Source organism: Prevotella sp. C0209C1 (assembly GCF_056583855.1).
This window is the reverse complement of the sequence record NZ_JBWPJP010000001.1, coordinates 57672-115342: the sequence shown is the minus strand read 5'-3', so window position 1 is coordinate 115342 and position 57671 is coordinate 57672. Positions and strand designations below refer to the sequence as shown.

General features: G+C 36.2%; 37 protein-coding genes, 5 tRNA genes and 1 pseudogene (1 of these 43 only partly in view). 9 read left to right on the top strand and 34 right to left on the bottom strand.

Annotated features, from left to right (window positions below; all coding sequences use genetic code 11):
* Nucleotides 1–60 precede the first annotated feature (60 nt).
* The 3 genes from purB (at nucleotide 61) to asnS (ending at nucleotide 4586) form a co-directional block, all read left to right on the top strand.
* Nucleotides 61–1407 carry an adenylosuccinate lyase gene (gene purB, locus AC1DCD_RS00440; protein WP_008448551.1) on the top strand — a complete coding sequence of 449 codons (1347 nt, stop codon included), beginning with the start codon at nucleotides 61–63 and terminating at the stop codon, nucleotides 1405–1407.
* A gap of 104 nt (nucleotides 1408–1511) precedes the next feature.
* Nucleotides 1512–3098 (top strand): pseudouridine synthase, encoded by a 1587-nt coding sequence (locus tag AC1DCD_RS00435; RefSeq protein ID WP_464639349.1) that lies wholly within the window; start codon nucleotides 1512–1514, stop codon nucleotides 3096–3098.
* A 96-nt stretch (nucleotides 3099–3194) separates the two neighbouring features.
* Nucleotides 3195–4586, top strand: a complete 1392-nt coding sequence (gene asnS, locus AC1DCD_RS00430) for an asparagine--tRNA ligase (RefSeq protein WP_464639347.1) — start codon at nucleotides 3195–3197, stop codon at nucleotides 4584–4586.
* 158 nt (nucleotides 4587–4744) lie between these two features.
* Here asnS and AC1DCD_RS00425 read toward each other — a convergent pair.
* The 6 genes and pseudogenes from AC1DCD_RS00425 to AC1DCD_RS00400 form a co-directional block, all read right to left on the bottom strand.
* Nucleotides 4745–5932 (bottom strand): annotated as a pseudogene (locus AC1DCD_RS00425) (IS256 family transposase).
* A gap of 196 nt (nucleotides 5933–6128) precedes the next feature.
* Nucleotides 6129–7769, bottom strand: a complete 1641-nt coding sequence (locus AC1DCD_RS00420) for a fumarate hydratase (RefSeq protein WP_008446826.1) — start codon at nucleotides 7767–7769, stop codon at nucleotides 6129–6131.
* A 68-nt stretch (nucleotides 7770–7837) separates the two neighbouring features.
* Nucleotides 7838–10792: a M16 family metallopeptidase gene (locus AC1DCD_RS00415; RefSeq protein WP_464639345.1), complete on the bottom strand. Its 2955-nt coding sequence runs from the start codon at nucleotides 10790–10792 to the stop codon at nucleotides 7838–7840.
* Nucleotides 10793–10812: 20 nt separating this feature from the next.
* The gene (locus tag AC1DCD_RS00410; RefSeq protein ID WP_464639343.1) at nucleotides 10813–12669 is read right to left on the bottom strand and encodes a DUF4954 family protein; all 1857 of its coding nucleotides are present in this window, start codon (nucleotides 12667–12669) and stop codon (nucleotides 10813–10815) included.
* Between the two features lie 48 nt (nucleotides 12670–12717).
* On the bottom strand, nucleotides 12718–13974 hold the full coding sequence (gene hflX / locus AC1DCD_RS00405; protein WP_464639341.1) for a GTPase HflX: 1257 nt from the start codon (nucleotides 13972–13974) through the stop codon (nucleotides 12718–12720).
* 726 nt (nucleotides 13975–14700) lie between these two features.
* A complete protein-coding gene (locus tag AC1DCD_RS00400) occupies nucleotides 14701–15600 on the bottom strand; it encodes a diaminopimelate dehydrogenase (protein ID WP_024992638.1) in 900 nt (299 codons plus the stop codon).
* A 292-nt stretch (nucleotides 15601–15892) separates the two neighbouring features.
* On the opposite strand from AC1DCD_RS00400, the gene AC1DCD_RS00395 reads away from it, so the two are divergent.
* Entirely contained in the window at nucleotides 15893–16261 is a 369-nt protein-coding gene (locus AC1DCD_RS00395) for a desulfoferrodoxin family protein (RefSeq protein ID WP_464639339.1), read from the top strand.
* A 96-nt stretch (nucleotides 16262–16357) separates the two neighbouring features.
* Here the strand turns inward: AC1DCD_RS00395 and AC1DCD_RS00390 are convergent, their stop codons facing one another.
* From AC1DCD_RS00390 to AC1DCD_RS00360, 7 genes are read right to left on the bottom strand one after another with little or no spacing between them, the layout of a single operon-like run.
* Nucleotides 16358–17230 carry a ChaN family lipoprotein gene (locus AC1DCD_RS00390; RefSeq protein WP_464639337.1) on the bottom strand — a complete coding sequence of 291 codons (873 nt, stop codon included), beginning with the start codon at nucleotides 17228–17230 and terminating at the stop codon, nucleotides 16358–16360.
* A 23-nt stretch (nucleotides 17231–17253) separates the two neighbouring features.
* On the bottom strand, nucleotides 17254–20064 hold the full coding sequence (locus AC1DCD_RS00385) for an insulinase family protein (RefSeq protein WP_464639335.1): 2811 nt from the start codon (nucleotides 20062–20064) through the stop codon (nucleotides 17254–17256).
* Nucleotides 20061–21290, bottom strand: coding sequence for a DUF4929 family protein (locus AC1DCD_RS00380; RefSeq protein WP_464639333.1), 1230 nt, complete (start codon nucleotides 21288–21290; stop codon nucleotides 20061–20063). The genes AC1DCD_RS00385 and AC1DCD_RS00380 overlap by 4 nt, the downstream gene beginning before the upstream one ends.
* A 28-nt stretch (nucleotides 21291–21318) precedes the next feature.
* Entirely contained in the window at nucleotides 21319–22725 is a 1407-nt protein-coding gene (locus AC1DCD_RS00375; protein WP_464643429.1) for a RagB/SusD family nutrient uptake outer membrane protein, read from the bottom strand.
* 14 nt (nucleotides 22726–22739) lie between these two features.
* Nucleotides 22740–25832 (bottom strand): SusC/RagA family TonB-linked outer membrane protein, encoded by a 3093-nt coding sequence (locus tag AC1DCD_RS00370; RefSeq protein ID WP_050773475.1) that lies wholly within the window; start codon nucleotides 25830–25832, stop codon nucleotides 22740–22742.
* 10 nt (nucleotides 25833–25842) lie between these two features.
* Nucleotides 25843–26739, bottom strand: coding sequence for a sirohydrochlorin chelatase (locus AC1DCD_RS00365; RefSeq protein WP_024992642.1), 897 nt, complete (start codon nucleotides 26737–26739; stop codon nucleotides 25843–25845).
* 20 nt (nucleotides 26740–26759) lie between these two features.
* The gene (locus AC1DCD_RS00360) at nucleotides 26760–28478 is read right to left on the bottom strand and encodes a leucine-rich repeat domain-containing protein (protein WP_464639329.1); all 1719 of its coding nucleotides are present in this window, start codon (nucleotides 28476–28478) and stop codon (nucleotides 26760–26762) included.
* A 602-nt stretch (nucleotides 28479–29080) separates the two neighbouring features.
* On the opposite strand from AC1DCD_RS00360, the gene AC1DCD_RS00355 reads away from it, so the two are divergent.
* On the top strand, nucleotides 29081–29488 hold the full coding sequence (locus tag AC1DCD_RS00355) for a hypothetical protein (protein ID WP_464639327.1): 408 nt from the start codon (nucleotides 29081–29083) through the stop codon (nucleotides 29486–29488).
* 714 nt (nucleotides 29489–30202) lie between these two features.
* Here AC1DCD_RS00355 and AC1DCD_RS00350 read toward each other — a convergent pair.
* The 18 genes from AC1DCD_RS00350 to rpsU form a co-directional block, all read right to left on the bottom strand.
* Nucleotides 30203–30532, bottom strand: a complete 330-nt coding sequence (locus AC1DCD_RS00350) for a DUF3467 domain-containing protein (protein WP_008451162.1) — start codon at nucleotides 30530–30532, stop codon at nucleotides 30203–30205.
* Nucleotides 30533–30661: 129 nt separating this feature from the next.
* Nucleotides 30662–35035, bottom strand: coding sequence for a DNA-directed RNA polymerase subunit beta' (rpoC, locus tag AC1DCD_RS00345; protein WP_019036013.1), 4374 nt, complete (start codon nucleotides 35033–35035; stop codon nucleotides 30662–30664).
* A 26-nt stretch (nucleotides 35036–35061) separates the two neighbouring features.
* On the bottom strand, nucleotides 35062–38871 hold the full coding sequence (rpoB, locus tag AC1DCD_RS00340) for a DNA-directed RNA polymerase subunit beta (RefSeq protein ID WP_036855152.1): 3810 nt from the start codon (nucleotides 38869–38871) through the stop codon (nucleotides 35062–35064).
* Nucleotides 38872–39012: 141 nt separating this feature from the next.
* On the bottom strand, nucleotides 39013–39387 hold the full coding sequence (rplL, locus tag AC1DCD_RS00335; protein WP_008449674.1) for a 50S ribosomal protein L7/L12: 375 nt from the start codon (nucleotides 39385–39387) through the stop codon (nucleotides 39013–39015).
* A 59-nt stretch (nucleotides 39388–39446) separates the two neighbouring features.
* Nucleotides 39447–39965: a 50S ribosomal protein L10 gene (rplJ, locus tag AC1DCD_RS00330; RefSeq protein WP_008449683.1), complete on the bottom strand. Its 519-nt coding sequence runs from the start codon at nucleotides 39963–39965 to the stop codon at nucleotides 39447–39449.
* Nucleotides 39966–39983: 18 nt separating this feature from the next.
* Nucleotides 39984–40676: a 50S ribosomal protein L1 gene (rplA, locus tag AC1DCD_RS00325; protein WP_008449733.1), complete on the bottom strand. Its 693-nt coding sequence runs from the start codon at nucleotides 40674–40676 to the stop codon at nucleotides 39984–39986.
* A 21-nt stretch (nucleotides 40677–40697) separates the two neighbouring features.
* The gene (gene rplK, locus AC1DCD_RS00320; protein ID WP_008449628.1) at nucleotides 40698–41138 is read right to left on the bottom strand and encodes a 50S ribosomal protein L11; all 441 of its coding nucleotides are present in this window, start codon (nucleotides 41136–41138) and stop codon (nucleotides 40698–40700) included.
* Between the two features lie 60 nt (nucleotides 41139–41198).
* The gene (gene nusG, locus AC1DCD_RS00315; protein WP_353585564.1) at nucleotides 41199–41744 is read right to left on the bottom strand and encodes a transcription termination/antitermination protein NusG; all 546 of its coding nucleotides are present in this window, start codon (nucleotides 41742–41744) and stop codon (nucleotides 41199–41201) included.
* Between the two features lie 14 nt (nucleotides 41745–41758).
* A complete protein-coding gene (gene secE, locus AC1DCD_RS00310; RefSeq protein WP_081452778.1) occupies nucleotides 41759–41950 on the bottom strand; it encodes a preprotein translocase subunit SecE in 192 nt (63 codons plus the stop codon).
* Nucleotides 41951–41966: 16 nt separating this feature from the next.
* A tRNA-Trp gene (locus AC1DCD_RS00305) sits at nucleotides 41967–42039 on the bottom strand.
* Nucleotides 42040–42099: 60 nt separating this feature from the next.
* Nucleotides 42100–43296 carry an elongation factor Tu gene (gene tuf / locus AC1DCD_RS00300; RefSeq protein ID WP_008449622.1) on the bottom strand — a complete coding sequence of 399 codons (1197 nt, stop codon included), beginning with the start codon at nucleotides 43294–43296 and terminating at the stop codon, nucleotides 42100–42102.
* A 71-nt stretch (nucleotides 43297–43367) separates the two neighbouring features.
* Nucleotides 43368–43439, bottom strand: a tRNA-Thr gene (locus AC1DCD_RS00295).
* A gap of 6 nt (nucleotides 43440–43445) precedes the next feature.
* Nucleotides 43446–43518 (bottom strand) — tRNA-Gly (locus AC1DCD_RS00290).
* Nucleotides 43519–43527: 9 nt separating this feature from the next.
* Nucleotides 43528–43609, bottom strand: a tRNA-Tyr gene (locus AC1DCD_RS00285).
* Nucleotides 43610–43642: 33 nt separating this feature from the next.
* Nucleotides 43643–43716 (bottom strand) — tRNA-Thr (locus AC1DCD_RS00280).
* Nucleotides 43717–43815: 99 nt separating this feature from the next.
* Nucleotides 43816–44115: a ribosome hibernation-promoting factor, HPF/YfiA family gene (hpf, locus tag AC1DCD_RS00275; protein ID WP_008449667.1), complete on the bottom strand. Its 300-nt coding sequence runs from the start codon at nucleotides 44113–44115 to the stop codon at nucleotides 43816–43818.
* Nucleotides 44116–44137: 22 nt separating this feature from the next.
* Nucleotides 44138–45016: a tyrosine-type recombinase/integrase gene (locus AC1DCD_RS00270; RefSeq protein ID WP_464639321.1), complete on the bottom strand. Its 879-nt coding sequence runs from the start codon at nucleotides 45014–45016 to the stop codon at nucleotides 44138–44140.
* A 71-nt stretch (nucleotides 45017–45087) separates the two neighbouring features.
* The gene (gene rpsU / locus AC1DCD_RS00265) at nucleotides 45088–45279 is read right to left on the bottom strand and encodes a 30S ribosomal protein S21 (RefSeq protein ID WP_008449704.1); all 192 of its coding nucleotides are present in this window, start codon (nucleotides 45277–45279) and stop codon (nucleotides 45088–45090) included.
* A 951-nt stretch (nucleotides 45280–46230) separates the two neighbouring features.
* Here rpsU and AC1DCD_RS00260 point away from each other — a divergent pair.
* The gene (locus AC1DCD_RS00260; protein ID WP_464639319.1) at nucleotides 46231–46497 is read left to right on the top strand and encodes a hypothetical protein; all 267 of its coding nucleotides are present in this window, start codon (nucleotides 46231–46233) and stop codon (nucleotides 46495–46497) included.
* 332 nt (nucleotides 46498–46829) lie between these two features.
* Here AC1DCD_RS00260 and AC1DCD_RS00255 read toward each other — a convergent pair whose 3' ends face one another.
* The gene (locus AC1DCD_RS00255) at nucleotides 46830–48524 is read right to left on the bottom strand and encodes a phosphoethanolamine transferase (protein ID WP_464639317.1); all 1695 of its coding nucleotides are present in this window, start codon (nucleotides 48522–48524) and stop codon (nucleotides 46830–46832) included.
* Nucleotides 48525–48701: 177 nt separating this feature from the next.
* The gene (locus AC1DCD_RS00250) at nucleotides 48702–49562 is read right to left on the bottom strand and encodes an OmpA/MotB family protein (RefSeq protein ID WP_464639315.1); all 861 of its coding nucleotides are present in this window, start codon (nucleotides 49560–49562) and stop codon (nucleotides 48702–48704) included.
* Nucleotides 49563–49787: 225 nt separating this feature from the next.
* Between AC1DCD_RS00250 and purL the strand changes: the two genes are divergently transcribed.
* Both purL and gpmI read left to right on the top strand, forming a co-directional pair.
* Nucleotides 49788–53531, top strand: coding sequence for a phosphoribosylformylglycinamidine synthase (gene purL / locus AC1DCD_RS00245; protein WP_464639313.1), 3744 nt, complete (start codon nucleotides 49788–49790; stop codon nucleotides 53529–53531).
* A 220-nt stretch (nucleotides 53532–53751) separates the two neighbouring features.
* Complete coding sequence (gene gpmI, locus AC1DCD_RS00240) at nucleotides 53752–55269, top strand: 2,3-bisphosphoglycerate-independent phosphoglycerate mutase (protein ID WP_464639311.1); 1518 nt, start codon at nucleotides 53752–53754, stop codon at nucleotides 55267–55269.
* A 213-nt stretch (nucleotides 55270–55482) separates the two neighbouring features.
* On the opposite strand, the gene AC1DCD_RS00235 is transcribed toward gpmI, so the two are convergent.
* Nucleotides 55483–56928 carry a lipopolysaccharide biosynthesis protein gene (locus AC1DCD_RS00235; protein WP_353585556.1) on the bottom strand — a complete coding sequence of 482 codons (1446 nt, stop codon included), beginning with the start codon at nucleotides 56926–56928 and terminating at the stop codon, nucleotides 55483–55485.
* 247 nt (nucleotides 56929–57175) lie between these two features.
* Between AC1DCD_RS00235 and AC1DCD_RS00230 the strand changes: the two genes are divergently transcribed.
* Nucleotides 57176–57671: the 5' portion of a LicD family protein gene (locus tag AC1DCD_RS00230; protein ID WP_008449772.1), read on the top strand. 338 nt of this gene lie beyond the right edge of the window; only the first 496 of its 834 coding nucleotides appear in the window; the start codon lies at nucleotides 57176–57178; its stop codon lies off the right edge, out of view.

The window sequence follows — 57671 nt, the reverse complement described above, 5'->3', positions numbered from 1 at the left end:
TTTTATGACTTTTATCACAAAAAAATGATTAATTTTGCGGATATGAAAAATTAAACGGATATGGATCTTGAGGTACTAACTGCAGTATCACCCATAGATGGTAGATACAGAAACAAAACAGAACAACTATCTAAGTATTTCTCTGAATATGCTCTCATACGCTATAGAGTGCGTGTAGAAATAGAGTATTTTATAGCTTTATGCGAAATGCCGCTACCCCAGCTAAAGAGTTTCGATAATGCTCTTTTTGACACTTTGCGCGACATTTATCGCAATTTTACCCTTTCTCAAGCACAGCGTGTAAAAGACATAGAGAGCAAAACTAATCACGACGTAAAGGCTGTTGAATATTTTATAAAAGAAGAGTTTGACAAAATAGGTGGATTAGAAGTTTATAAAGAATTTATCCATTTTGGTTTGACCTCACAAGACATTAATAACACTAGTGTACCCCTATCTGTAAAAGAAGCACTTGAGCAGGTATACTATCCCCTTGTAGAGGAATTAATAGCTCAAACAGAAGCCTACGCCAAAGAATGGAAAGATGTGCCCATGCTTGCAAAGACACATGGGCAGCCTGCATCGCCTACACGCTTAGGAAAAGAGATAGAAGTCTTTGCATATAGGCTTAAAGAGCAGCTATCTACGCTAAAGAGTTGCAAGCACACAGCTAAGTTTGGCGGTGCTACGGGCAATTTTAATGCACATCATGTAGCATACCCTGCCTACGACTGGAAGGCTTTTGCCGACAAGTTTGTAAGCCAAAAGCTATCCTTAGAGCGTGAAAAGCTTACCACACAGATAAGCAATTACGACCACTTGGGCAGCATCTTTGATGCCATAAAGCGGATAAACACCATTATTATAGACCTTGACAGAGATATGTGGCTATACATCTCTATGGAATATTTTAAGCAAAAGATAAAGGCAGGCGAAGTGGGTTCTAGTGCTATGCCACATAAAGTAAACCCTATAGACTTTGAGAACAGTGAGGGCAACCTCGGTTTGTCTAACGCCATATTAGAGTTTATTGCACAAAAGCTGCCCGTGAGCAGGTTACAACGCGACCTTACCGACTCTACCGTCTTACGAAACATAGGCGTACCCCTTGGCCATAGCCTCATAGCCATTCAGAGTACGCTTAAAGGGCTACGAAAGCTTATCCTTAATAAGGAAAAGATAGAAGAGGACCTCGACAACACATGGGCTGTAGTGGCTGAAGCTATACAAACCATATTACGCCGAGAGGCTTATCCTAACCCTTATGAAGCATTAAAAAAGCTCACACGCACTAACACAAAGATGACCGCAGAAACAATACATCATTTTATAGATACTTTAGACGTTAATGAAGAGGTGAAAAAAGAGCTAAGAGCCATAACACCTCACAACTATACAGGCTTATAAGATAAGAGCACAACAAAACATAAAAAACAAAATATCACAACAAAAAACAAGTAAAACAAAGTAATGAGCCGGGAGGCACTTTTAAAAGCAACAAAAGAAATACTATGGTAGAAGAATTTGAGAAAGATGATGCTCGTAAAGAGAAAGAAGAAGTAAGCCGAGAAGGCTACTCTGCAACAGAACAAAGCAATTATAGCAAAGGTAATCAGCCAACATCTCAGGGAAGACCACAACGCCCACGTATCCATTCGCAGCGTGCTTATAGCTCCAGCAATGTTAAAGAACAGCCTACGGGAGGCTTCCGCCCCGAAGGGTTTGGCTCGGCTTTAAGCTCTGCAAGCGGCGATCACGAGGCGCGGCGAGGAGGTTACCGCCCACGCTATAGCAACAACTATGGTGGAGGCTATCAGCAGCGTGAGGGCTACCACGCACAAGGTCAAAGCTCATACCGCTCACGCTACAGTGCTAACGACGGTGACACCCAAAGCCAAGCAGGCTATCAGCAGCGTGATGGTGGTTATCAGCAGCGCAGAAGCTATCAGGCGCAGGGAGGTTATCAGCCCCGCCAGCAAGGCTCATACCGCCCACGCTATAATAGTAACGGCGAGAATGGCTATCAGCAGGCAGACGCTTACCGCCCACGATACAGCTCTCACCAACAAGCAGAAGACGGATTTGACGGAAAGCATCAACAAAGCGAAGGCGGATATAGCAGCTCTCGCGGTGGCTACCAGCAGCGTTATGGAAGCTATACACAGCCTCGCCAAAACGGTTACAATAACCACGGCGGCTATCAACAGGGGCAAACCTCTTACAGAGGTCATGGCGGATATAACAACTCGCGCCGCAGCTATGGGCAACAAAGCAGCTATAGCCAGGGACGTTACCGCCAGCGCACAGCCGACTATGACCCTAACGCAAAATATTCGCTAAAGAAACGCATAGAATATAGCGAAGAGCACACCGACCCTACAGAGCCTTTACGCTTAAACAAATATCTTGCTAACGCAGGGGTATGCTCACGCCGAGAGGCTGACAACTACATTTCTTCTGGGCAAATAACGGTAAATGGTGAGGTAGTAACCGAACTGGGAACTAAGATTCTACGCACTGACGAGGTAAAGTTTAAGGGGCAAACAGTGTCGTTAGAAAAGAAAGTATATCTACTTCTTAACAAGCCTAAGGACTATGTTACCACAAGCGACGACCCACAACAGCGTAAAAAGGTGGTAGACCTCGTTAAAGACGCATGCCCTGAGCGCATTTATCCCGTTGGGCGTCTTGACCGTAACACCACAGGAGTATTACTCTTTACTAACGATGGCGACCTTGCAAGCAAGCTCACCCACCCTAAGTTTTTAAAGAAAAAAGTATATCACGTCTTCCTCGACAAGCCCGTTGCTGCCAACGACCTTCAGAAAATAGCAGAAGGAATAATGCTTGAAGACGGCGAGATAAAGGCAGACGCCATAGAATATGCTTCCCCTGACGACCTGTCACAGGTAGGCATAGAGATACATAGCGGAAAGAACCGCATTGTACGCCGTATCTTTGAGAGCTTAGGCTATAGAGTGGTAAAGCTCGACCGCGTAATGTTTGCCGGGCTAACCAAAAAGAATGTTAGGCGTGGCGACTGGCGTTTCCTCACACAGAAAGAAGTGGAAATGCTACGTATGGGAGCTTTCGAATAATAAGAAAAACTATTCATCTGGTGATATTTCCTTATATCACCAGACTTTTTACATATGCAGCTAAGCTGCAACATATCACTACACATTATAACATAAATGAAAAGAACTAAAATAGTAGATGCTTTATCCTGTACCAATTTTGGAAAAGATATTGTAGTAAAAGGATGGGTTAGGTCTCATCGTAGTAGTAAGGCTGTCGACTTTATAGCACTTAACGATGGCTCTACTATTAAGAACATACAAGTGGTAGTAAACCCCTCGTCTGTAGATGAGGAAACCTTAAAAAGTATTACTACCGGAGCTTGCATTAGCGTTACAGGCACTTTGGTGGAAAGCATGGGAAAGGGGCAAACCTCAGAAGTGCAATGCAAAGACATTGAGGTATACGGAACTTGTCCCAGCGACTACCCTATGCAAAAGAAAGGACAGAGCTTTGAGTATATGCGTAAATATGGGCATATGCGCCTACGCACAAATACCTTCGGGGCAGTGTTCAGAATACGCCATAACATGGCTATTGCTATACACCGCTATTTTCATGAGCATGGCTTCTATTATTTCCACACACCACTCATAACAGGGAGCGACGCCGAAGGAGCTGGTAACATGTTTCAGGTTACTACATTAGACTTAGACCGTATAGCTAAAAGCGGTAAGGTGGAATATGAACAAGACTTTTTTGGAAAGCGCACACACCTCACCGTGTCAGGACAGCTTGAAGGAGAGCTCGGAGCTACTGCCTTAGGAGCTATATACACCTTTGGGCCTACCTTTAGAGCTGAAAACTCTAATACACCACGCCACTTAGCAGAGTTCTGGATGGTAGAGCCAGAAGTAGCTTTCATAGACCTTCCCGAGCTAATGGATCTTGAAGAGGACTTCATAAAATACTGCGTGCGCTGGGCTTTAGAGCACTGTAAGGACGATCTCGACTTCCTTAACAAGATGATAGACCACACCTTAATAGACCGTTTAGAGGGAGTTTTAAAGGAAAACTTTGTACGCCTGTCGTACACCGAGGGCTTTAACATCTTAAAAGAAGCACAAGAGAAGGGTGTTAAGTTTGAGTTCCCCGTTACCACATGGGGCATGGATCTTAGCAGCGAGCATGAACGCTACCTTGTAGAAGACCATTTTAAACGCCCTGTAATAATGAGCAATTACCCTGCCGAAATAAAGTCGTTCTACATGAAAAAGAACGAAGACGGCAAGACTATGCAGGGCACAGACGTACTCTTCCCACGCATAGGCGAGATAATAGGAGGCTCTATACGTGAAGAAAGCTACGATAAGCTGTTACAAGAAATAGAGCAGCGAGGCATGAAAGCAGAGCAATACTCATGGTATCTTGATACCCGTAAGTATGGCACTTGCCCACATGGCGGTTTCGGACTGGGCTTTGAGCGCCTCATACTCTTCGTTACAGGTATGCAAAACATACGCGACGTGATACCTTTTGCACGTACACCAAAGAACGCAGAGTTTTAAAAAAACTCTTCAGAAAATAATAAAAGGGTTAAAATCCAGTGTTGGATTTTAGCCCTTTACTATTATTATTTGCTAAAAAGGATATTTCCTTTACATATAATACCCCAGTTCGGGTTAAGCCATCTATATTTTGGATACTGTCCTTAAAAGTGTGTAAGCTATTCTTTTCTTTTATCCTTTGTATTTCCATTTTCGTTTATATTCTTCCAACTTTTAAATTGGTATATTTTCTTTTTGTAAGCATTTTTTGTTTCTTCCATTGCCACTGATCCCAAGAGAAATATAACAGCTTGTGCTGATGTCATGGATGTTCTCATATTGATAGCCCTTTTATACTTTCTGTTGAGTCTTTCTATCCAGTTAGTCGTGTATATACACCTTTGCACTTCTTTTGGGAAGTCCATATATGTGAAGTATGCCGTATTTCTTTCTGCCTTGTATTTCTTGATGGTTGGATACTTCTTTTCCCACCTGTCTACAAAAGTAACAAAATGTTCGTATCCCCACAAGGAATCCATACTATCATCTTCCATACGAAAGACTTCTGAGAGTTCATTGGCTATGGCGGGCTTGTCCTTGTGGGCAACACTATTGATAACCTGACGTTTGAGGTGTGCTACACAAAATTGATGTGCGGCACAGGGGAAAGCAGCACAGACGGCGTTCTCTATGCCTGTTAGTGCATCAGAGATAACCAGGTCTATTTCCTTAACTCCTCTATCTTTTAGAGTATCAAGCTCGTCTTTCCAGCATAGGGCACCCTCGGTGGGATGGTTGACTACTGAAAGCACCTCCCTGCTACCATCCTCAAGTACGCCCAATATAGTATAATAAGCTTCTTTTGACACCTGTCTGTCCCTACGGGTGGAGATGAATGTTGCATCGATATAGACTGCCAGATAGTGAGAGGAAAGATTACGGCAAAGCCATTTCTCGACATCATCACAACAACTGTTTGCCAAATAGGAAACCTATTGTTTGCTGTAGGAACGACCATAGACACACTCAGAGACCTCGCCTATCTGTTCTGTTGTGAGCCCCTTAGTATAAAGAAGGATGAATAGACGTGCGCGCTCCTCGCTTTCGTTACGTATCAATCCAAGAAGGACAGGGTAGAAATTATCACTACGGCTACGGGGAATGCGAAGAGAAAACTCAAAGCCATGACTATACCAGCGACGGCTACGAAAGCCATTGCATTGTTCATCTTTGTTCTCACTGACGAATAATTCACGCTCGTGAAACATCAATGAATTCATGATTAAAGACTGAAGAGTTACAAAACCCTCACTACTGCTTGTGTAATTAGAAATAATTTCCGAAATTTGTAATTGTGTAAGTTCCATTTCTTATCTTATTTTATATTTCAAATACAAAGATAATAAAAATATGGACTTACACACTTTTAAGGACAGTATCCCTATTTTACGAGGCTTCGGGGAGGATTTTATGCCCTTTTGAGTTTTACCGGACAGCAATATAAAAAAAGGTTATGTTCCTATTAAAGAAACATAACCTTTATTTTTCTTAACGACTTCAATACTAACAGCTACAACCTGTCCATGGTTTCAACTCTTTAAAGAAATCATGACCTTTATCATCTACAAGGATAAAAGCAGGGAAATCTTCTACCTCTATTTTCCAAACAGCTTCCATACCTAACTCTGGATACTCTACACACTCTATACTCTTTATGCAACTACGTGAAAGGACTGCAGCCACACCTCCTATAGTACCTAAATAAAAACCTCCATGCTTCTTACAAGCATCAGTTACTACCTGCGTACGATTACCCTTTGCTATCATTACTAAAGAGCCACCATGATCCATAAACTCGTCTACATACGGATCCATACGATTAGCCGTAGTAGGTCCCATTGAGCCACAAGGCAAACCTGCTGGCGTTTTTGCAGGACCTGCATACAATACAGGATAATCCTTAATATACTGTGGCAAGTCTTCACCAGCATCTAAACGAGCTTTGAGCTTAGCATGAGCTATATCTCGCGCAACTATAATTGTACCTTTAAGATTAACACGTGTAGAAACTGGATATTTAGTAAGCTCTTTACGCACAGCGTCCATACCTTCGTTTAGATCTATCTCTATACCTTTAGTACCCTCTCCTGGCTTGCGATATTCTTCAGGAATCAATTCACCAGGATTAGTATCCATCTTCTCTATCCATATACCTTCCTTGTTAATCTTTGCCTTAATATTACGATCGGCAGAACAACTTACTCCCATTCCTATAGGGCAACTCGCTCCGTGACGTGGCAAACGTATAATACGAATATCATGTGCAAGATATTTACCTCCAAACTGTGCGCCTAATCCTATCTTATAAGCCTCCTTTAAAATCTTTTTCTCAAGATCTATATCACGAAAAGCACGACCAGTTTCATCACCTGTCGTTGGTAAATTATCGTAATATTTAATACTACCCAGTTTTACTGTCAAAAGATTTTTCTCCGCAGAAGTACCACCTATAACAAAACAAATATGATAAGGAGGACAAGCTGCTGTTCCTAAACTCTTCATCTTCTCTACCAAGAAAGGTATCAATGTGCCCTCATTCTGAATAGTAGCCTTTGTCATTGGGTAGAAATAAGTTTTATTAGCCGAACCTCCACCTTTAGCTACCATAACAAATTTATACTCTGCACCCTCTGTAGCTTCTATATCTATCTGGGCAGGAAGGTTACACTTTGTGTTTACCTCGTCGTACATGTTTAATGGAGCGTTTTGAGAATAACGCAGATTTTCTCCTGTAAAAGTATTGAAAACACCACGAGAAAGAGCTTCCTCATCATCGAAACCTGTCCAAACCTGCTGTCCCTTCTCTCCATGTATAATAGCAGTACCTGTGTCTTGACAGAATGGTAATACGCCCTTTACTGCTGTCTCAGCATTGCGTAGAAACTGAAGTGCCACATATTTATCGTTCTCTGAAGCTTCAGGATCGGTAAGCACTTTTGCTACCTGCTTATTGTGAGCGCGACGAAGCATAAACTCACAATCGTGAAAAGCCTGTTGTGCTAAAAGAGTCAAAGCCTCTTTACTTACCTTTAGAATTTCTTTGCCTTCGAAATTAGACACACTAACTCCTTCTTTCGATAATAGGCGATACTCTGTATCGTCCTTGCCCAATTGGAACATTGGTGCATACTTAAACTCTGCCATAATGTTTTTTGTTTTGTAGCCATGCGCACCAATGCATAATATAACATTGATGCGCTAATATATATATTTTAGTTGTTAATAATTTTATTGTTTTCTCCAAAAAGCTGCTCAGTAGAAATATGCTGCACTGGAGCTATTTTCTCTAACGCTTTCATATCAAGCTCTTTTTCATTGCCAAGTATTATATATTTATAAGGCTTATTAGCTATATATTTCTTAGCAAAATCTACTATATCTTTTAATGAAAGTTTTGGCAACTCTTCATAAACTAACTCCGTAATATCTTTATCTAAACCAAAGCGTTTTGCATTAAGATATGAATTAAGAATATTAAATTTTGTTACTCTACGAGATGCTATCCTCTTCATTACACTCTGCTTTGCCACATCTACATTAACCTCACGTTCAGGAATATTGTTAAGCAAGTTATTAAACTCATTTATACAATCACTCATCTTATCGTTTTGTGTTATTATATAAGTATAAAACTTCTCACTATCATCAGGACGCTCAGGAGATGTATAAGATGCACTTGCCGAATAAGCCAACCCTCGTGCTTCACGCAATTCTTGGAAAACAATAGCATTCATACTACCACCAAAATACTCATTAAAAAGAGTAATTATAGGCAAATGTTGTACTTGCCACTTAACACCTTCGTTATGAATCTGCATCATATAAATATTCTTAGCATCATATGGAGCTAAGAGTACTTCGTTTTTTGTTGTAAGCTGCTGTATATAAGGCTTACCTGTTGGCACCTTTGCAAGATGCTTAACATCGGCTGATTGATAATTTTTACTAATAACCTTATTAAGCTCTGCTATTGAAGAAGGACCATAATACATGATGGTATGCTCATAGCTTTTTAGTTTTTTTATCTCAGAAAGCAATTCTTGAGGGTTCATTTTACGTAGTTCTTCCACAGAAATGCGATTAGTAGTGCCATTATAAGCACCATAGGAAGCATAGGCAAATAGAGCATTAAAATTACTTCTTTGCGATTTCTTCTCGTCTAAACGGTTCTTTTCTACTGATGATACATATTTATCGTAAGCCTGTTTATCTACCTTTGCATTATCCATAAGGTCATTGACTACTTTCAAAACCTCTGGCAAATTCTCGTTTAACCCATATAGCTTAATATAAGTACGATCTCTTGTTACATATATACCATATTCACAAGCCAGCTTATATAACTTCTGCTTTATCTGCTCATTTGATAGCTTATTTGTACCCAAATAGTCAATATAATTGCTTGCATACCATAGCTTATTATTATTTTCGGTACCTATGGGCAACACAAAGGTAAGCTGAAACAAATCGTCTTGCGTATTCTTCTTATATAATAAAGGTAAACCTCTCTTTGTTTTTGTTATCGTAAGATCTTTTTTATAATTAACAAAAACAGGTTTTATAGGGTCTACATGTATATTCTTTACCTCCTTTATAAAGTCGCTCTGCTTATCATTGTTAGTAGGAATGGGCGTAATGGCTGGTTTTTCTACCTTTTTAATAGTATTATCCTCGCCTTGCTCCTTAAAGACAGTAACAAAGTTGCTCGTAAAAAAGCGATTAGCAAAACTAACTATTTCCGACTTAGTCATTTTAGATATACGTTCTAAAGTGCTTGCTTTCTGCTCCCATGGGATATTATTAATAAACGCATCTACGAAATAACTGCATCGGGTATCATTATTTTCTAAACTCTTATAAACATCTCGCTTAATATTATTGATAACAGAAGGTACAAGATCGTCAGAGAAATCTCCCTTTTTAAGTTTTTCTATCTCAGAGAGCATTAATCTTCTTACATCTTTCAAAGATTGTCCTTTATTAGGCGATCCAAACACTTCAAAGCTACTATAATCATTAAGTGTAGATGCAGACGCCTGTGCATATTGCAATTTCATCTTACTATTAAGATTTAAATCGAAAATGCCAGCAGTACCATTATTAAGCATCTCCTTAATAACCATTAAGGTGTCGTTTTGTAAGCTCTTAGCGGCTTCAGCTCTCCAAGCCATTGCCACATAAGCAGCCTCTTTACCATATATAGTAGTATCTACTGGAGCTATCATCTTAGTAAGAGTAGGATACTGCGGTGCTCTCACCTCGCCATACCCCTTCCATGTGCCAAAATACTTTTCTATAGATGCCACTGCCTTATCTGGATCTATATCACCTGCTAAGCAAATAGCTACATTGTTAGGAACGTAATATTTCTTAAAATATTTTTTTATATTAGTTATAGAAGGGTTTTTAAGATGATCGCCTACACCTATTGTAGTCTGTGTTCCATAAGGATGATTAGGGAACAGCTTTGCCATTAGTGCTGTAAACATCTTACGACCATCTTTTGCTAAACCAATATTATATTCCTCATATACAGCTTCAAGTTCGGTATGAAAACCACGTATCACCATGTTTTGAAAGCGATCTCCCTCTATCTTTGCCCATGTATCTAATTCATTAGAAGGAATATCCACATGATAACAAGTTATATCATTAGAGGTATAAGCATTAGTTCCTACACCTCCTATACCTGCCATCATCTTGTCATATTCATTAGGAATATTATATTTAGCAGCAAGCTGCGATACAGAGTCTATCTCATGGTATAGCTTTTTACGCAAAACAGGATTGGTTACCTTACGATATTCCTCATACCGCTTCTCGATATCGTCTAATAATGGTTTCTCTGCAGCATAGTTAGAAGTGCCGTAATGAGTAGTGCCTTTAAACATAAGATGCTCTAAATAGTGTGCCAACCCTGTAGTTTCGGCAGGATCGTTGCGGCTACCGGTACGCACAGCTATATATACTTGCACACGTGGTTTTTCCTTATTTACACTAACAAACACCTTCAAGCCGTTTTTTAAAGTATAGATACGGCTTTGCATAGGGTCGCCCTTTACGCTTTTATAACTATAGCTTTGCGCCTTTACGCTATATGCAGTGCAAACAGCAACTACACCAATAGCAATTCCTTTTAAAAAGGATAAGAAATTTTTTTGCTTCATATAACTAATAATAAAGTAAATTATTCTTCGTAATCTGTCTCATGATCAAGGCTTTTAACAAAGTCGTCAAACACCTCTCTATCGACATCTCCCATGTGAAACTCTTTTTCTGCATCTTTTTTTATTTCTGCTATCCATGCTCGACGAGCGGTAATATAATCGGCTTTTATCTGTGCATCTACCTCCTCTGTTATCTCTTTCACCCCATAATAGTCTTGTATGAGCTTATAGGTCCATGCCCATTGATAAATGCGATAATTATTATTAATGTCTTCAAAACGATCTATCACATCTTGTATCGTCTCTAAAACACCTTCTTTTATATCTTCTACTAAACGTATCTCCTCACTCTTTGGTAATAGCAATCCTGCAAGATCTCCCCATTCACCTAACCCTTTGTTAGTAATAGGTTTACCAAAAAAGCCTAATTTATGCGCTCTTTTCAAGACTGCTCCCATATATATGCGAAGAGCTATATCGTAATATTTTATACCTTTACGTAGGCTCGAAGCGTTAATAGTATATTCATGAAAGTTATAGCTTGACACATTATCACCACTTGCCTGTCTCAAATTTTCTAAAATAAACTTACCTCTTAATATCTCACCTACAGAGAAAGGCGACAACCAATCAAAATTAACAATACTCTTCTTATGAGCATTTTGTGGGCGCATATCTCTCTTAGACCACTTATGTATATCACGATAAAGCCCTACTGTGGTTATATTACGACCAGGTACAAGAAACATTTTATCAGCCTCAGCTATAAGATATGAGAAAGGTAATGATGTGGTATTAGGGTGGTGCATCAGCTTTCCAAAACATACGGAGAATGTACCTATAGTGGCTGGCATCAATAGATAGCTACCGCTTGCTGTCTTCGACCCGCGCTCAAGTACTCCCCAATGCATTGGCCCCATTTTATAGGCATGGTTAGAAAAGTTAGTCCCCGAGCCTGCATTATAAAAAGAAAACATACCACCTATGAGCAACGAGCTCTTATGATGTGATGCAGAAAAAGGACCACAAAAAGCAGCGCAAGCCTCACCATTCGACATATATGAGTTAGCAAAAAACACGCTTTGTGATGCCGTAAACCCATTAGATATATGGCAAGCCTCTCCCACAAAACAATCTTGCATCTTAACACTATTAACTATGCTACTCCCTTCTGATATTATAGAGTTTTCACATATAACTCCTGTTCCTATATATACATTTGCCTTATCGGAACTAAGAATAGTACAATCGCTCAAACGGCTCGCTCCAGATATTTCACACTCATTTTGTATAACAGTATTAGTAATCTCACACGTATTAATTACTTTCACATTATTACCCAAAGTTCCACGATCAGGATTAGTGCGGGTTATCTCTTCTTTTATTAAACGGCGAATAGCATTTTTAAGATCTTTATCCCCAAAATACTTTACCATAAAGGCTGCAAACTGACTGTTAAGATCGTGAAAAAGAATAACATTACCATCGCCTACCTCATTGAGCACAGATATAAGATTACCCTCTCCAAAAGAAGCACCCTCTGTGGTTTCCATTACAGAAACATTAGATATAAGACAATCGTCGCCTATAGTATAATTGTTAATATAATTTCCTACCTTCTCTATAAGACAATCGTTGCCTACGGTAACATTACATAATGTAGCATCATTAATGCCAGAATGCTTCACAAAGTCCTCCGCTATCTTAACATTCTTTTGAAATTTACCTAAACGAATGTCCCCATAAAACATTACACGATGAAAATACTTTGGCAAAAATCCTTCTTCTGCCACAAGTACCCGTTGCCAGTCTTCTGCCCAACAGTTGTTATTTTCAAAAATTATAATCTCTTCTTGTGTCAGTGGTCTATAGCTCATATACAAAGATTTTGAAATTGATAATCATTTTAAATATACCTATCTTGCTTATTCTAAAGTATCTTCTAAAGTGTAAAGAAAATCATTATAAGGATATTTCTGCACATGCATTTCACGTACCATCTTATATAACACTTCTCTAAACTCTACTATATTCTGTTTTTCACGAGCAGATACAAACAAACAGTTACCAGATACTTTTGCCATCCAAGTACGCTTTAAGTCATCAAGGGTAAGATTATTTTTAGTTTCTGGCGTTAGGTCGTCGGCATCTTTCTCCACCCATTTATAATTATCTATTTTGTTAAAAACCAATATAGACGGTTTGTCAGCACAGCCAAGATCGGCTAATGTTTTATTAACCACATTTATCTGCTCTTCAAAATCAGAATGGGATATATCTACAACATGAAGTAACAAGTCAGCCTCACGCACCTCATCGAGGGTAGACTTAAAAGAATCGACAAGATCTGTGGGGAGCTTTCTAATAAAACCTACCGTATCGGCTAATAAGAAAGGTAAATTATCTATCACTACTTTACGCACGGTAGTATCGAGGGTAGCAAAGAGCTTATTCTCGGCAAACACCTCGCTCTTAGATAAAAGATTCATTATAGTAGACTTCCCTACATTTGTGTACCCTACCAAAGCCACCCTTATCATACGCCCACGATTCTTACGCTGTGTCTTTTTCTGCTTATCTATCTCTAATAAACGCTCTTTCAACAAAGACATTCTATTAAGAATTATTCGACGATCCATCTCAAGCTGTGTTTCACCAGGACCACGAAGACCTACTGAACCTTTACCCCCACCAGATCCAGAACCACCTCCTTGACGCTCCAAATGGGTCCACAGACGCTGCAAACGTGGAAGCATATATCGATATTGTGCTAATTCTACCTGAGTCTTAGCATTAGCCGTTTGAGCACGCATAGCAAAAATATCTAAAATAAGCGATGTCCTATCAAGGATTTTAACTTCTAACATTTGCTCTATATTACGCATCTGCTTTGCCGATAACTCATCATCAAAAATGACCATTCCTACAGGTTCGTCATCTTCTTCTCTCTGTTTTATGAAGCTGCGTATTTCGTCTAACTTTCCCTTACCAACATAAGTAATAGCACTTGGCCCATTTACTCGCTGCGTAAAACGTTTTATAGTAACAGCACCTGCAGTATCAGCTAAAAACTCCAGCTCGTCAAGATACTCTTTAGTTTTAGCCTCATCTTGCTGCTGAGTTATTAAACCTACAAGGATAGCACTCTCAGTTTTTACTTCGGATATAACAAATTCCTTCATTTAGTATAGTTTCTTTTCATATAAGCACGCTCTAATATATATATGCACACAGAGCCCACCACCTACTATTTTGCTTACTGCAAAAGTACATTTTGTTTTTGTAAAACCAATGCTTAAAAATATAAAAATATATAATAATAATCTTTATAACAAACAAAAAATTTTACCCATTATTTGGATAAAGAATAATTTTATCCAACTTTCTGTCCTAACAAAAGAATATATCACAAAAATAAAAACAAAAAAAAACAAGGATTTTAAGAATTATAAATACCCATCTTTTTCCATAATAAACATAACTCTTTTATCATGAAAATATAAATCAAGCATGGGAAAAATAAGTTATTTTTAGTATGTTTTTAATCTATTTTTAGTATGAAAATAGATTATTTTTATACTAAAGAAATGCCTTCTTGCCTCTAATAAGATAATCTATTCCCACCTTCTACCTCACTTTTTATAGCTTTATAACTCATCTTCCTATGCACACAAAACAAATAACAAGCAAAACCATACCTTAATATTACCTCTGCTTAGACATAAAAAAAGCGAGATTACCTCATTTAAAGGCAACCCCGCTCTTAATAACTTTATGCTATATTAAGTCTTATAAAATAGCAATAGCTCTATATGTTTGTAATACAAAACTCAAAAGTAATAAAATAATAAAATATGCTTTTAATAATTTATTATAGCAAGTCTTGCTCAACAAACTCTTATTCCCTTTTAAACTAATGTACCTATAACCTCTTCACGACTCTGTGGAAGATAATCAATTACAGGTATCTCTGGCATGGTGTAACAGCCTGGCTCTAATCTCATAGCAGCACGAGCACAGTTAACAAGAATCTGTGCTGTAAGAGCAGGGTTATTAATACTCATGTTAAACTCAAAACGCTGGTTTTGTGTCTTACCACTTACACCCTTACGTACCATATGCACGCCATGACCCATATCCTTTACATCGTCTACATTAGATACTGCAAAAACATGTGTTTCATCGCTGGCAAAATAAGGATCTGCCTTAATTAGCTTTGTTACCTCTTCTATAGTAGCACCTTCTTCGAGCTCTACATAAACCATACGGCGATGAATACCCTCACCCAAAGGAATAGTTACAGAAAGAGCTTCTTTTACTCCCTTCTTGCTACGAACACATACAGAATGACCCATAGACATACCTGGACCAAAATTAGTATAAGATAACCCCTTAGGTGCTAAACCCTCAAGAAGAACACGGACTACAGAGTCAGAACCTGGATCCCAGCCTGCGGCAATAATACTTACCTTACCAGCCTTTTTACAATGTTCCATTTGCGCTGTACGATAATCTAATATGCCTGTGTGAATATCGTATGAATCGACAGTATGAATACCTTGTGCAACAATCTTCTCTGAATATTCTGGACAACTACGTGTAGGTGTTGCTAAAATAGCTACATCTACGTCCTTGAGCTTAGCAATATCATCTACTACTTCGTATGGAGTAAGCTCTAAAGGTTTGTCCTTATCTCCCTGACGACGTACTATACCTGCTATCTCAAAATCTTTTGCTTCTTCTAAAGCCTCTACGCTAAAGCGTCCAATGTTGCCATAACCAACAACAGCTGCTCTAATTTTTTTCATAATACCTATTATTTTATCTATAAAACTTATATATTTTTCGCTGCAAAAGTACTTCAAAAAAATAGTATAACAACACTTTTGTTCTAAAAAATACACAAAAACAACTCATAAAAAAAATAAAAAACATCAAAAAACTCACTACTACTCCCCCTTTATTATAACAGCTCAAAATAAGACAAAACAAACAGAAACAATTGGAATATTTCTTTTTATAAGAATTAACTAAAAAACTTTGGCGCTCACGATGTTTATTTATACCTTTGCAAAAAATAAATCTAAAAACAAAAACATTATGGTAAAGAAAACAGAAATATATAAATGCGCAGGTAGTAATACTTTTGTAGAGGTGTTATTAGATTCAGAAAAGGATTTGTGTAGCTTAGAGCATGTAGTGGAAAATACTACTGATGCTGCTAAAGAAAAGCACGTTCCTGTTGTAGAAAAAATAGATGGCGGCTATAGAGTAACCGTTGGCTCTGTAGACCACCCTATGACAGAGGCACATTATATCCAGTGGATCGAATTAATCACAGAAGACAATGAAGTGCTTCGCAAATATCTTACTCCATCAGATAAGCCTGTTGCAGAGTTTAAAACAGAAGCTAAAAATGTTTATGCTCGTGAATACTGCAACCTACATGGTTTATGGAGATCTAAATAACACATTATAATTACTACATAAAAGCCACTTACTTTCTTAAAGATAGTAAGTGGCTTTTATTAGTTATCCTGCTCTATAACACCTTTACAAACATATTTAATACGATCTGCTCATATCTTGAGGTATTACTATATAGCAATCAGCCAAATTTTTATAAGCATCATCTATTTTAGAAATATCTTCTTGCTTCACAGCCATTATAACAAAAGATGTCAGTGATGGCTTATATTCTTTAAGATAAGTAATAATGCCCTCATGATGAGAAGTGTGATAACTTCCATTATAATGCACCATATAATTGTTACCTATATTTTTCGCTATATTCCATGCCATAGTAGCATCTTTCAATGCTTGTGCCATTTGCATTTGCTTAGGATTATCATTACCACCATGCAAAGCAGACATTACAGAAAAAGCCTCATTATTCTTACCTTCCATAGTAAAGGTTATGGGTAGTGGGGGTAACAACCTCTTAGCTTCTTCTGTTAAGCTATCTAAATAATCAAGCCCACGATACTTAACCACATTAGCATATCTACGTGGCACATTAGTAGCAATAAAAGGACGCTTATTCTCTTTGGCAAACATCACTAAGGGTTCATAATCAGTTTCATAATTAGGCCATAAACGCATCTCGTTATTAAACTGCTCATAACTTATAACCCCCTTCATGTATTCATTAAAGATAAGTTGGTTATCAGCTTCAAACATTTCTGCTCCCAGCAATAAGCTATCCTTATGCTTTGCATATAAGGCTTCGGTTATTTTTAATTCTAACCAGTGCGTAACAGGACAGTTATGCATCTCACCTATAAAGACTACCCTATACTTAGCTGCCTCTTCTATCATAGCATCAAAAGTAATAGCTTTGCCATTATTATTATAAAGAGCAAAAGCTCGTAAGTCTTTTTTAGCATTTATTGATAACGATGATAGCAAGAGAAATAGTAATAATAATTTTTCTTTCATAATCATAATCCTTTTTTATAATATCATAATCCTATTATAATAAATTTATCTGTGTTAAGATATTTCACAAAGCCATCTTGTATGTTTTTTGGTGTTATACTATCTAAAATAGTATCATAACTATTAAAATCGGATAACATCTCGCAATTTTTTATCTTATTTACCATATCCATACGCCATGCTGCTGTGGCATCGTCTGATAACACTCTTGCTTTTGTTGCCTTAAACGACAATTGCAATTGTTGAAGTTCTGCCCTGCTTATTGGTTTCATTTGCAAAGACCGTATTATCTTTATAAGAAGTTTTTGAGCCCTTTCCACGTTACCCCTATCTAATGTAAGCATAATATCAAAGTAATAATTATGCCCATCTTGCCCATGATATAACAAATCAGTGAATGGCGAATAAGTTATATTCTCACGTTGTCGCAACACTTCTAACAAACGATTTTGTATTATATCGCGCATCAGCTTTAATACAAGAGTTGTTTTTAAATTAGGATAAAAATTACCTGCCAACATAAAATGTAAGTCAAGTTGTTGCTCGTTAGCACTACTTACCTTATACCTATAAGGAGCCTTGGGCATAGTACGCCATACCGTCGGAGGCGTATACTGCTGCTTTTGTTGCCATTTACTAAAAGAGCCTACCGCGGCTTCTTTCATCTGCTGCAAATCATAATCGCCTGTTAGCACAATAGTAAGGTTATGCGTATTATTATATAATGACTTAAAATAATCTACCATCTTATATATATCCAGCTGCTTTATATCCTCTATGGTTCTCTTTCTCCGTAGCATAGAAGGCGCATCTCCCATTATAGAGTCGCGTATATTTATTACCTTTCTGTTCTTGTCATGTTCTAATTGCTCTTGTAGAGGGGTGGTAATTCCAAAAGAAGTCAAATCTTCTTTTACAGTTTCATCAAATTCCTTTTTATTAATCTCAGGAGCAGTAACCTTTTCTTTTATTAAATTAAAAAGATTCTGTGCTTTATTCACTGGTGCTACACCTATAAATCCATGCCAATATGAAGAAATATTAGTATCTAAAGATATACCATTCTGCACCAAATAATTAAACAAAGTATCCCTATTAACCTTTTCTATACCACCCATTTCAACAAAAGCTGCAGTACTCTCATATTGATAATATACAGAGTCGGGTAAATCTGCTGTCCCTCCTCTACCAAGTCCTTCTATAAAGAAGGTCTTAGAATCATCTCGGGTAGGACGCAACAAGATGCGGATTCCGTTATTAAGCAATATATCATATATCCCAATATTAGCATAACTCCTTTCTGATTTTATTTCTTTACTGTCAAATGTTGAAACTACACCTAAACATGGTGGCGTTTGCATCAACGATTCTACTGGCTCCTTACACGACTTATAAGTATAACACAACAGATCATTACTTAAGCCTTTACGCCAAGCTTTTTTAATATTCTCAAGCGTAAGCCCACTATCCTGTGGAGCTGTATAGCAAGCTAATACTGTTTTTTTAGAAGCTTGCAACCACTCTTTTAACATTCGTTGTGCAGAACGTGTAGTACAAAATGCGAGGTACTTCTTTACAGATTCTATATCTCTAAGTCTTGTCGGATATATATCATGCATAATAATATAATCAACAAAGTCGTCACACCACTGTTCCGATGTCTTATCCACATCTTCTATCTTTATAGAAGCTAACCTATCTTTTAAAGAAGCTGCAAATTCCCTATGATCAAAACCATTACGAATAATAGTGTTCCATTCATTAGTAAAACTCGTTATATCATGTAGTAACGCAGCATTATCAGCCTCTTTAAATACTACACTAAAGAAATTCTTATCTCCAAGATACCATGCATCAGAACAATCTGCTCTTATGTTTCTATCCTTCAGTCTGTTATTAAGCAGATCAACAACTATCTTGCTAAGATGTTTATCTACACTGTTTTTAATAGTTCTCTCTACAATTCCCTCATGTGGTATAATCAATTCCAGCTTATTACATTTCCCTAAATCAGATAATGAGAAACGCATATTCCACCCTTTCTTATAAGAAACAGAATAAGTAGGCAGCTTTATATTATTAGTATTAATAGCACTTACAAAAGTTTCTTTTAATATACGCTCCACCTTTCTTGCATTAATATCCCCCACTACCACAACAGTAGCAAAACGTGGTTGATACCATTTTGAGTAAAACTTACGTAACATAGTCTTAGATACCGCCTTTATGTCGTCTATTGTACCCAATGGCATTCTCCGACTATAACGATTATCACCTATCTTTAGCTTATAAAAATCGTCATTAGTATCATATTGCTTTAACTCTTCTAAAATTATACCGCGTTCTTTCTCTACATAAGCAGGATCAAAAGTAAGCCCATCAAGCCACTCTCGCATCATTCCTAACAACTGATGTATATCTTTAGTAGAATCAAACCTAATTGGAACAGAAAGGCTATATATAGTTTTATCAAATCCGGTATAGGCATTAATATCCCGTCCGAACTTCATTCCTTTCTTTTCAAGCATATGTACCATATTAAAACCACGATAACTCTTAGATCCAGCAAAAGCCATATGCTCAACAAAATGGGCAATACCTCCTTGATTCTCTGTTTGCTGTAAAGCTCCTATTTGCATCACCAATCTAAGTTCAGTAACATTTTGTGGATGTATGTTACGCTTTATAATATAAGAAAGTCCGTTAGCAAGCCTCCCTTTTATAGTTCCCTTCGGAATTTTAATGGCAGTATGAACACCTGCCATAGATAATAACAAACTGGCAAAAAATATAATAACTACACAGAAAAATCTTATTGTCTTAATAAATCTCATTCCTTTTTAAGTGTATATATTACCGTTACATTGGTATGACCAGAACAATAATCATGATCATATGGAAAATGAAATATCATCTTATTGCCATCTAAATCAAGTTTAGCATAAGCTTTAAACCAATCGGAAGGAGTGTTTTGATAGCTATCTCTATTCAAAGGACTATAATGAAAGTATATATCTGGATTAAAGGTAACTCCCATTTTTATCAAATCAGACATAGTTTCATCTGACCAAGGATAGTCTCCATTAGGAACTCTTACAGTTTTACCTTCCTTTGCCATCTTTTTTTGACGCTCCCATGCTGAATAATAGAACTTAAAAGGAATATTGAACACCCTCTCATCATATTCATTTATAACATAATCCATAAAACTTATTTCCATCGTCTTAGGATTTATTCTTATACTATCAAGTTCCATCTTAAAGACTTCTTTACTGGCATCATAACCTATAGCTTTTGTTGTATAGTAACCATAAGTAGTAGGATTTGACCATTGATAACCTTTATCTGTTACTAATCGTAACCTTTCATAACACCATCCTCTTAACCCTAAAGGGTTTTGTACCATTTTTAACATCGGAGTTTTAGGAGTAGAATACTTGCTTAATGTAATAATTGTCGTTGTTTCAAATGAGCTTGTTTCTGGTCCAGGAAAAGTTTCTTTATAATCTCCTGGAGGGAATATTAAGTCTACACTACATTTTAATTCTCCAAGAACACGATATAAATTTATATTATAATCCCGCTTATATCCTTCTATTAATTTCTTCTGCGCGTCTGTTAACATTGTATCTACAACATTAGGAATGACTGTTATCATAAGATCAGAAGATAACTGCATACGCTTATCTGAAGAGCTTTCTACAGTAAGAGCTACACTCTGAGGCTCTTTATAAACATCTTTATGGGTAGACTCAATATCTATTATAACGGTCTTTTCTCCCTTCTTCATAGTAAGATATTCATCTTTTAACCTTACAGCTCCCTTCTCATTTTTCTTCAAAGCAAACTTTATAACAACATCTTTCTTAGCTTTGCAACTAGCTAAAAGCTTCACCTTTAAAGGCTTTTTTGCATTTTCATTAATCTGATTATCACCTATCGCAGATAACATGATATAATTTTTCCCTTTATATTCGGTACTATCTTCTTTGCTGCAAGAGGCTATCATACAGCCAATTAACATTGGTAGTAATAATAATATTTTATTTATTGATTTCATAGTAACCTACTTTTAATACTTATTTATATTATCTTCTCTTAATCTTTCCCCAACCTTCATTTTGTACAATATTATCATTATATCTATACTCTGACTTAGGTATAGGAAAATTCCAACGATAGTCATTAGTCTTTATCCTACTAGATACGCCATCTCCCCATTTGTTTAGTCGTGGTAAAGCTGATATATGAGTCCGCTTCAAATCGAAAAAGCTAATGCCTTCTCCTACAAACTCTTTCTGCTTTTCTATTAAAATCTTATCTATAAAATCATCTTTAAGATATCCATCACCAATAGGCTCAGCTTTTACAGCTTTAAGATAAGAATTGATCACCTCAGTAGCTTTTGGCAAATTATTCAATCTTGCATAAGCTTCTGCTACAATAAAATATGCTCCTGCATATCTAATCATATCGATATACCTGCTATCCTTGCCTTCTTTAGTATTAAGATTATATTTCCCCAAGTGCATAGTTTGCTTATCATCTTGCTTCATTTTCTTAATATATGTTGCTGCGCGAAGATCAGTTTTAGAATATTCTATTTGTGGATTAACACTAAACATATCTCCTTCGCTTATTGAATATTGTAAACTTTCCATATATTTACCATCATGATTAAAAGCAAATACTCGTACTTTTGATGTTCCTTCACCCCAAAGTTGCTCAATACCATTAGCCGTAAAATACTCTGGCTTTGCATTAGCTATAATCTTCTCTCCATATTTTATTGCTGCTTCATAATTACATGTATATAATTCTAATTCAGCTAACAAGTAAAATATTGCATCTTGAGATAACCAACCATTTTGTATAGGATGATTATCTGCCTTAACAGCCTCTTGTAATAATTTACGTATAGCCTTTACACATTCTTCCGTTGTAGACCTCTTAAGGAATTGAAGCTTTAGAATATCTTTTAATATTATGCCAGGAGCATTCTTATCTATATCATATGCAGGTGCATATAAACGTAACAAGTTAAAATAACACATAGCTTTTAAAGCTTTCACTTCACTTGCTATCTCTTGCAACTCTTGCTTATTTTCTTTTTCATTCGTCTTAACATAATCGAGCCTCTCTATTAATGCATTACAAGAAGATATTGTTGCATAATAATTTGACCAAACATTTTCAGAAAGATTATTCATCTCTTTATTTTGCCACAGATAGAGATTTGTCTGACTTACATCTTTAGTTGTCAAATTATTCGGACAGAAATCATTCCCCAATATAGATAGTTCATACTCAAAATGCGGATATTGTGCATACGCAGAAGCTAAAAGCGACCGTGCAGACTCTATATCAGTAATTGCATCAGGGTCACTATACTGATCGGCTGGTGGTATATTTAAAGAGCAAGATGCACAAAACGCTATCACACAATATATAAATATTAATCGATATAAAACTCTTTGTCTCTTCAACTTATTCATAAAGCATATAAATACTAAAATGTAAGATTTATATTAAGCGAATAAATAGGCTGTAATGTGCCTACTAAAGTTCCACTCTCAGGATCTGATTCTTTGTAATACGTCCAGTTAAATAGATTTGAACCTTGCAAAGCCATCGTAGCATACTTCACTACAGGTACATATTTCTTCAGCCATACATGAGGGAAACGATACCGTAATGACAAAACTGATAAGCGAAAATAATCGCTCTTTCCAACTGTATTTGAGCTAGGATAAAGCACTAAATTATCCTCTGCAGTAGAAGAACTATAATAAGGCGTATGATAAACCTTATCTTCATCACCGGGATTAAACCACATCTTACTTGCCTGACCAGCTACTGCGTTCCTTGTTATTTTATCCTTATCTCTAACATAACTATAATTAAACCTGTTTATTCCACCCAAAACATAATAAAAGCTCATATTAAGCTCTAACGATTTATAGCTTATATTAAGCCCTAAACTACCAGAGTAAGGGGGAGTGCTATGACCAAGTGCTACTACATCTTCCCTATTCAAAACTTCACTTGATTGCTTCTCACCTTTAGGAGTACTAAAGACAGGATAACCTGTTAATGGATTTATTCCTAACGACTTTGCACCATATATAACATCATAAGCCTTACCAACCTCATAGTCTGGCACCACAGATTTATCATCTGTATATATCGCATTAGTATAATAAAGGCTTATTACCTTATTTTTATTATATGCAATATTACCAGATATGTCAAAATGACAATTATTTGTTTCTATAATAGTAATGGAACTATTTGCTTCTATTCCATTATTCTCAAGGACACCTATATTACGCTTTAAAATATTAAAACCATTTGAAGTAGGTATAGGAACATCAAGTAAAGCTTGCTCTGTACGACGATTATATAGATTAACACCAAATGTAAACCTCTTAAAAAACTGTGCAGACAAAGACAGATCAAAAGACTTTGTTTTTTCAGCTTTCAACTCCTTATTTACTAATCCCATTAAAAAGAGTTGTCGTTGCTCCTCATAGCTTTCATTAGCATAAGCAAATGTTGCTACTGTTGTAGAGGTAGACACACCATTTAGATTAGCAATAACACCATAAGATGTCTTTAAATTAAGACTTGTAAGAACCTTATTATCTTTTAAAAAAGCATAATTCGTAGGCGTCCACCCTGCTCCAACTGCCCAAGCATCATTCCACCTTTTATCCGAAGGAAGTATAGAAGAAGCATCTCGCTTATAAGAAGCATAAGCATCATATAAACCATTATAAGTGTAACCCATAACTACTCCCATTCCTAACTGCGCACTAATATCTTTAAATCCTGATACTCGCTCACGACGCGATCCTTTTATATAATGATTAATAGCAGCAGCCGATTTTATATTACCTACTCCATATCCTGTTATTCCAATATCATCATATATTGTTTTATAATAATCCATATTTGCACCTATAGTGAAATCGTGTACATTGGCAAATGTATGTGCATATGTAACACGAAGATTAGAAGAGATATTGGTAGTTGTATTTTTAGTCTTTCTATAAATACCACGCTGTGTTTTAGATACTCCTTTTTTAGCTTCTGAGTATGCTGTACCCGGCGTAAAGTCTTCTGTTTCACTAATTAAATAATCTAATCCTCCCACCCAATCAATGTTCAAACCTTTTAAAGGCTCTAATGTTAGGTTAAAACTTGCACCTCCTGTCTTACAAGTATTATCTCTTTCATATTGATGAAGCAAGTCGTGAAAGGTTCTATCAGGAAAAGAATATAATTTCCCTTTGCTTTTCTGTTCATAAGGATTAAGATCATATACCAATTGAGTAGGATCATAGTCGGAACCAACAGGTGTATTTGTTTTAGAATAATCGCAATTAATACTAAACATGGTATATCCTATCTTTCCTATTGTCTTATCTAAATTAAGACGCACACCATAATGACTTTTATCATTACCTTCTATACGTCCACCTTGATGGGCATAGTCGAATGAAATATAATATGAATTATCATAATTACCACCACGCAAACTAAGATTATGCTTAGTATAGGTATTATTATGAATAAGCTCATCAAACCAGTCGGTATTAATCATACGAAGCGAGTCTAAAAAATGTTCTCCTTCTTTAATAAGCTTCTCTTTAAGCGGATTATGTTTCTCATATTTATTATAATAATCGGCACTATATCTATAACCGGGAGCAATAGGATTTCGCATTAACCGTTCTAATTCTAATTTCTCCTTAGTGTCCATTAAGCGCATACCACGCCTTCCTCTACTTGTTATACCCATATTAAAGCTATAAGTAAGCGAAATGCCATCATTACTGCCACGCTTAGATGCTATTTCTATTACTCCGTTAGCTGCTTTTATTCCATATAAAGCACAAGCTACTGCGTCTTTCAATACCTTTATATCTTTTATATCTATAGGATTAAGATTATAGAAAGTTTCAGCACTTATTATCTTTCCATCAAGTACATATAAAGGCTCATTCGTTGCATTTCCTCGACGTAATGATGCATTTCCTCGAATACGCAAAGTAGGATTTTTACCCAGTTCTCCCATATTCATAACCATCAAGCCTGGCACTGCACCTTGAAGAGCTAAACCTAAATCGATAGAAGGTTTTTCGTTAAGTAGCTTTACATCTACAACATCTACAACACCAGACTTTGCTCTAATATCAAGCGCGTTAATATTTGTTTTCGCCTTTACTACCACTTCATTTAGAGCATTATTATCTTCATGCAAAGTTATAATAAGCACAGATTGTGCACGAAAAACTACCTTCTTACGTTTCATTCCAAGGTAAGAGGCTGATAAAGTTTCACCGGGAATCAAATCTAAAGTAAACACTCCATTTTTATCTGTATAAGTCCCGGTGCGTTTACCTACCACCTCTACTAACGCACCTGCTAAAGGTGTACCTGAAGTATCAACAACTCGTCCTTGCATCTTAATCTTCTTAGGCTGTTGTAATAACTGATTACTAACAACAGCAGTGCTTGCACAAACACTACCATTGCCAATAAACATACAAGTACATAATATAGCAAAGAAATATTTATTATAAAAAGAATGAGCCATATACATTTTTTCACTTTCTTTCTAACTTCTGCCAAGAAGTAGCACACTTAACAATCCAGTCGGCTACCTCATTATTAGCGTCAGGCAAAAGTCCTTTTTCACTATATACTATTTCTACATCTTTATCCTTAATAGCCTTAGCTATAGCTTGTGGCAAACCAAATCGTTGAGCCATCGTTTTAATACCCGATACTAAATAGATTCCTTGCAAAATGATACGCTTCTTCTTCTTAGAAGCATCTAATATAGTAGGTATTATCTTTTTAGCAAACTCTTGTCCCATCTCCACAAAACCATGATAAGTATAACTAAAGCCTAAAGCTTTCTTTACATCGTCATCTGTCTGTTGTATCAATACATTCCAAAAATCCATATACCCTTCATCTCCATGTGCTAAAAGGATAAGAGCTTCATCTTTAGGATTTTTACTTAAAGCCTTTACTTGCCTTATAATAGCATTACTTATAACATCGCTATAGATAAGTGTAGGACCTAATACTACCGGAACTTTTGAACTCACAAGGGTAGTACCCTCTTCTATAAGGTCGTGAAGGGTTGCCGGGTTATACTTATGCCCCAAAATATTAGGTAAATCCTCCTCTGTATGCGATGAAGGACTTATAAATACAGGCATAGCAAAGATACGATCTACACCCTCTGCCTCCATTTCTTTAATAACATTTGCTACACTTGGCTGGCTATATTCCATTAATGCTGCTCTTACGCATGCAAAACTTGTTATTCCTCGCTGCTTTAACAAATTCCGAGTAACCCCTTCCAATGCTAATGCAGGCTGATTCCATTGAGGTATTCGCGCTCCATGCGCAACGATAAGAAGCCCATCTTTAGCACTTATCGTTGTCATGGCGCAAATAAAAGAAAGTAATATTAACAATATTCTTTTCATCTTATAATGTCATTTTGTTCTTACTCTTTTATAGTAAAAGGCTTAGACTTATATTCATTAACTGAATAGTTTAAAATATCATTAAAGCTTTCAGAAGATAGCTTATAAGTACCAGCTTTGCTAAAGGTAAAGATACCATTATTATAAGTATAACAACCATCTGCATCTTCATCTTCACCCTGTGTAACATCAAATTTCAAATTCTTACTCTTAGTAGTAAAGAAATTATGAACCATGCTATAATCTACAGTTTTATTATCTTTTACATCTACAGCAAAAGTTTGGAAACTAAGCTTTAATGTAAGGTCGTTAAGGCTCTTAATAGACTTAGCTATATTTACCATACCAATAGGGTTAATAGCATTATATTCTGCCTCTAAAGTTTGTAAATTTTCGTATACAGTGTTACCATCGAAGATAGAGGCCAAAGAGTTATTATTCACTCTAACCGACTCAAGATCTGTAAGCCCATTTAAATTGATATTAGCAAAAGGAAGAGGATTGTTATGGTCAGCTACATCTTTTCCACGTTTATAACCATTTACGTTAACTATCCATAGTTTTTTATATGGTGTCAAATCTACCTTCTGTAAGTTTTCATTACCTTGCAATGGAAGCTTTTCTGCAGCTGCAGATAAAGTAATATTATCAGTGGTAGTAAATTTATTGTTCGTTAAATCCAAATTCTTAACCTTTTTAAGCTCACCTATATTAAGAGCAGAGAAATTATTACCTTGAATGTCAAAAGTAGTAAGTTCAGGTAAATCGCTCAATTTACAAGTGCTTTCAGAGAGATTACAGTCGCTTAATATTAATTCTTTTAACTTTTTACAGTCGGTTACTTCTGCCTTTGAAAGCCAGTTGTCATGAAAAAGATTCACATCAGTTAGGTTATCTAAACCACTTATAACTAAATCTTTCGACTTACCGCCACTTAGTTTTTTTAGGTTTAACACTTCCAGTTTAGGGTATGTTTCCTTAGTAAATGTAATATCATTAAGTGTTACTTCTTCCAAAGTTAATGATGCAATATCCTTATTACCAGATAGCACCAATTCCTTTAAAGGCTTATTAGGCTCTACCTTAAGCTCCTTTATGCCCGTATTAACAATGCCTACATACGATAATTCTGGATATTGATAATACAAGCTTATGTAAAACACATCATCTGTATTGCTTTTAATTAACTTTGGAAAATTCTCTACATGAATAGAATCAAGCTTTGGCAAATCGTGTATCTCTACCATAGTAAGATCGTTATTCGAAGCGTCTAAGCTCTTTCCATTTATAATAATAGTACGCAACAAAGGAACATTAGCTACACCAAACTTTCCTAATTGAGCGCTCTTAATATCAATACGCTCTAAATGTTTGAAAGTCTCCTTATCATCTGTTAAAGTAAAATCTTTTATACCTTTTTCCTTCCCCTCAGGACCTCTTAGCTCCTTTACTATGTAAGTTTTCTCTACTGATTTTGGTATAGTATCCCAAACTATCTGCAAATGATCATACTTCCATTCAGAAGGATTATCAGAAGCAAAGTCGGAAGAGATGTCGTTTTTTGCAGCTATTTTTCTAAGTAAAGCCACCTCTTCCTTTACACAATTATCAACAGAAGATGGCATAAGAACCACTTTTGTGTTTGTAGTTGAAGCTACCTCGTCTTCACTACCACACGACTGAAATGACAACATTGCAAGTGATGTCATACAACCTAACAAGAATAAATTTTTCTTCATCTTTTGTAAACTTTTTTATTTTTCCTTATAATAAGACGCAAATTTACAATCATATAAAACGTTAAACAATACCTAAAACAAATGATTAACACTAACAGTAATAATACAAAAAAGAAAGAAAAGCACCCTTGCTTTTTACTAAAACTAACAACTTAGCCGCATTTTGTAAGAAAATTACAACTGCTTTAAAATATTATTAATTACTTTTAGGTATAACACTACTTTCATTAACATATACTTTTAAAGAAAATTATATACTATAAAAAATGTTTATTTATCAACAGTAGAGATTTTTAGCAGAAAAACAGCATATACATTTAAGCATAAAAAGATAATATGTTGCTATAAAAAACATAGCCGATTTTTATGAAAAAGCACATCACAGCAAACTAAAAATAAGCTATTTTTACTACATTTTTAATCTATTTTTAGTATAAAAATAATCTATTTTCCTGTTTTTAATATCATTTGTTTGTTTATTAAAGGATATCATTACCTATGTTCGGAATAAGAAAACACAAAAAAATAAATAAAGAATTAAAAATAAAAACATTACCTTTGTATTATAAAATTATAAAAGTATCAACCAATTATGTTAATCTGTGAATAAAAAAAATCTACTTTTAGCGGTTGTTGGATTTATATTCTTTGCTGCTTGCTCTTCTCAAGATGAAGTTATTAGTGAACGAAATAACAGTTCATCAACTATCAATGTACAAGCTTCTCTCTGTAAATCATATCCAGAAAACATCAAGAGATTATTTAGTTCTTACGCTATAGGAACTAGAAGTATGGGGATTCCCAATAAAATAAATAATTTTAATTTTGATAGGGCTGTCACAACTTATTCTCACTCTAAAAATTTTTATATTTATATGGTTCCTCTTAAAGGGACAAATACTGCCGATAGTCTTCTTGTTGGTGTTGGTACAACTGTCGGATTTTTAGGTTTAATCCCAACTGCGGGAGCTAGTGGCGTAGGCATGGTAGTTTGTACAGGGTTACTATAAGCTGTCGCTTGTTAAAAAAAGAGCTTACACTTGCAGATAAATGACTATTCCATATAAATACTCAAATATCATTATAGGGATAATACTCATATTAATTATCCCTATAATGATATTTTTATTAAAAGGGAATATTATAAGTTTTATTTCATGCATATTCCTTTCTTTTTTAATTAGTTTATCTATTATTTATAAATATGGGAATACTCTACATATAAACGATAGTGATATTGTAATAAAAAATATACTTTTTCCCAAAAAGAATATCCTAAAAAAAATATACAAAGTATTTATATACACTCTGAACATGTTTTTTGGAAGGATACTATATATATAAATTTTAGAATAGAATATGAGCGTAAAATGATTCATTTAGGAACATTATCGGCTAAAAAAACAAACTTATTATATAATTATCTTAAAGATAACATCGATACCCATATAGAGATTATAACTTAGTAAACAAAGCAATAACTTATAACTGGTGATATTCAGCTTAAGCTATTAATCTCTCTATATATATCACTATTTCTCATTACAAATCAAATGTAATTTGGGTTTAAGAAAATACTATTATACAAAAAATAATTATCTCCCGAAAGTTACCTTATCTAACTTTCGGGAGATTCTTTAATAGTCATCTTACAAGATAATAAAAATTAGTCTATCCAAATAATTTTTGAAAAAACTAATACGCTTAAAATATCGTTATTATTCCTAAGACTTAGGACCTTTTCCAAAAGGAGCTATAGTGCGAGGATCGTCTATGTTAGCTTCTGGTAAATTAATCTTACCAAACTCTTGCTCGTAGCGTACAACATTCTCTTGCAAAGTCCTAATAAGACGTTTTGCATGTTCTGGAGCTATTAACACGCGACTTGCAACAGTAGCTTTTGACAGACCTGGGAGTAATGTTGCAAAATCTAAAACAAACTCTGAACTGGAATGAGAAATTATCTGAAGATTACTATATACACCACCAGCAACTACCGGATTAATATCTATTTGAAACTGCTGTCCTTCTTCATTCTGAGATTTTTCTTCCATCTTTAGTTATCTTTTTTAATTAATATTACAAAGGTAATATAATTGTATCAAAACACAATAACATACATAAAAAAACGTGTTATCCATTTTTTGGATAACACGTTTTTTTATAATGCAAAATAAATCAAATTAATCTACAGAAACATTTTCTGCTTCTTCCTCTGCAAAATCAAGTACATTCTTCTTATTAGCTTCCATACGGTCATGTTCTTCCTTAGAACCTACTATCAACTTTTGCCATTGACGAAGACCTGTACCTGCAGGAATAAGATGCCCACAAATGACATTCTCTTTCATACCAAGCAGCTGATCGCTCTTACCACGAATAGCAGCTTCATTAAGAACCTTTGTTGTTTCTTGGAAAGAAGCAGCACTCATAAAGCTCTTTGTACCAAGAGAAGCACGAGTAATACCTTGCAATATCTGTGTTGCAGTAGCTTGAACAGCATCACGCACTTGGACAGGCTTCATATCACGACGCTTTAAAGCAGAATTTTCATCACGTAACTTACGAGCAGAAAGTATCTGACCTTTATAACAATTTTCGCTATCACCTGGGTCTGTAACAACCTTTTTACCCCAAATACGATCATTCTCTTCTGCAAAATCTAACTTATCTACAAGATCCTGCTCTAAGAATGTAGTATCTCCTGGATCGTCAATACGCACCTTACGCATCATCTGACGAACAATAATCTCAAAGTGCTTATCATTAATCTTCACACCTTGCAAACGATAGACATCTTGTACCTCATTAACAATATATTCCTGAACTGCCGTAGGTCCCATAATAGAAAGAATGTCAGCCGGAGTAATAATGCCATCTGAAAGAGGAGTACCTGCACGCACAGCATCGTGTTCCTGAACAAGTATCTGCTTAGACAGACTTACAAGATACTTACGCTGCTCACCTGTCTTAGAAGTAACTATGATCTCACGATTACCACGCTTTACCTTTCCCATAGTAACCTCACCATCTATTTCTGAAACAACAGCAGGATTAGAAGGATTACGAGCCTCAAACAATTCGGTTACACGTGGAAGACCACCAGTAATATCACCCGCACCACCTACAGAACGTGGTATCTTAACAAGGGTAACACCAGTCTTAATTTCCTGTCCCTCTTTTAATACCTGCTCCAAGTGTCCACCAACAGGAAGATTATATGTACCAAGAATATCAGCAGCAGCATAATTACCATCAGCCTCCTTCTTAGCTCCCTTCTTAACTATATCTACAGTAGGGACACGAGCTTTATCACGAGAGTCGGTAATAATACGCTCAGTAAGACCTGTTGCATCGTCGGTTTCAGCCTTATAAGTAACTCCTTCAATAACATCATGCAAATGGAGCTTACCTGCATACTCAGAAACAATAACAGCATTAAAAGGATCCCACTTACAGATAACATCTCCCTTCTTAACCTTATCGCCACTCTTAAAATAAAGAGAACTACCATAAGGTATATTATCATTCAATAGAACAATACCTGTGTTAGGATCTATAAAACGAATTTCTGCTAAACGACTCACTACCATCTCACACTCTTTACCATCTTCATCTAAGAAAGGTACGGTACGAATCTCATCAAACTCTATCTTAGAATCGTTCTTCGCTGTGATTGTAGCATTAGCTGCAGCATTAGAAGCAATACCACCTGCATGGAATGTACGAAGAGTAAGCTGAGTACCAGGTTCTCCAATAGCTTGGGCTGCAATAACACCTACAGCCTCTCCCAACTGCACCATACGAGCAGAAGCAAGATTGCGACCATAACATTTCTTACATACACCTTTTTTGCTCTCACAAGTAAGTACAGAACGTATCTCAACCATTTCTATCGGAGATGCTTCTATCAACTTAACCTTAGCCTCTGTTATTTCTTCTCCCGCAGCAACAATTACTTCACCTGTCGTAGGATTAAGAACATCATGCACAGATACACGACCAAGTATACGCTCACCTAAGGAAGCTATAACCTCATCTCCACTTTTTAAAGCACGACACTCAAGACCACGAAGTGAACCACAATCATCTTCTGTTATTATAACATCATGAGAAACATCTACCAAACGACGCGTTAAATATCCTGCATCAGCAGTCTTCATAGCTGTATCTGCAAGACCTTTACGAGCACCATGAGAAGATATAAAATACTCAAGCACTGACATTCCTTCCTTAAAATTAGAAAGAATAGGATTCTCTATGATTTGAGCTCCTTCTGCTCCTGCCTTTTGAGGTTTAGCCATCAAACCACGCATACCAGCAAGCTGTGCTATCTGATCTGCAGAACCACGAGCACCTGAGTCAAGCATCATATATACAGCATTAAAACCTTGATCGGCTTCTGTCATATGCTTCATAACACTAGCCTTTAGATTATTATTTACATGAGTCCACGCATCAATAACCTGATTATAACGCTCCTTATCTGTGATGAAACCCATCTCATAGTTAGCTTTTACCTGATCTACCTCTTCTTGTCCCTTACCTACAATATTAACCTTCTCCTCTGGAACTATAATATCGTCTAAGTTAAAAGAAAGACCTGCAACATATGCCATACGATAACCTAGATTCTTTATACCATCTAAGAACTCACAAGCACGAGCCATACCTACCGACTTAATAACATCTGCTATCAAGCCACGAAGCGATTTCTTTGATATAATACCATTAAAAAAGCCTATCTCGGTTGGTACAAGTTCATTAACTATAACACGACCAACAGAAGTTTCTACCATATGCTTCTGGATCTTACCATCTACAAGATCTTCTACTATTACATTTACCTTAGCGTGCAATTCACAACGCTTCTCGTTATAAGCTATAACTGCTTCCTCTGGACCATAGAAAGTTAAGCCTTCACCCATAACACCTGCACGGAGCTTTGTTATATAATATAAACCAAGCACCATGTCTTGAGAAGGAACAGTAATAGGAGCACCATTAGCCGGGTTAAGGATATTATGACTTTGAAGCATCAAAATTTGAGTCTCCAAAATAGCTTCATTGCTCAACGGAAGATGGACTGCCATCTGGTCACCATCAAAATCGGCATTAAAAGCCGTACAAGCTAATGGATGTAACTGAATAGCCTTACCTTCTATAAGTTTTGGCTGAAAAGCTTGAATACCCAAACGGTGAAGCGTAGGAGCACGGTTTAACATAACAGGATGCCCCTTCATAACATTCTCTAAAATGTCCCAAATGACAGGTTCTCGGCGATCTACAATCTTCTTTGCACTCTTAACAGTCTTTACAATACCACGCTCTATCAACTTACGAATAATAAATGGCTTATAAAGCTCTGCTGCCATTAGTTTAGGAAGACCACACTCACCCATCTGCAATTCTGGACCTACTACAATTACAGAACGAGCTGAATAATCAACACGTTTACCTAAAAGATTTTGACGGAAACGCCCTTGCTTACCCTTCAAAGAGTCAGAAAGAGATTTTAATGGACGATTACTCTCGCTCTTTACAGCAGAAGATTTACGACTATTATCAAATAAAGAATCGACAGCTTCCTGAAGCATACGCTTCTCATTACGCAAAATGACTTCAGGAGCATGTATTTCCATTAATCTCTTCAAACGATTATTACGAATAATAACACGACGATAAAGATCATTTAAATCGGACGTCGCAAAACGACCTCCATCTAACGGAACCAATGGACGTAACTCAGGAGGAGTTACTGGAATAATCTTCATGATCATCCATTCAGGCTGATTTATCCCAACAGACTGGCGGAAACCTTCTACGACCTGCAAACGCTTCAAAGCTTCAGTCTTACGCTGCTGACTGGTATCTGTTGTAGCACGATCGCGCAATTCACCAGCAAGATGGTCAAGATCAATATTCTTTAAAAGATCATAAACAGCCTCTGCACCCATCTTTGCAATAAACTTCTTAGGATCTGAATCATCTAAATACTCATTACCTTGCGGCAACTTATTGTCAAGTATGTTTAGATACTCTTCTTCTGAAAGAAGATCGAGCTTATGCGAACCGTTTAAATCTTCATCAGTATCACCTGCCTTCATACCTTCCACTACTCCGGGCTGAATAACAACGTAACGCTCATAATAAATAATAGAATCTAATTTCTTAGTTGGCAGACCAAGTAGATATCCTATTTTATTGGGAAGACTACGAAAATACCAAATATGTGCTACTGGTACTACAAGCTCAATATGCCCAGCACGCTCACGGCGCACTTTTTTCTCCGTAACTTCAACTCCACAACGATCACAGACAATACCCTTATAACGAATACGCTTATATTTACCACATGTACACTCATAATCCTTTGTAGGACCAAAGATACGTTCACAAAACAAGCCATCACGCTCTGGTTTGTAAGTGCGGTAGTTAATAGTCTCTGGTTTAGTTACCTCTCCATAAGAATTTTCTAAAATCTCTTCTGGAGAAGCTAAACCTATCGTAATCTTATTAAAATTACTCTTTACTTTATTATCTTTTTTAAAAGCCATATTTACTTTTATTTGAGGTGTTCAATTTAATCAAGTTTGATACTCAAGCCTAAACCACGAAGCTCATGCAATAAAACATTAAGAGACTCTGGTATACCTGGTGTAGGCATAGGTTCACCCTTAACTATTGCTTCATAAGCCTTAGAACGCCCTACAACGTCATCAGACTTAATAGTTAAAATCTCTTGTAAAACATGAGACGCACCAAACGCCTCAATAGCCCAAACCTCCATCTCTCCAAAACGCTGACCACCAAACTGTGCCTTACCACCAAGTGGCTGTTGCGTTATTAAAGAATAAGGACCTATACTACGAGCATGCATTTTGTCTTCTACCATATGTCCCAACTTTAAGAAATAGGTAACACCTACTGTAGCTGGCTGATCAAAACGTTCACCTGTTTCACCATCGTAAATATGAGTAGAACATAAATTAGGAAGACCTGCCTTATCTGTCCACTTCTTAAGATCTTCTAATTTAGCACCATCAAAGATTGGAGTAGCAAACTTAACTCCTAACTTACGACCTGCTGCACCAAGAATAGCTTCGAAAATCTGACCTAAGTTCATACGAGAAGGCACACCCATAGGATTTAAAACTAAATCTACAGGACGTCCATCCTCAAGGAAAGGCATATCTTCTGTTCGCACTACCTTAGATACAATACCTTTATTACCATGACGTCCAGCGAGCTTATCACCAACCTGAATCTTACGTTTCTTAGCAATATAAACTTTAGCCATCTGAAGAACACCAGAAGGAAGCTCATCGCCTATTGTTATAGCAAATTTACGTCGCTTGAGCTCTGCATCCATCTGCTTATACTTACGAATAAAGTTCATTATCAGCTTTTGGATTAATAAGTTTGTATGCTCGTCTTCGGTCCAACCACTAGACTGTATACTCTCATAGTCAAGATTCTTCAACGCTGCTATAGTAAACTTACTGCCTTTTGTAATTATCTCAGCATCTGAATAGTCCTTAACACCTGAAGAATCCTTACCTTCGGTAAGTTCTAATAACTTATCCACAAGAATATCCTTCAAGTCATTAATCTTTGTTTCTTGCTCCTTATCTAAACGCTGTAAAAATATCTTATCTTGACGTTTACTTTCTCGAGTTTTAAGAGCGCGACTGAATAACTTTTTATCAATAACAACACCACTCAAAGAAGGATTGGCTTTCAAAGAAGAATCTTTAACATCACCTGCTTTATCACCAAATATAGCACGGAGTAATTTCTCTTCAGGAGAAGGATCACTCTCACCCTTTGGAGAAATTTTACCAATCATAATATCACCAGGCTCTACACGAGCACCTACACGAATAATACCATTATCATCAAGATCTTTGGTGGTTTCCTCACTCACATTAGGAATATCAGATGTAAACTCTTCTACACCACGCTTAGTCTCACGAACTTCTAAAGAATATTCATCTACATGGACAGAAGTCAGGATATCTTCACGTACCATTCGTTCAGAAATAACGACAGCGTCCTCATAATTATATCCCTTCCAAGGCATATAAGCTACAAGAAGATTACGACCAAGAGCTAACTCTCCATTTTCAGTAGCATAACCTTCTGTTAAAATGTCATTCTTCTTTACACGCTGACCCTTCTCACAAATAGGACGAAGATCAATAACCATATTCTGATTAGTACGACGGAACTTTGGAATACGATACTCTTTTAAAGCTGGCTCAAAACTTACAAATTCCTCTTCTTCTGTTCTATCATAAAGAATGCGTATAGTTGTAGCATCAACATATTCTACAACACCATCTCCTTCTGCCATAATCATTGTACGTGAATCCTCACATACCTGCTTCTCTAAACCTGTTCCTACTATAGGAGCGTCATTATGAAGCAATGGAACAGCTTGACGCATCATATTACAACCCATAAGCGCACGGTGTCCATCGTCATGCTCTAAGAAAGGTATCAAACCTGCAGAAACAGAAGCTATCTGTTGTGGAGAAACATCCATTAAGCTAACATTAGAAGGTAATACCACTGGATAATCTGCATCCTTACGACATTTAACAGTCTCACGAATAAATGTACCATCATCGTTCAAAGGAGCATTACCCTGTCCTATTATTTTCTCTTCTTCTTCCTCTGCTGTTAAGTAAACAACATCATCATTATTCATATCTACCTTTGCTGCACTAACCTTACGATAAGGAGTTACTATAAAGCCAAGATCGTTTATCTTAGCATACATACATAATGATGATATCAAACCAATATTAGGTCCTTCAGGTGATTCTATAGGACACAAACGACCATAATGAGTATAGTGGACATCACGAACTTCAAAACCTGCACGCTCACGAGACAATCCTCCAGGACCAAGAGCAGATAAACGTCTTTTATGAGTAACCTCTGCCAAAGGATTGGTTTGGTCCATAAACTGACTTAAAGGATTAGTCCCAAAAAAAGAATTTATAACACTAGAAATAGTCTTAGCATTAATCAGATCTGTTGGACGAAACACCTCACTATCACGAACATTCATACGTTCTCTAATAGTACGGCTCATACGTGCTAAACCTATAGAAAACTGATTAGCCAACTGCTCACCAACAGTACGAACACGACGATTAGATAAGTGATCGATATCGTCAACTGTAGCATTAGAATTGATTAAATTAATAAGATACTTAACAATTTCTATAATGTCTTCCTTGGTAAGTACCCTTACCTCTGAGTCTGTTTCAATTCCCAACTTTTTATTAATACGATAACGACCTACCTCACCTAAATCATATCTTTTATCAGAAAAAAACAAATTTTGAAAAACCTCACGTGCACTAGCATCATCAGCAGCATCGGCATTACGAAGCTGACGATAAATATAATTTACAGCCTCTATTTCTGAATGACTAGGATCTTTTGCTAATGTATTGAATATTATAGAATACTTATTTGCTGCATCTTCATCCTTATGTAATAAAATCGTTGGAACAGAACTTCCTAATATTATATCAATATTATCTTCTGTTATCAATGTTTCACGCTCCACAACAACTTCATTTCGTTCGATAGAAACAACTTCTCCTGTATCTTCATCAACAAAATCTTCTGTCCACGTCTTCATTACATTTCCTGCTATTCTTCTACCGATAGCAGCCTTCATATTCTTCTTATTAACCTTTATTTCTTCACATAAATCGAAAATTTGAAGAATATCCTTATCACTCTCAAAACCAATTGCACGCAACATTGTTGTCACTGGCAATTTTTTCTTTCGGTCTATGTAAGCATACATAACATTATTAATGTCTGTTGCAAACTCTATCCAAGAGCCTTTAAAAGGAATTATACGAGCACTATATAAAACAGAACCATTAGCATGAACCCCTTGTCCAAAGAAAACACCAGGAGAACGATGTAGCTGAGATACTACAACACGTTCAGCTCCATTAATAACAAAAGTACCATTACCTGTCATATATGGTATAGTACCTAAAAAAACATCATCTGTTACAGTAGCAAAATCCTCATGATCAGGATCTGTACAGTATAATTTCATCTTAGCCTTCAAAGGAACACTATATGTCAATCCACGCTCTAAACACTCTTCTATAGAATAACGAGGAGGATCTACAAAATAATCCAAGAACTCTAGAACAAAATTATTACGCGTATCAGTTATAGGAAAATTTTCTGTGAAAACCTTATATAGACCATCATTCTTACGTTCTTCAGGAGGTGTATCAAGCTGTAAAAAATCACTAAAAGATTTTAGCTGTACATCAAGAAAATCTGGATATGGATAAGGATTCTTAACGCTTGCAAAATTTACTCTGGGTTTATTTTCTAATGCCATAAATAAAATAATAATAATCGAATGAAAACAACCTTAATATAAAAAGGAAAGACATTCAATAAAAGTCTAAAAGACATAAAAAGGTTAGAACTCACCTACTTGGTAAATTCTAACCTTATAATTTAAATAGTTAACTAAAACTTATTTTAATTCAACTTTAGCACCTTCAGCTTCAATAGCCTTCTTCAAGTTTTCAGCTTCATCTTTAGACAAGCCTTCCTTCAATGTAGAAGGTGCTCCATCAACTAAATCTTTAGCTTCTTTCAATCCAAGACCACAAGCTTCCTTAACAGCCTTAACTACCTTTAATTTATTTGGACCAGCTTCAGTAAGAACTACATCAAAAGACGTTTTCTCTTCAGCAGCAGCTGCACCACCAGCAGCAGGACCAGCAACAGCAACAGCTGCAGCTGCAGGTTCGATACCATACTCGTCCTTTAGGACTGTTGCCAACTCATTCACTTCCTTAACAGTAAGATTTACTAATTCTTCTGCAATAGCTTTAATATCTGCCATCTTATTTTAACTTTTTAATTTTGTTCTAAAAATAAATATATCTTTGACTTTATTAGATTTTATTCTGCGCGCTCGCCTAAAGTCTTAAGCACACCATGAATAGTGTTCGCACCAGATTGAAGAGAAGACATCACATTCTTTGCTGGAGATTGTAGCAATGCCACAACATCTGCAATAAGTTCATTCTTACTCTTAAGAGCCGCAAGTTCGGCTAATTTATCAGCACCTACGAAAATAGATTCTTCAGCATATGCCGCTTTTAAAGCAGGTATACCTTCCTTAGAATATTCTTTCAATAGCTTAGCAGGAACATTTGCTGTAGTCGAAAACATAACAGCAGTGTTACCAACCAACGAACTATATAATGGTTCAAAATCTACATCTGAAGCTTCTAAAGCTTTATGAAGAAGGGTGTTTTTAACAACAACCATCTTTATTTCGCTCTTAAAGCATTTACGACGGAGAGAACTTGTAGCTTCTGCATTCAAACCAGTCACATCAACTATATAGAAATGAGGATAGCTTTTTATTGTCTCACCGAGCTCAGCTATAATAGTATCTTTTACTTCTTTTTTCATTTTACCAAACTTTTAGAGTTATTCAGCTGATTTAGGATCAATCTTTATACCCTTACTCATTGTACTCGAAATAAAGATACTCTTGATATATGTACCTTTAGCAGCAGCAGGTTTCAACTTGATAACTGTAGAAATAAATTCCTTAGCATTACCAAAAATTTGTTCAGCAGACATACCAACCTTACCGATTGAAGTATGAATAATACCAGCTTTATCAACCTTAAAATCTATTTTGCCTTGCTTTACTTCCTTAACTGCTTTAGCAACGTCCATAGTCACAGTACCACTTTTAGGGTTAGGCATAAGCCCACGAGGACCAAGAACACGACCTAAAGGACCTAATTTACCCATACAAGATGGCATTGTAATAATAACATCTATATCTGTCCAGCCACCTTTAATCTTCTCAACATATTCATCAAGACCCACATGATCTGCACCAGCTTCTTTTGCAGCAGCTTCCTGATCAGGAGTACAAAGGCAGAGAACACGGGTAACCTTACCTGTACCATATGGGAGCGACACTACGCCACGTACCATTTGATTAGCTTTACGAGGGTCTACACCGAGACGCACGTCTATATCAACCGAAGCATCAAACTTTGTAGTAGTAATATCTTTTACTAATTGTGATGCCTCTGCTAATGTATACGCTTTCCCTGTTTCAACCTTCTCAGCTACTGATTTCTGATTTTTTGTCAGTTTACTCATTTTTACTTTTGAAGTTTAAAATTATTCACCAGGGAAATCCCCTTTTACTGTAATACCCATACTACGAGCAGTACCAGCTATCAAACGCATTGCACTTTCTACAGTGAAGCAATTTAAATCTGGCATCTTATCTTCAGCTATTGCCTTAATCTGATCCCAAGTAACTGTAGCTACCTTCTTTCTATTAGGCTCACCAGAACCTCCTTTAACTTTTGCAGCTTCCATTAACTGGACTGCAGCAGGAGGAGTTTTAATGATAAAGCTGAAAGACTTATCGTTGTAATAAGTAATTACTACTGGAAGTACTTTACCAGCCTTGTCCTGGGTACGGGCATTAAATTCCTTACAAAATCCCATGATATTTATACCCTTGGAACCAAGAGCAGGACCAACTGGGGGTGAAGGATTCGCAGCACCGCCTTTAATCTGTAGTTTGATTAAACCAGCAACTTCTTTAGCCATTTCCTTTGTTAATATTAAAAATTAAACTATAAAAGATAGAACAATTATCCGTAACAATACTTATTCTTCTCTTGCAACTTGCATAAAACTTAATTCAAGTGGATTTTGTCTGCCAAAAATCATAACCATTACCTTCAGCTTATGTTTATCAGTATTAACATCTTCTATAACACCATGAAAACCAGAAAAAGGTCCTTCTATAACTTTCACCGACTCACCCACATTATATGGCACATCTTGCATATTTCCAGCCTCAACATCTTCTACATTACCCAATAACCTATTCACATCTGCCTGACGAACAGGTGTAGGCTCAGAAGTCCCACCTAAAAATCCTAAGACATTAGGAATAAATCTAAGTGTAGAAGCTACATCAGGAGTCATATTGGCTTGGACAAGAACATAACCAGGGAGACTTAATTTCTCCTTAACCACACGCTTGCCATTACGTAAAGAGGTATGCTTCTCCATTGGCAATAAAACCTCAAAAACACGTTCAGCCAACTTTGAATTCATACGCAATTGAGCATCAATATACTCTTTTACTTTTGATTCTTTACCGCTTATAGCACGAAGTACATACCATTTATTCTCTATATCAGCCATTTCCCCAATATATTTTAACTTGGATATACAAAATTCATCACATGTTGGAAAACAAAGTCCATGAAAAACACAATCACTGCAATGACAAGGGAAGCAGATAATACAACCATTGCACTATGTGTAAGTTCGGCACGTGATGGCCAAGTAGTCTTATGCGCAAGTTCTTCGTAACAAACCTTGCAATATTTAACTAACTTATTAAACATAAAATTTATCTTTTAGCACGGGTTGCAGGGTTCGAACCCACGACCTACGGTTTTGGAGACCGTCGCTCTACCAACTGAGCTAAACCCGTAAGATAATTCCCAACCCCAAAGAATTGGGAACTATTATCTTATACCTTTATATAATAAAATTACTTCAAGTCGTCTAAAATTGCTGTAATCTGACCAGATCCTACAGTACGACCACCCTCACGAATAGCAAAACGCAAACCTTCGTTCAAAGCAACCTTATAAATTAAAGAAACTTCTATTTCAACATTATCACCAGGCATTACCATCTCTACACCTTCTGGTAATTTTATTTCACCTGTACAGTCCATTGTACGAAGATAAAACTGTGGACGATATTTGTTACCGAAAGGAGTATGACGACCACCTTCTTCTTTTTTCAAAACATAAATAGAAGCCTTAAAATGATCATGAGGAGTAATAGCACCTGGGTGTACAACTACCATACCACGCTTAACTTCTGATTTATCAATACCACGAAGTAACAAACCAACATTATCACCAGCTTCACCTTCGCTCAAATTCTTACGGAACATTTCTACTCCAGTGATAACAGACTTTTTATCTTCACCAAGACCTAACAACTGTACTTCATCACCAACCTTACACTTTCCTGTTTCGATACGACCAGTAGCCACTGTACCACGACCAGTAATTGAGAATACATCTTCTACAGGCATCAAGAATGGTTTATCAACTTCACGCTCTGGCTGCTGAATCCATGTATCTACAGTATCCATCAATTCCATAACAGAGTTTACCCACTTCTCTACACCATTTAATGCTCCAAGTGCTGAACCACGAATAATAGGAGTATCCTCCTCATATCCATACTGCTCAAGAATCTCACGAACTTCCATCTCAACAAGGTCAAGCATTTCTTCATCATCAACCATGTCGCACTTATTCAAGAAAACAACCAAACGAGGTACATTTACCTGACGAGCCAACAATACGTGCTCACGTGTCTGAGGCATAGGACCATCTGTAGCAGCTACAACAAGAATAGAACCATCCATCTGTGCAGCACCTGTTACCATGTTCTTTACGTAGTCAGCGTGTCCTGGACAATCTACGTGAGCATAGTGACGATTAGCTGTTTCGTACTCTATATGAGCAGAATTAATAGTAATACCACGCTCTTTCTCCTCAGGTGCATTATCGATCTGATCGAAAGACTTTATATCACCAGTACCGAAACCCTTTTCATGAAGAGTCTTAGAAATAGCAGCAGTAAGAGTTGTCTTACCGTGGTCTACGTGACCAATAGTACCAATATTTACGTGCGGTTTGGTACGTACGAATTCTTCTTTAGCCATAGCTTATTTTTTATTTAATATTAAATTAATAATCAATTTTAAAGACTTACATTACTATAAATATAATGTAGAGCTGTAACTGAGAGTTGAACTCAGGACCTCTTCCTTACCAAGGAAGTGCTCTACCACTGAGCTATTACAGCGATGTGAGCGGAAAACGGGGCTCAAACCCGCGACCCCCAGCTTGGAAGGCTAGTGCTCTATCAACTGAGCTATTTCCGCAATTAAGAGTGGGTAGTGATGGATTCGAACCACCGAAGCTAGAAGCAGCAGATTTACAGTCTGCCCCATTTGGCCACTCTGGAAACTACCCTTACTCTTTTTATTCCTATACGCTTTATAGGAGAGCCTCTTGTCGGATTCGAACCAACGACCCCGAGATTACAAATCACGTGCTCTGGCCAACTGAGCTAAAGAGGCGAACATGCAACCGTTATAAACTTTTGCTGCTATACCATTGTAAAACGGCTGCAAAGTTAATGTTTATTTTTTAATCCTCAAAACTTTTAGGATAAAAAATTAACGACTACGTTGTTTTTCTTTATATTTTGCAAGCTGAACTTTAACTGCATCTAAACACATATCAACACTTTCCTCAAAAGTATCACTTGTCTTTTCAACAAAAAGCGTTGTACCCGGGACTACAATATTAATACTTGTTGTCTTGTTTAATGCTGAAGCAGGCTTCTCAACTTTTAATTGCACCTCTACTTTCTGAATTTCGTCATAAGACTTCTCTAACTTCTCTACCTTTTTATTAATAAAGGCTTGTAACTTCTCGGTAGCATCAAAATGAATTGACCTAATAAAAATCTCCATAATCACCTCCTTTTTTTTATAATTAAGACCTTGGATGGGCACTTTTATAAATTTGCTTTAACTGTTCAAATGTGGTATGAGTATATACTTCTGTTGTAGCAAGAGACTCATGCCCTAATAGCTTACGAACACTTTCTAATCCGGCTTTATGATTTAACATTGCTGTTGCAAAACTATGCCGTAACACATGAGGAGTTCGTTTTTTCAATGTAGACACCTTTGAAAGATTTTTCTTTACAAGGTATCTAACCTGATTAGCATTTACTCTTATACCTTTCTCAGTAACAAAGAACGCTTTTTCTCCTTCAACAGAAACACGCTTTTTTAAATAAGATTTCAACTCTTCTTCCAACTCTTGTCCTATTGGAATTATACGCTGCTTATTACGCTTACCCGTTACTTTTACCGTACACGTATAAAAGTCTACACTACTCATATCAAGCCCTGTTATCTCACTTAGGCGCATACCTGTTTCATATAACATCATTACTATAGCACGTGCTAATACGTCATTATATACGCCACCCCACATCTCCTTCTGCAAAAGACAATCCATTTCCGATTCTTTCACAAACACAGGTAATGGTTTTTGCTTCTTAGGGCCACGAACCCCATGCACTGGATCTTTTTCCACAAATCTATGTTTGAGCAAATAACGATACAGACTTCTTAACGCGCTTAACCTCCTATTCACAGAAGATACCGCAGCCTTATTATCCATCATATATTCAACCCAATTGCGAATAACATCAGAATCTATACTTTTCAAAGTAAGCTGCTCGTCACAACTCTTATAAAACAGCTCAAAGCCATTTAAATCTTCACGATAACTCTCTATAGTCTTTAAAGAATAACCTTTCTCTAAAGATAGATAGCTTAAGAATTGTTCCACCATTCGCATAATATCATCACCAGTTTTCGGCGACTAAATTACAGAGATTATATGAAACTACCAAGAGTTTTAATAAAAATTTACTCCTCCATTTCACGAAGGCGCTGCACATAAATAGCACGCTCCATCTTCAAACGCTTCTTAACAGAAGGCTTGTCAAACTGCTGGCGAGAACGTAATTCTTTTACAACACCTGTTTTTTCAAACTTTCTCTTAAATTTTTTTAGCGCTCTTTCGATGTTTTCACCATCTTTTACTGGTACAATAATCATGTTTTTTATTTTAATTATTTATTTGTTAAACAGTGCTTTAGGCTCACTATATGCCATTAGCGACTGCAAAATTACTGCTAATTTTCTTAATAAGCAAAAAAATAAAGACTTTTCTTCTATCAAATAACAAAACAACAAGAAAAACTACACCTTATCCACAAACAACACGGCTATTACATATCATAGTATTAACAAGCATATAAAAACTTCTTACTTGTTAAATAATCTTATAAGAAAATATATTTCCTCGATAGCTGCTTAAATTTTAAAAAAAATACTTAACTTTGTTTGCTTTTTAAGATAAAATAGTTCTCTATACCTTAAGGAGCGGAAAATAAATAAAAGTAACAACATTTTAAAGTATATGTACAAACACGCAACATACAGCATCTATTGCCTACCAAAAGCTTCATTAGCTCTAAATATAAAAAATGGCAAAGCTTTATGTTTTGCTGTTTTGTTAATATATGTTACTACCTCTCCCATTATTTAACTCTTTTTTACAGACTTCTTATTCGCAGTACACCTATCTTGTACCTCTCTGCAATGTACAAGGTAGGCAAAGAGTAGTCATATCTATAAGTTATGTACATTTTATCACTTATACTCTCCCTATAAACATAAATAATATGGAGAAAGACAAGGCTATGCCTACAGCACTAACGAAACTCAAAGCTACATCAAACGATATTTTAAACAATAATATTAATAATATAAATTAAAAAAGAATTATGAAAGAAGTAATTGACACTCAAGAAACAACGAGAAAGAAAAAACAGTACGTTCGTCCACAAATCACGATGATACCCATGCAGGCAGAGTGTCCGCTGCTGGCTGCAAGCGGCAAAGAGCCGGGAGGAGCGAGTCTTGGTACAGAAGGAAACGTTGGTGATGATACTGGTGACGGCAATGACTAATCATTATTTATTATCCTACATAAAATTTGCAAGTATGAAACATCTATTCAAAGCATACGCTGCTTTTGCTGTGGTAGCCATATTGGTACTATCTGCCACTTCGTGCGTGGACGACACATTCATAAGCAGTAAGCAAAAGCAGAACACCATCACGCTGGATGCGGAGGCTTTCACTACCATTGCCGTGGATTTGAACGCCACCGTACAGGCTCCGCATATTGTACAAGAGGGCAGCGGCAACCGCGCCCCACGCCAGTTGCAGAAAGACAAGGACGAGCAACGACTCATACGTCGCAAATAGAAAGAATCTCATATTATTACAGTATAAAAAAAACAAACATATCAGATGCTATAGGTATGAAGCAATTTACTGATTAGTAATAGATTGCTAATAACACCAACCATTAGGGCTTATGCTTCTTTAAAAGCATAAGCCCTAATGGTTATCTTTATTATACTATGCAAATACTTTTGCTCAAGAAAAGAAAACTCAAGTTAGCATTGTTTAAAGCTACCTTTTTATATAAAATGTCATCGTACACAGATATTTAACAAGACACATATAGCCTAACCCATCAAAACACAAGAGCAAGCCCCCTCCTTAAAAAAGCTAAAGCGTATAATAGTTTTTAGCTATGACTCTTTTCGATAAAGTTTTTTACCACAATATCTCTTTCTTTTAGCATCAAACTGTTTATTAAATACACTTAATTTAGGGTTATATTCACTTGTTTTTATTCCCATTATATCTAAAATAGAATGAATCATATCATCTGTCATAAAAGGTCTATTTATAGATAGCTGTATCCTTTTTGCCAGTTCTGGACGCTTTGAACGAAAAGTTTTAGAAAGATAAACCAGCATAGGTATTTCCACCATTCGAGTATTTATACCTACTTCTGAATGTCCTGCCACCTTATCATTTATATCCATAAGATCCTCACCATGATCTGAAGTATAAATAACTATTGCATCTTTGTTTTCAAAACGTTTTATAATGGCATTCATAATACTATCATTATAACGCACTGCTGTGCTATAACAAGCCCTTAACTCCTTCATTTCTTTATTAGAGCCTTTCACTTGCTTTGTAGAATACTCTTTAAAAGTCTTTGGATAACGTTCGCTATACCGAGTATGTGTACCATATAAATGTAAAACTATAAAGTTTTTCTTGCTTTTATTATGCTTTAAAGTCTTATCTAATAGTGGCAGTAACGATTCATCATAAGGTTCTTTCATATTAAAACCATCTTCTGATCTTAGCCGTGTAAAAGCCTTATTATTACAATGCTCAGCATATATTCTCCCATGATTACCATAGCTCCCAGAGTACTCTTGATTAGAAAGCCATGTTGTATTATACCCTGCTGCCCTTAAAATACTGAACAGATCGGTATAATTATACCATTGTCCCTTTGCATGTTGACGATAAAAAGTAAAAAGATCTTGTAACACTAATATAGTCATTCCATGAGGGCTGATAACATCATTAAATCTTAACAGCTCTCCTTTCATATATCGCTTGCTCATGTATGGTGTATTGTTAAGATGATAGCCATATATTCCCATATAATGGCGTGATGTTGATTCGCCTAAGATATAAACAAAATATGGGATAGAACTTTTATTACTCAATATCTTAGGCTTAGTATTACCAGCTTTAAGCATTCTCTCAAAATTTCTCATATTAGTAATACCCTCACATACATTAGTTATAGTTCTTACTAATGGGCAACATCTTCTTTCTAAATATCCAATAGTTGTATCACTTTGCCTAAAGAAATCTTTTACAACATTCACAGTAGTGAAAACAATAGCAAAGAAAAGATAAAATGCAAATATAGCCCCTACCTTTGGCTTACAACTTATCTTTTTAAGTATTTTAATAGCTGCATATATTACAAAAGTAATTACTATTAGGGCTACATATAGGTACCAATGTTGCAAATTAGTCTCTACATATTCCCACGTTTCTGAAACATTAGTAGCAAGTAACACCTCTATAATAGCTCTATCGGGCAACCCTTGATAATGATAGATAAAGAACAAATCGCCTATAAACACTATACCTGCGAAGATTATAATTATTTTACGTACAATCCTTCGTATTATTTTATTTATTGTACATTCTGTAAATAGCGCAATTAAAGTCACTAAACAAGTGGCATAAAGAAACAAATGTACACCTCTTCCAAAAGATGAAGCTACATAAAAAATAGTAAGATTAAAAAGCAGAATTATAGTTATAAAAGCAAAATTATTTACTGCAAATTTAACGAATAGACTTTTAAAGTCCTTTAGTTTTTCCTTTAAAAAAGGTTTCATTAGTTTTATCTTTATATTATTATTAATGTTATATAAAACAGTGATGCTTTATAAATGTTTGCAAAGTTAATATTTTTTAATCTAATTTTTATTATCTACCATCAAAAAATAATCTTATTAAAAAAAAAAGCGCAAGTGTGTTAAAAACAGACTTGCGCTTTTATATTTATATTTCTGTTACTTTTTATCAGTATCTTTTGGTGCTTTACCTATTAAGTCCATAAACTGGTCGAGCTTTGGAGTAATTATTATTTGTGTACGACGATTGCGCTGACGTCCCAGCTCTGTATCATTCCCCACAATAGGGTTATATTCACCACGACCTCCAGCAGTTATTCTGCTTGGATCTACCCCAAAACGGGTCTGTAAATAATTAGCTACAGAAGTAGCACGAAGCGCAGAAAGATCCCAATTGTTACGGATATTAGCCATTATCTTATTAGCAGTATTAATAGGCACATTATCTGTATTTCCCTCTATAAGAACATCATAATTATTATAATCCATAATAATCTTAGCTATCTTACTTAAAGTTTGCTCTGCACGAGAATTAATTTCATACGAGCCACTCTTATATAACATATTATCAGCCAAAGATATATATACTACACCCTTTAAAACTTGTATATCTACTTCTTTTAGCTCTTCTCTGCTCAATGAGCGCGTAAGATTATTCTGAAGAGCCATATTGAGCGAATCGCTCTTAGTTTTTACCTCGACAAGATGGCGTATATACTGGTTGCTCTCATTAATCTGATCTACCAGCTTAGCTATATTAATATTGTTATAATTAGCACTTGTCAAGCTCTTATCTAAGCTACCTTGTAACGCTGCAGCACTCTCTTTTGCTTGCGCTAACTGATCTTCCAAACTCTTTATACGTGCATTGTTTGCAGCTATGGTTTCCTTTGCACTCTGATAATCGCTTGTCAGCTTATTGTTTTCTGTACGGCAATTATCTAAATCTTTTTTACTTGCACAACTTGAAAAAGCTAAAGTAGCAGCTAAAACACTGATAATAAAATAGACTTTCTTCATAATAGTATTGATATTTAATAAAATTCTTCTTTTTTACAAAGTTATTATTATGGTATTAGAAAACAAGAAAAGCATAGATGGTTTAATTATTTTTAACCAATAGCGATTTTGTTTTATTACATTTTGATATACACATAAGATATTAAATGTAATATATAGTATTATTTCCATTTGAAAATAGTATCTTTGCAACGTATTAATAACACCTAATTTAGATATTAAACAATGATCCATTTCTTTAGAACCCAGCAGAAGAATGTGATTGCAACCGAAGCCAATCACCCTCTATCTGATGCAGAGATTAAAGCACTTTGTTGGTTATATGGCGAAGCTCGTTTCTTAAACGAAAAACACCTAAAAGGTACTTTCGTAGGTCCTCGCAGAGAAATGGTTACTCCATGGAGTACAAATGCCGTTGAGATTACACAAAACATGGGTCTTAGCGGCATTTTTCGTATAGAAGAATATTACCCCGTGAGTAGCCCTGAAGCCGAGTACGACACCATGCTACAACGTATGTATAGTGGCCTTGATCAAGACCTTTTTTCTACTTCGATTACCCCATCACCTATTCGTATCGTAGATGACCTTGAACAATTTAATGAAGAAGAGGGCTTAGCTCTTTCAAAGGAAGAGATAGCTTATCTTAAAAAAATAGAAACAGAAAATGGCAGACCATTAACCGATTCAGAAGTGTTTGGTTTTGCTCAAATAAATAGTGAGCATTGTAGGCATAAGATTTTCGGAGGAGAGTTCATCATAGACGGCAAGGTAAAAGAAAGCAGCTTGTTTAATCTTATTAAGAAAACGACAAAAGAGAATCCTGGAAATATTCTTTCTGCTTATAAAGATAATGTCGCCTTTTCTAAGGGGCCTATCATAGAGCAATTTGCTCCCGCAGACCAGTCTACCTCCGATTACTTTCATATCAAACCCATAGAAAGTGTTATCTCCCTTAAAGCAGAAACTCATAACTTCCCTACTACTGTAGAGCCTTTTAATGGTGCAGCAACTGGTACAGGTGGGGAGATTCGTGACCGTATGGGTGGTGGCGTAGGATCTTGGCCCATTGCAGGTACGGCTGTATATATGACATCTTATCCACGTCTAAAAGAAAAAGGAGAAAAATCGGACACGTTACGTACATGGGAACGCTTGCTTCCCGTACGTCAATGGCTTTATCAAAATCCTGAGCAAATATTAATAAAAGCATCTAACGGAGCAAGTGACTTTGGAAACAAGTTTGGACAGCCCCTCATTACAGGTTCTCTTCTTACCTTTGAACATCAAGAAAATAATGAAAAATATGCTTATGATAAAGTCATTATGCTTGCAGGAGGTGTGGGATATGGCACTAAACGCGATTGTTTAAAGGGCACCCCACAAGCTGGCAATAAGATAGTAGTTGTAGGTGGAGATAACTATCGTATAGGTTTAGGAGGGGGATCAGTTTCTTCTGTTAATACTGGCCGTTACTCTAATGGTATTGAGCTAAATGCCATTCAGAGAGCAAATCCTGAAATGCAAAAGCGAGCTTATAACTTAGTGAGGGCATTAGTGGAAGAAGATCATAATCCTGTTGTTAGTATCCATGACCATGGCTCTGCAGGGCATCTTAATTGTTTGAGCGAGCTTGTAGAAGACTGTGGTGGCAAAATAGATATGGGAGAATTGCCTATTGGCGATAAGTCGTTGAGTGCTAAAGAGATTATTGCAAATGAAAGTCAGGAGAGAATGGGGCTGCTCATAGATGAAAGACATCTTGCTCACGTAAAGAAGATTGCTGAGCGTGAACGAGCTCCGATGTATGTAGTGGGTGAAACTACGGGAAATGCTCATTTCAGCTTTGAGCAAACCGATGGTACTAAACCTTTCGACCTTGATGTGGCACAGATGTTTGGACACTCACCTAAAACCATTATGAGAGACGAAACAGTGATACGTACTTATGAAGATACCACCTACGATGTTATTAAGATTAAAGAATATATACATGATATGCTACAACTGGAAGCTGTAGCATGTAAAGATTGGCTTACAAACAAGGTCGATCGCTCGGTAACCGGTAAAGTAGCACGTCAGCAATGTCAGGGTGAGATACAATTACCTTTATCCGATTGTGGTGTAGTATCGTTAGACTACCGTGGTAAGAGTGGTATCGCTACCGCCCTTGGCCATGCTCCGCAAGCTGGCTTAGCTAATCCTGAAGCAGGCTCTATACTATCAGTAGCTGAAGCTCTTACTAACATCGTGTGGGCTCCACTTACAGATGGAATGGACTCTTTAAGCCTTTCAGCCAACTGGATGTGGCCTTGCCGCTCACAAAAAGGTGAAGACGCACGTCTATATAACGCTGTAAAGGCTTTATCTGACTTCTGCTGTGCTATTGGTGTCAATGTTCCTACAGGCAAAGACTCACTTTCTATGACTCAACAATATCCTAACGGTGATAAGATAATAGCTCCCGGAACAGTTATTGTTACCAGTGGTGGTGAAGTGTCAGATGTTAAGAAAGTTGTTTCTCCAGTGCTCGTTAACAAAAAGAAAACACGCTTACTACATATAGACTTTAGTTATGACGAGCTTCGTTTAGGAGGTTCTGCCTTTGCACAAAGTTTGGGTAAAGTAGGTAGTGATGTGCCTACAGTAAAAGACGCACAATACTTCTGCGATTGTTTTGAAGCTATACAGGAAATGATAAACAACAACTGGATACTTGCAGGGCATGATATTTCTGCAGGTGGGTTAATAACTACTCTGTTGGAAATGGTGTTTGCCAATACTCATGGAGGATTAAAAATAAATCTTCATGATATTCAGGGAAATGATATTATTAAGAAGCTTTTCGCAGAAAATCCAGGTGTTATTATACAAGTAGACGACCTTTATTATGAAGATGTAAAAACTTATTTAGAGGAAAACAATATAGGTTTTGCTCGCATAGGCTGCCCTGTAGAAGAAGGAAGAGAGCTTAACCTTACAGATGGAGAATTTAATCTAAAGCTAAACATTGATGAGATGCGTGATATATGGTACAAAACATCTTATCTCTTAGATCGTAATCAAAGCCTCAACGGAATGGCTAAAAAGCGTTTTCAAAACTATAAGAAGCAACCTTTAGAAATGACGTTCAACAGCGATTTTAAAGGAACATTAGCACAATATGGACTGAACGCTGATCGCTGGAAAGAAAAATTATCCACCCCTCACTCTAAGCTACCTACAGCAGCTATAATTCGCGAAAAAGGTACTAACGGCGAGCGCGAAATGGCTTATAGCTTATACTTAGCAGGTTTTGAGGTAAAAGATGTGATGATGACCGACCTTATCAGTGGGCGCGAAACTTTAGAAGAGGTCCACTTAATTGTTTTCTGTGGAGGCTTCTCTAATTCTGATGTGCTTGGATCGGCAAAAGGATGGGCTGGAGCATTTCTTTTTAACGAGAAAGCCAAGAAAGCCTTAGATGCTTTTTATGCACGAAAAGACACCCTTTCTCTCGGTATATGTAATGGTTGTCAGTTAATGGTAGAACTCAATCTCATTAATCCAGAGCATCAACATCGTACACACTTATGCCACAATACGAGTAAGAAGTTTGAAAGTGGTTTTGTTAGTTTGGTTATTCCTAATAATAATAGTGTCATGCTTGGATCACTAAGTGGTAACAAACTTGGTATTTGGGTATCTCACGGAGAAGGTAGATTTTATATGCCAGAGCCAGAAGATAAGTATAATATCATAGCTAAATATAACTACGCAGAATACCCTGCTAATCCTAATGGCTCCGATTATAACGTAGCAGGTATATGCTCTACTGACGGAAGACACCTTGCTATGATGCCCCACTTGGAACGCGCTATCTTCCCTTGGCAGCAAGCTTGGTATCCTCTTAACCGTAGAAACGATGAAGTTACACCTTGGATAGAGGCCTTTGTAAATGCACGCCGTTGGATAGAAAAACATCTATAAAATATTTTATTTTATACAAAGACGCATTAGGTGGGTATAACTCGCCTAATGCGTTTTTCTTCTTTTTTATATAAAGAGCTTATTTTTGATATCATAAGGCTTAAAATAAAAATATTATACTTTCAAAACACAACTATTTTCTTTGCTATATTATGGGTTTTCAGTACCTTTGCATATATAGAATATAGAAATTTAAAACAAAACATAGAAAGAAATAATTATGGCAAAGAAAGCTTTATTGATGATTTTAGATGGTTGGGGTAACGGTTTACATGGTAAAGGCGATGTTATATATAACACACCAACACCTTTTCTTGATTATTTAAATGCTGTTAGTGCTCATTCTGAGCTACAAGCTTGTGGCGAAAATGTAGGTTTGCCTGATGGACAGATGGGTAACTCAGAAGTAGGGCATCTAAATATTGGTGCAGGTCGTATAGTTTATCAAGATCTTGTAAAGATTAATAAGGCTTGCCAAAGTGGCGAAATATTAAAAAATCAAGAGATAATAAACGCTTATAGCTATGCACAAAAAACAGGGAAAAAGCTACATCTTATGGGGCTTACCTCTACTGGTGGTGTACACTCTTCATTAAATCACTTGTTTAAGTTGATAGAGATAGGTAAGGAATATGATCTGAAAGATGTTTATGTCCATTGTTTTATGGATGGACGTGATACCGATCCTAAAAGTGGTGCAGGCTTCCTAAGAGAAGTACAAAAGGTCTGCGATGATAATGGAGCACATATAGCTTCTGTTATAGGGCGTTTTTACGCTATGGATAGAGATAAGCGTTGGGCACGAATAAAAGAGGCTTACGACTTATTAGTACATGGCAAAGGCAAACCTGCTGACGATGTAGCAAAGGCTGTAGAAGAAAGCTATGAAGAGGGTGTTACAGATGAGTTTATAAAAGCTATTACTAATAGCAATGTTAACGGTAATATAGAAGAAGGCGATGTAGTTATTTTCTTCAATTATCGTAACGACCGTGCAAAGGAATTGACCCAAGTATTGAGCCAAACAGACATGGCAGATGAAGGTATGAAAACCATTAAAGACTTACAATATTATTGTATGACTCCTTACGATGCAAGTTTTCATAACGTACATATCCTTTATCCTAAGGAAAATGTTATGAAAACCTTAGGCGAATATCTAAGCTCTTTAGGTAAGAAACAACTACATACTGCAGAAACAGAGAAATATGCACACGTAACTTTCTTCTTTAATGGTGGTCGTGAACAGCCTTACGATGGTGAAGATCGTATATTAGTGCCATCTCCAAAGGTAGCTACATATGATTTAAAACCTGAGATGAGTGCATATAAAGTAAAAGACAAACTTATAGGAGCTATCAATACTCAGGAATACGACTTCATTGTGGTAAATTTCGCTAATGGTGATATGGTAGGTCATACTGGCATTTATAATGCCATAGCTAAAGCAGTATATGCGGTAGATAAATGCGTTAAGGAAGTTATAGAAGCAGCTAAAGCTAATGATTATGAAGCTATTATCATAGCCGATCACGGTAATGCTGATAATGCTATCAACGAAGATGGTACTCCTAACACTGCTCACTCGCTAAACCCTGTACCTTTTATTTATGTTACAGATAACAATTCTGCAAAGGTAAGAAACGGACGCTTAGCTGATGTTGCACCATCTATACTACATATAATGGGCTTAGAGCAGCCTAAGGAAATGACAGGAGAAAACTTAATAGAAGATTAACTTATATATTCTCTATAAATCTTATGGAAGAAAATATTTATAAAAAAGTTTTTCTTTTATAAGGCTATATCTAAATAAAAAGGTAGTGAAGCAGATATTTCTTTCACTACCTTTTTTTATATAGCTATAAAGAATTGAAACACAACTTTATATATGTTTTTTAGTTTATCTTCATTTCATATCTTTGATCATTTTTATTTTTAAGAGCTTTTACTACTTTTGTTTTTTCCTAAAGAAATATCCGATACACTCTTCTAATATTTGTGAGCCTAAAATCTTCATGATAATAAAGTAAAGAAAAGAAGCCATTATAAGACGGACAATCAAAAGAACTATCTTATTATGAATAAAAATAGTTGCAAAATAAGTAATAAGCATCACTATAAGTGTAATAACAAGATAAGGCAATATATCTTTAAGCACATCTAAAAGGCGTATGCCTATCTCCTTATTAGCAAAATATTGCCATACAAAAAGCCATAGTATTGTAACAAAAGTATATATACTTACCATAATCACAATACCATAATGAAAACATGTTAACACCGTAGATAGCTGAACAATTATCAACGCTACAGTACACCACATATAAATAGCCGACTTACCTCTACTTACTATCAAGTTTTGATACATTATATAAAAAGGAACAAAAGCACCGCTTATACATAGTATACGAAGCAAAGGGATACTATCTACCCACTTTTCTGAAATCAAAAGAACTATAAATTCGTTTGCCACCATAGCCAGTCCAAACATTGCAGGGAAAGCTAAAAAAGCTGTAAAACGAAGCATTTTGCGGAAGATCTTTATCTGTCTCTCTCTGTCATTATTTACCTCTACCAAGATAGGCTGTGCTACCATTGCTATTGTGCCTGAAACAAAAGTGCTTGCCATAGTATCCCATTTGAAAGCCTGTGAGAAATTGCCTACAGCCTTAGCTGAATAAAAACGCCCAAAGATAAAAGTAAGTAGATTTTGGCTTAATGAGTTTATAATAGTTGTTAGTAATATCTTATAACTGAAAGAAAACATTCTCTTTATCGGGCTGAAGTCTATTTTTAGAGATGGATGCCATGGTGTAATAAAAAATCTGCCAATACTCATAATAGCGATAAACAAAAATTGTTGCCATGCCAAGCTCCAATAAGCATACCCTTTAAAAGCTAATATTACACCTATAATACCTGAAAAGATTAAGGATAGTATGCGCAAGATAGTTGTTTCCCTTACTATCATATTTTTAAAAAGATAAGCAGTGTGCGCTGTTCCTAATGCAGAAAATATCAACGAGACAAAAAGAAAACGTGAAAGCGAGATAAGCTCTACCTGATGAAAAAAGTTAGCTATCAATGGAGCTGCAAAAAAAAGTATCGTGTAAGAAATACAGCTTATAAAAGTACTAAACCAAAATACTGAATTATAATCGTTATCTGATGGCTTTTCCATGTTAGCTAAAGCAGAAGTAAATCCACTCTCTTGCAAAGCACTTGCAATAGCTGTAAAAACAGCAAGCATACCTATTAAACCATAGTCGGACGGAGAAAGCAATCGAGCAAGAAAAATGCCAATAACAGCATTAAGAACTTGCATAGAGCCATTATTAAATGCTCCCCAGAGCAATCCTTTTGCAGTCTTTTCTTTTAACGTTTCTTTTTCCATATATAGAGTTGCGGAGAAATAGTTTTATTTACTTTACATAATGATTTTTACAAAAGTACTATAAAACAAAGGACCTACCAAAATAAAACCGTCATAATAACATGCTATAAAAATATATGATACCTCCTAAAGAGGTTTATATCGTAGTTTATTAACTTTTTACTAAAAGAAGATAAAAGATTAATACTTTTCTTTTGCTCGTCCATCATTTAATATTATTTTTGCAATAACAAAGGAATAAGTAGTAATGGTAACAACTTTTAATACAGGCGAAACACAAGAAATGTTGCGTAAGGAATATAATCCAGACGGATCTGTTTTGCGACGCGCCCAGCTACGATTGCTTGACATGGCTATATATCTACAGCAAACAGCTAAAGCCATAGGAATACCTTGCAGATTAGATGGTGGCAATGTTTTAGGCGCTTTAAGGCATAAGGGATTTATTCCTTGGGATGATGACATTGATTTTGTAGTGCATCAACGAGACTTTAACCGTCTATGCAATTATCTTAAAGCACACCCACACCCACAATACGTATTGCAAGATAACACCACCGACAGTGGATTTTATAAAGAATGGGCTTGCCTACGCGACTTAAAGAGCGAAAACAGAAGCCACGACAATAGCAACAGCGAAGACAAACGAATGCATGAAGCTCAGCACTACCGCGGCTTACATATAGACATATTCCCCTATGAGGGATATATGATACCTTGGCTGCAACATTTAGCTGCGAAAC

Bases quoted from the DNA above. Each gene is read 5' to 3' on its own strand.
- purB (WP_008448551.1), top strand. From the start codon at position 61: ATGGATCTTGAGGTACTAACTGCAGTATCACCCATAGATGGTAGATAC.
- AC1DCD_RS00260 (WP_464639319.1), top strand. From the start codon at position 46,231: ATGAAACATCTATTCAAAGCATACGCTGCTTTTGCTGTGGTAGCCATA.
- secE (WP_081452778.1), bottom strand. From the start codon at position 41,950: ATGTTTAATAAGTTAGTTAAATATTGCAAGGTTTGTTACGAAGAACTT.
- rplA (WP_008449733.1), bottom strand. From the start codon at position 40,676: ATGAGTAAACTGACAAAAAATCAGAAATCAGTAGCTGAGAAGGTTGAA.
- rpsU (WP_008449704.1), bottom strand. From the start codon at position 45,279: ATGATTATTGTACCAGTAAAAGATGGTGAAAACATCGAAAGAGCGCTA.
- AC1DCD_RS00400 (WP_024992638.1), bottom strand. From the start codon at position 15,600: ATGAAAAAAATTAGAGCAGCTGTTGTTGGTTATGGCAACATTGGACGC.
- nusG (WP_353585564.1), bottom strand. From the start codon at position 41,744: ATGGCTGATATAGAGAATAAATGGTATGTACTTCGTGCTATAAGCGGT.
- AC1DCD_RS00435 (WP_464639349.1), top strand. From the start codon at position 1,512: ATGGTAGAAGAATTTGAGAAAGATGATGCTCGTAAAGAGAAAGAAGAA.
- AC1DCD_RS00360 (WP_464639329.1), bottom strand. From the start codon at position 28,478: ATGAAGAAAAATTTATTCTTGTTAGGTTGTATGACATCACTTGCAATG.
- rpoB (WP_036855152.1), bottom strand. From the start codon at position 38,871: ATGGCATTAGAAAATAAACCCAGAGTAAATTTTGCAAGCGTTAAGAAT.
- AC1DCD_RS00250 (WP_464639315.1), bottom strand. From the start codon at position 49,562: ATGAAGAAAGTCTATTTTATTATCAGTGTTTTAGCTGCTACTTTAGCT.
- gpmI (WP_464639311.1), top strand. From the start codon at position 53,752: ATGGCAAAGAAAGCTTTATTGATGATTTTAGATGGTTGGGGTAACGGT.
- tuf (WP_008449622.1), bottom strand. From the start codon at position 43,296: ATGGCTAAAGAAGAATTCGTACGTACCAAACCGCACGTAAATATTGGT.
- AC1DCD_RS00420 (WP_008446826.1), bottom strand. From the start codon at position 7,769: ATGGCAGAGTTTAAGTATGCACCAATGTTCCAATTGGGCAAGGACGAT.
- AC1DCD_RS00350 (WP_008451162.1), bottom strand. From the start codon at position 30,532: ATGGAAGAAAAATCTCAGAATGAAGAAGGACAGCAGTTTCAAATAGAT.
- AC1DCD_RS00410 (WP_464639343.1), bottom strand. From the start codon at position 12,669: ATGAGCTATAGACCACTGACACAAGAAGAGATTATAATTTTTGAAAAT.
- AC1DCD_RS00415 (WP_464639345.1), bottom strand. From the start codon at position 10,792: ATGAAGCAAAAAAATTTCTTATCCTTTTTAAAAGGAATTGCTATTGGT.
- rpoC (WP_019036013.1), bottom strand. From the start codon at position 35,035: ATGGCTTTTAAAAAAGATAATAAAGTAAAGAGTAATTTTAATAAGATT.
- AC1DCD_RS00385 (WP_464639335.1), bottom strand. From the start codon at position 20,064: ATGAGATTTATTAAGACAATAAGATTTTTCTGTGTAGTTATTATATTT.
- AC1DCD_RS00365 (WP_024992642.1), bottom strand. From the start codon at position 26,739: ATGAAAAGAATATTGTTAATATTACTTTCTTTTATTTGCGCCATGACA.
- purL (WP_464639313.1), top strand. From the start codon at position 49,788: ATGATCCATTTCTTTAGAACCCAGCAGAAGAATGTGATTGCAACCGAA.
- AC1DCD_RS00380 (WP_464639333.1), bottom strand. From the start codon at position 21,290: ATGAAATCAATAAATAAAATATTATTATTACTACCAATGTTAATTGGC.
- AC1DCD_RS00235 (WP_353585556.1), bottom strand. From the start codon at position 56,928: ATGGAAAAAGAAACGTTAAAAGAAAAGACTGCAAAAGGATTGCTCTGG.
- rplJ (WP_008449683.1), bottom strand. From the start codon at position 39,965: ATGAAAAAAGAAGTAAAAGATACTATTATAGCTGAGCTCGGTGAGACA.
- asnS (WP_464639347.1), top strand. From the start codon at position 3,195: ATGAAAAGAACTAAAATAGTAGATGCTTTATCCTGTACCAATTTTGGA.
- AC1DCD_RS00270 (WP_464639321.1), bottom strand. From the start codon at position 45,016: ATGCGAATGGTGGAACAATTCTTAAGCTATCTATCTTTAGAGAAAGGT.
- hpf (WP_008449667.1), bottom strand. From the start codon at position 44,115: ATGGAGATTTTTATTAGGTCAATTCATTTTGATGCTACCGAGAAGTTA.
- AC1DCD_RS00370 (WP_050773475.1), bottom strand. From the start codon at position 25,832: ATGGCTCATTCTTTTTATAATAAATATTTCTTTGCTATATTATGTACT.
- AC1DCD_RS00395 (WP_464639339.1), top strand. From the start codon at position 15,893: ATGGTAAAGAAAACAGAAATATATAAATGCGCAGGTAGTAATACTTTT.
- rplK (WP_008449628.1), bottom strand. From the start codon at position 41,138: ATGGCTAAAGAAGTTGCTGGTTTAATCAAACTACAGATTAAAGGCGGT.
- AC1DCD_RS00375 (WP_464643429.1), bottom strand. From the start codon at position 22,725: ATGAATAAGTTGAAGAGACAAAGAGTTTTATATCGATTAATATTTATA.
- rplL (WP_008449674.1), bottom strand. From the start codon at position 39,387: ATGGCAGATATTAAAGCTATTGCAGAAGAATTAGTAAATCTTACTGTT.
- AC1DCD_RS00390 (WP_464639337.1), bottom strand. From the start codon at position 17,230: ATGAAAGAAAAATTATTATTACTATTTCTCTTGCTATCATCGTTATCA.
- hflX (WP_464639341.1), bottom strand. From the start codon at position 13,974: ATGAAGGAATTTGTTATATCCGAAGTAAAAACTGAGAGTGCTATCCTT.
- AC1DCD_RS00255 (WP_464639317.1), bottom strand. From the start codon at position 48,524: ATGAAACCTTTTTTAAAGGAAAAACTAAAGGACTTTAAAAGTCTATTC.